Here is a 55,912-nt window from a genome sequence, read left to right as displayed (position 1 = left end):
CGGGGGCGTGCCCGCCGCCTGCGCCTTCGGTGTGGAAGGTGTGGATGACGCGCCCGTCGATCGCCCGGATGGTGTCTTCTACGAAGCCGCACTCGTTGAGGGTGTCCGTGTGGATGGCTATTTGGACGTCGTATTCGTCGGCAACGCGCAGGGACGTGTCGATGGAGGATGTTGTGGAGCCCCAGTCCTCGTGGACTTTGAGCCCGACGGCACCGGCGCGGATCTGCTCTGCGAGGGGCTCGACGGCGGACGCGTGGCCCTTGCCGAACAGGCCGATGTTGACGGGGAGTCCTTCAGCGGCCTGCAGCATCCGGGAGATGTGCCAGGCGCCGGGTGTGATGGTGGTGGCTTTGGTCCCTTCGGCCGGGCCGGTGCCGCCGCCCACCATGGTGGTGATGCCGTTGCACAGTGCCGCTGGGACCTGTTCCGGGGAGATGAAGTGGATGTGGGTGTCGATGCCGCCGGCGGTGAGGATCTTTCGTTCGCCGGCGATGATCTCTGTGCTGGCACCGATCACGATGTCCACGCCATCAGTTATTTGCGGGTTTCCAGCCTTGCCGATCTTGAAGATATGCCCGTCCTTCAGGGCAATATCGGCTTTGTAGATGCCGGTGTAGTCCAGCACGATGACGTTGGTGATGACGGTGTCCGGAATGTCCTCGGCGCGGGTGAGCTGACCGTTCTGGCCCATGCCGTCGCGGATCACCTTGCCGCCGCCGAAGACCACTTCTTCGCCGTAGACCGTGTAGTCCTTCTCGATTTCGAGGAACAGTTCGGTGTCGGCCAGGCGGATCGAGTCGCCGGTGGTCGGTCCGTACAGTTCGGCGTACTGTTTGCGGGGAATCTCGAAGCTCACTGGTGGTCCCTTTCCGCTGCGATGCCCGGGCGGGGTTCCCCGGCTACGGCAGTGCCGCCGTCGAGCTTTCCGTTGACTGCGTTGCTGAGGCCGTGCACCTCGCGCGTCCCCGCGAGTTCGATCAGTTGGACCGTCTTCCTGTCCCCCGGCTCGAACCTTGCGGCTGTACCCGCGGGGATGTCCAGGCGGCGGCCGTAGGCGGCTTCGCGGTCGAATTCGAGGGCGCGGTTCGCCTCGGCGAAGTGGTAGTGCGAACCGATCTGGACTGGGCGGTCGCCGCGGTTCACAACCTCGACGACCATCGCGTCACGGCCGCTGTTGCATGCGATGGAACCGGGCTGGAGCCTGTATTCACCGGGGATCATGGGGGCTCCTAACGGATGGGGTTGTGGACGGTAACAAGCTTGGTGCCGTCGGGGAAGGTGGCTTCGATCTGGACGTCGTGGATCATCTCCGGCACGCCTTCCATCACGTCTTCGCGGCGGAGTAGGGTGGTTCCGTAGCTCATGAGTTCAGCCACTGTCCGGCCGTCGCGCGCACCTTCGATGAGTTCGTAGCTGATGATCGCCACGGCTTCCGGGTAGTTCAGTTTGAGTGCTCGTGCCTGGCGACGCCGCGCGAGGTCGGCAGCCACCACGATCATGAGTTTCTCCTGCTCACGGGGCAAAAGATGCATGGTTACTCCTTGGACGCCGGGCACTTGGTCAGATTGTGACCAGCGTAGGGAGCGGAAGTTTCGGCTACGTTTCCAAATCGTCTCAGTCGAGGGTCGGTTTCTCAGGAATTGACCTCAACTTAAGTTGAGGTCCTAGCATCAGTCAGGTGTGTGCCCGCGAAGGGCGCCTTACCGAACCAGTCCCACGAAGGTGCATGAATGACCCACCACATACCCGTGCCATCCGAACCAGTCGGCGAGCTTTTCAGGGCTGCGTTTCGCGCTCATCCGGCGGGAGTCGCAATTGTCACCGCAGCGGGACCGGAAGGCGCGGTGGGGCTGACGGCCTCCTCGGTGGCATCGGTGGCAGTGGAACCGGCGACGCTCGCGTTCTCCGTGACAAGTGGGCGATCAGCCTCCGTCATTGCAGCGGCGCAGACAATAGTGGTCCACCTCGTCGGTGCCGATCAGCTGGAGCTGGTACGTGCCTTCGCGGACCCATCAGCCCCGCGCTTCACGGACGCCATGGACTGGGAGGTCCTGCCCACAGGTGAGCCCCTTCTCAGGGAGGCCGATTGGGCGTTGCGTTGCGAGATTATCCACCGGGCACCGCTGGGCGGCTCGGTGCTGCTGGCAGCCAGGGTTGTGGAGATCCGGTCCAACCCGTCAGATTCAGCTCCGCTGGTCTACCACAACAGGGAGTTCCACACCCTGCTTGAGAGTGTTCCGGCGCTGGGCTGACTGCGCTGGCGTTTGCTTTGGGCTAGCGAGGCACCAAGTGCCGAGAAATCCCGGCGGCGGAATCGCGTAAGCCTTGATTTGTAGTGAGGTCCTGCCTGTAACCATTGACCCAACGGGACACGCAAATTATGGCCATGAACCCATGGGACCACATTGGTACTTAGTTGTTCCGGCCCCGGGCTGCCACAGTCCACCGCTCCGCCACGGCCCCGCCGTGCACCACAATGACTTGGTCCACGAGGTTCATGGTGAGGCACACATGGTTGGGGATGACCCGGAGTCGGGTGCCCAAGGGCGGCAACTCCGACGAATCCGGCCATACAACCGTGGCGTGGTGCTCGGACAGCGCAGTCACTTTGGCTTCGGGGTATTCGGGAAGCCGCCCGTATCCGGTGGCCCAGTCCGGGCGGTCGCTGCCCAGGATCTTGCTTCCGGCGTCCAGCACCACGCGGCGCACGTTCCCGCCGCGGGCTTCGTGCCTGCTGACCACCGTGGCGGCCACGCTTAGCGCGATGTCGTCCCAGCTGCAGCGTTCGAGTTCCAGTTGCTGGGCGTCGCCGAACACGTAGACGCCGGGACGCAGCTCGGTTGCCACCGTTTCGCCGTCAATCAGTGCCGTCGGTGTGGAGCCTCCGCTGATGGTGGTCACTTCGAAGCCCGCCGATGTCAGCGCCGTCGCAGCCAGGCCAAGTGCCTCATTCTCGTTGCTCGCCGCGCCAGTGGGCATGCCGGGCTTGTAGCTGTGGCCGGGGAACGTGAAGACACCCTGCACGCTCAGTCCGGCGGCAGCCGCTGCTTCGGCAACATCCACCACTTCGTCCGGCAGCACGCCGCTACGGTGGTGTCCGCTGTCCACTTCGATCAGCACCTCAACGCTTCCTGCGTCGACCCCGAGTTGGCGACCCATCGCCGTCGCGCTTTCAGCCGAATCCACGCCGACTGCGAGGCGGCACTTGGCCGTCAATGCGCGAAGGCGTTCCGCGTGCGGCGCTTCAACCCAGAGCGGGAAGGCAATGAAGATGTCCTTCACGCCGTCCGCCGCGAATACCTCGGCCTCGCCGATGGTGGCCACAGTGATACCAAGGGCTCCCGCCGCGAGCTGCTTGCGGGCGATCTCCAGCGTCTTATGTGTCTTCACGTGCGGACGGAGCTGGAGCCCGCGTCCACGCATGTTCCCCGCCATCCGTTCGATGTTCCGATCCAGGACATCGACGTCGATCAGGACGGCAGGGGTGATGACTTCAGCGGGGATCACGTTCATTCATAGAAGACTAACGTCCTGAACACTGAAGGCCCTAAGGCGCGGACTGCCTGATACGCAGCTCGAACACCGCCTCCGGCTGCTCAACGCTGGCCACGGCGTCTTTGCTTTCAATCCGCTGGATGAGGAGTTCGACGGCGCGCTCCGCAATTTCCGCCCGCCCCGGCGCCACCGTGGTTAACGACGGCGATGCGAACCGCGACTCATCAATGTCATCGAAGCCGGCCACGGCGATCTCCTCCGGAACTTTTCGTCCGCGGACCAGGAGCTCGTGGAGCGCCCCCAAAGCGAGGGCATCATTGAGCCCGAAAACGGCGTCGAATTCCACGCCGCTGTCCAGCAACCTCGCGGTGGCGTCAGCACCGGCGTCGCGCCGCCAATCGCAGGGGACCACCAACGCCGGATCATATGCCACACCAGCGGCAGCGAGCGCCGCCCTGTACCCGCGGAGGCGGAGGCCGTTGCTCCCGGCTTCGTCGCCGTCGTGCGCGCCAAGGACGGCTATACGACGGCGGCCACCCTCCAACAGGTGCGTGGTGACGGCGGCCGCAGCCTCCTGGTTTTGGATGAGGACCATGTCCAGCCGCGGATCCTGCACGAACTCGCCCAGGAGAACCAGCGGTTTCTTGCCGGCCGCGGCGATGATCTGCTCGGCGTCGAGCGCGAGCGGGATGAAGAGGAGCCCGTCGGTGAGGCTACGGAACTGGCCCTGAAGCGCAGCCTGCTCATGCTCTGCCTCGTTGCCGGATTGCTCCACCAAAACACGGTAACCGCGGGCCCAGGCCGCTTTCATGATGTCCGAGGCCAGTTCGGCGTAGTAAGGGATGGAAAGGTCGGCCAGCACTAAGCCAAGCATGCTGGTCTTCCCGGATCGGAGGCTGCGGGCCGTCAGGTTGGTTTCGTAGCCGAGCTCGTCAATGGCATCAAGGACGCGCTGCTTGGTGGCTGGCCGGATGAACTCGTAGTTGTTGATGACATTGGAGACTGTCTTCAACGACACTCCAGCCGCTCGTGCGACGTCGTTCATGGTGACGGCCATGCAGGTGCTCCTTCTCTACGTTGGTATACATCGTTGCAGATGCGTCTAGCGGGTGGGCTGTCTGTATCTTGTTGCAGGGCACAAGCGTAGTGTTTGAGGTAGGAGATTTCGGGTGGAGTCCGGAGTTGGATATCCGGGTTTTGCGCGATCACGAGCGCACAGCCGCCAGCTGGAGGTGTGTGGACTCCGGCGTTGCTGGAATGAGGCCGCATGGCCCAGTACAACGCAGTACCCACAGCCGAAGAATTGCAGGACCTGCTCCTCGAAAGTCCTGGCTTCTCAGAGTTCCTCCTTGGACTGACAACCATTTCTGCTTCCCTTTTGGGCGGGGAAACACCCATGCTCTGTGCCATCACCGTGGAGCGCGACGGCGGTCCTGCCACTGTGGCCAGCAGCACTGAAGCGGCCCGTGTGCTGGACGAAAAGCAGTACGAATTCGACGACGGCCCTTGCCTCACTGCGCTGCGCACCGGGCAGATGGTGCAGATTCCAGACCTGCACTCCGACATTCGCTGGCGGGGGTACGCCAACGCGATATCAGGGGCGCATGTCCGCAGCATGCTCGCCGTTCCCATCAGCACGGACAACGGGTCCGGTGCGGCGCTGAATTGCTATTCCAATGAAGTGGGAGCTTTTGATCCGGACACCGTGGTCGCAGTTCAGAGGTATGCAGATTCCCTGTCCAGGACCTTGCGGTTGGCCCTCCGCATGCATTCGTCTGATCCCTATCCTGCCGGGCTGAGGTCAGTGCTGGAGTCGCGCGCTGTTGTGGACGCGGCGATCTCCCTGATCATGATGCAGAACCGGTGCAGCCGTGAGTCGGCCATGAAGCTTCTCCACCTGGCTTCCAGAAATACCGATCGTAGACTCCACGAGATTGCCAGGGACATGCTGACACGGTCAGGAGACCCTGACCAGGGAACGGGGAAGCATGACTGGACCCCTTAATTCCGCAGATGCCGCGCCGGATCCGCCGCGCAAGTTTGCGGGCGAGCGATTCAGGGACGCAGGCCTGAGCCAGGACCTTGCCGAAATGACTGCTGCGAAGTTGACCAGGATCGGGAACACTATCGCTTGCGGAGTCACCGTTGTCCGGCAGAAAAAACCCGTAACCATCGCGGACAGCGACGCCTTGGCGCGGAAGTTGGACAAGATGCAGAACAGCTTCGGTGACGGCCCCTGCCTCACCGCTCTGCGGACCCGCACCGTCTCGCACGTCCCTGACGTAAACACGGAGGAACGCTGGCACTCCTATATGACGGCTGTTAGGGCCATGAAAGTGCGATCAATCCTGGCGCTTCCCATGGAACTGCAGGGCACCGGCGAAGCCGTTGTGAACCTGTATTCCACGCGTCCTCACGGGTTCTCCCAGGAGGACATCCAAGCCGCTGAACGCGTCACCGCTACAGCTGCAAAGTCGCTTCGCCTCGCGTTGAAGATGGCCCAGCTGCGGGATGCGCGTGAGAACCTCACCGCGGCGTTGGAGTCCCGCACCACGATCGATACCGCCGTCGGAATCATCATGGGGCAGAACCGCTGTAGCCGTGAAGCCGCGTTCCAGATCCTGGTCAAAGCTTCGAGCCACCGGAATATCAAGCTCCGCAGTGTGGCGGCAACTGTCATCGCAGGTGTCGCGGGCGACCAAGAGACTTTGATCTCATTTGAGGAATGAGATCCCCCATTTGGTCCGATCTTTGTTTGGCGGGAACCACTAGGCTGGAAGCCTGAGGCGGACTTCAAAGGACCGCTGAAATTGTCATGTCGGCCAGCCGACACGAAGGGCCGGAGAGAAAACCATGACGAAGAAGCAACTTCCTCTGGACGAACTCTCCACCGCCATTGGCAGGATCCTGGGCCTCCTCCTGACCGAGGAAAAGGTGGACCACGCTGTCCAAAACCTTTCCCAGGCCATCAGGGAGTCCGTTCCCGGAACCATTGGCGCCGGGGTGTCCATCCTCGATTCCCAGGGCCGCCGGACCAGCCGGGGTTTCACGGACTCCGTAGTGGAACAGGCGGATTTCCTCCAGTACGAGTTGGGCGAAGGTCCTTGCCTGACGGCGTGGGCTACCGAAGAGACGGTGTTGGTCCACGATCTCAGCGATGATTCCCGTTGGGCCCAGTGGAGTGCGGCAGTGAGCAGCCTCCCCATCAGGTCAGTGATCAGCGCTCCCCTTATGGCAGGCGGACAGAGCTTTGGCACCATCAAGGTCTATTCACCGGAGCCGGCTGCTTATGACACCGAAACCGCCAACCTCTTGGAACTCTTCGCTTCCCCCGCGGCCACCCTTCTGTCCCATATCCAAAGTGCCGAGACTCCCAAGCGCATCAGCGAGGGCCTGCAGTCAGCCCTCCAAAGCCGGGATCTGGTCAACCGTGCTTGTGGCATGCTCATGGAACGTCACGGGATCCCCCACGAGCTTGCTCTCCAGCGCCTCCTGAAACACACCCGCGATCACGGCAGTTCACTGCACCACATCAGCGCCGAGATAGTCGCCGGGATCCCGGCAGACAAGAACTAGGGCGCCGGACATGGGCTTCGACATCAACGAACCCGAGCAACGGAGCAAACTCCGAGCCGCGATCGATGCCGCAGGCATCAACATCGGCAACCTCTGGCTGTATTACTTCAGTATCGGCGGGTCCGTGGGTGAGTACGAGGTGGAGGCCTACCTGCAGGGCATGCTCTCCATCCCGGAACTCGAACGCGACCTGCTGGCCATGGCCGCCAATGATCTCCTGAACAACCACGGCGGCCCACGCGCACCCTACGCGGATGAGCTCCCCCAGGATGATCCCCCGGCATCTGAGGACCCTGAAACACCCTGAGCCCGAGTGCCCCGCATGCCGTCACACATCGCTCATCCCCTTGCAACAGCCCCGCAACAAAGATGCGCAATGCTGGGGCCAAGGACGGCGAGAGTAGAGGGGGCAGATATGACCATCGCAAACAGGGATCTTTTTCAGGCGTTGAAAACACAGGCCAGCCTGGCGCAGGCTTTCGGTACTTTGCCTGGCAGCCAAGATGAGCCGCACGCGCTGAACCCGGGCCAGTACATCGAGGCGTGGCACAACGGCCGCCTCTATCACCGGGGCACCGTGGTCAAGACAGTGGCGGGCACCGAGTTGTTCTGGCTCCAGGATGAAACAGGAAGCCGCCGGCTGCTGGACATGGAGTCAATGGAGTTTGTGACGCTCGACGAGCCGGCTCCGGCACCTGCAACGCAGGCACCGGAACCGACCACGGCAGCCACCGTCACACCAATGTCGGCGTTTCCGATCTTCCGGGACGGTTCGCAGGCTATTGCCTAGGAGTTGAGAGCCAGGCGGATCATGCTCCAGCTCACGGCCGGAAGCTCGGTGGTGAGGCGGCCGCCGTCGAGCTTTACACTGACGTTTTCGGACGGCAGGACCGACGTCGAATCGTCAGCGGTTGCCTGCCAGTAGGGGTCCTTGTTCGTGTAGGTGACGGCCTCGATCACGCGCGCCGGGTTCAAGCTTCCGACGGCGGCATCCAGCGTCAGCGCGTCCGTCGCTGAACGGTTCACGGCGAAGACCACGGCCTCGTTGGCTTCTGCGTCGTAGGTCGCCACCGCTGACAACGCGGTGAAGCCAGACATCTTTTCGCTGTCCAGCTGCGGGGACTCGACGGCGAGGTTGAGCACCGTGCCTGCGGCGTGCTGCGAGGTGAGCGCGAACGGGTGGAACGTGGTCTGCTTCCACGCGCGGCCGCCCGGCTCGGTCATGATCGGTGCTATGACGTTGACCAGCTGCGCGAGGCTGGCGGAGTGGACGCGGTCCGTGTTCCGCAGCAGCGTGATCAGCAGGTCGCCCACCACCACGGCGTCAGCCACCGTGTAGCGGTCCTCGAGGAGCACCGGCGCCACCGGCCAGTCATCCCCCGTGGGCGCCTTGGACTCGTCGCGGGACATGTGCCAGACATTCCATTCATCGAAGGAAATGTTGACCTGCTTTTGTGACTTGATGGCCGACTTCACATGGTCAATGTGCGACACCAGATCCTTGATGAACGCCTCCATGCGGTGCCCTGCGGACAAGTGCTCCTGCAGGTCTCCGAAGTCCTCGAAGTACTGGTGCGCCGAAATCAGGTCCACCAGTTCGTAGGTCTCGTTGAGGACCACGCGTTCCCATTCGCCGAACGTGGGCATGGTGGGTGCCGAGCTTCCGCACGCCACCAGCTCCAGATCCGGGTTGACCATGCGCATGGCCCGCGCGGTTTCGGCGGCGACCCGTGCATACTCGCCGGCCTTCTTGTGGCCGATCTGCCAGAAGCCGTCCATCTCGTTCCCGAGGCACCACATCTTGATGTTGTGAGGTTCGACGGCGCCATTCGCCTTGCGCTGTTCGGACAGGGCCGTTCCACCCTTGATGTTGGAGTATTCCAGCAGGTCAAGGGCTTCCTGGGTTCCTCTTGTGCCGAGGTTGACGGCCATCATGGGCTCAACCCCGGCTTTCTCCGACCATTTGGCGAACTCGTCCACGCCCACCAGATTGGGGTCGCTGGAGTGCCAGGCGAGGTCGAGGCGCGTGGGGCGGTCCCCCTTGGGCCCTACCCCGTCTTCCCAGCGATAGCCCGAGACGAAGTTGCCGCCCGGGTAGCGGACCGTGGAGACGCCGAGTTCCTTGGTGAGCTCAAGGACGTCCGTGCGGAACCCGTCCTCGTCGGCCTTGGGGTGCTCCGGCTCAAAGATGCCCGTGTAGACGCAGCGGCCCAGGTGCTCCACGAAAGCGCCGAAAGTCTTCCTCCTGACAGGCCCGACGACGAAGGCGGGGTCGATGGTGATTTTAGCCGTGGGGTTTTCTTGGTTTCCCAAAGGGTGGGGTCCTTTTCTGCTGGTTCTTTGCCGATTTCTACAACGTTATAGAAACCATGCTGGCGGGGTCGAGGGGTGCGAGTCAAGAAGTTTTTTTGGGGAACCCCGCCCAACGGACAATTCACCCCTGCGTGCGGAGGTGAATTGTCCGTTGACGGGGGTCGGGGCGTCCGGGCGTCCGGGCGTCCGGGCGGAGACAAAAAACAGGCCGGAGACTCAACGTCTCCGGCCTGCCTAGGAGGGTGGGCCCTGTGGGGATCGAACCCACGACCCACGGATTAAAAGTCCGATGCTCTACCAACTGAGCTAAAGGCCCCTCCAGCTGTAGAAACAGCCATGAATACTGTACCCCAACGTCAAGGCAGACAAGGAACTCAAGGTGACATGCGCCGTCGTCACCCACTTTGGGAACAGGTTCGACGGCGACGCGCGGCCGTAGCGGCGTGTCGCGCGTGATGCGGCGGCAAAGTAAGTGGTGGCGGCACAGAGGTACAGGAACAACCGGCCCGACAACCGTTACTCGACCCCACCAGAGCACAGGAGTACGGTGAAGTCATGAGCGAACAGCCAGGATCACGTGCGTACGGCGGAGCAAACAGGCACCACAAGCCCAAGCCCTTCGCGCCCATCGATTTCGAACCGTTCGCAGGTGGGGCTGACCCGGCGCGCGTTTCCGAGGCCGCGCACCTCGCGGCACAAGCCCTCGTCAGACGGGGCCGCGACAGCGACGACCCCAAGGTCACGCGCCGGCTGGTGAAACTGGCCGACGAACAGGGCCTTGAAGCCATCGCCGAGATGTGGGCTGAGAGCCCCGCGCGAAGCCTTCCGGGCGCGCTCTGGAGGCTTTACGCCCTCCGCGCCGCCACCATCCAGAACCCCGAGAAAATCTCGGTCTATTTCAGGGCCGGACGCGACACCGCGCAGGTTTCCAACGTGGTGGCCGGCGCAGCTGAGCCGCCCGGAGCAGATGAAATGAAGACCATGGCCGACGCCATTTTGTCCGGCGCCTTCGACGGCGAGTTCGACGTCGCGCTGGAACGTTCCGCCGCATTCTGCCGGGTAGTGGCGCTCGGCCAGGCGACCCTCGCCGACGGTGCTGAACACAGCAATGAAGGCCACGCCAGCAAGCTCACACGCAATTCGCACCAGCTGGTGAAGACGGCCGAAGACCTCGAGCATGCGGCCAACGCGTGGCGCCTGGGAGAGCTCGACTAAGCAGCAAAAGAGGCGAAACGTACCCACGTTGGGCCCGGCCTGTCAATGTTGACTTAGCCCGCCTGACGGTGAAAACTAAAACTGGTGTCGAACCGCGAAACCCCCGGGCTTCAACTTACAGCCGCTTCGAGCGGCCTACCGCCGAGAGGCGTATCCGGTTCGGCACCATTTTTATGCCCTGACGCAGTTTGCCCGGGCCGGCGCTGAGGCGGACCCGGGCAGACCAGCAGGACTACTTCAGCGTGACAGTGGTTTCCGCCTTGTCCTTCTTGTCGTGATCAAGGTCGCCGGCGGCATCCTGGGGCGTCATGGTGGCCGAGATTTCAGTTTCCTTGCCCGCGGTATAGCCGAAGTTTTCAGCGATATTGAAGGACTCACCCGGCTTCAGCACGAACGGGGCCTTCTCCTTGAGCTTGGTTCCGGTGCTGCTCAGCCCGTGCTTCTTGTACCCGTCGCTGCTGGAATCCGAGGGCATGCCGCCGAGGTACTTCCAGTCCAAGTACTTGGCCTTTGGAGTGACCAGCGAGTGGCTCAGGGGAATGTCTGCGGACGAGGTGTTGGTGACCACGTAGTTCAGGTACACCACGGGGTCGCCCTTCTTGAGCAGGTTTTCCTTGGTTTCCTTGTCCACGAACATGCTGTCCTTGGACGCCACGTCGGTGGCCACCTGGTAGATGTCCACGCTGAAGCTCTCGCCCTTGAGGCTGCCCAGCTTGTCCCCCGCCGCTAAAATCGGCAGCGCCCAGGCGGCAACCTTGTACGAGCCGGAGGAGGTGGCGGCACCCTCTGATGAGGTCGAGGCCAGCGCGGACGCCGAAGGTGACGGTGAGGCGGGCGCGGACGAGGACGACGAGGGCGAGGACGGTTCCGAACCACCCGTCGTCGAGCCCGCCGTTGCTCCGCCACAGGCGGTCAGTGCCAGCAGGCCAGCCGCCGCGAGGCTGGTGATTTTCACTACATTGTTGAGATGCACAATTCCCCCATTGATTGGATTAATTCGGTGTGTGACCAGCATTGCACGATTCCCCACGCTCAGCGATGGGGACAACTGCCCGCCACGCTCCCGGTCGCTTTCCAAGCGTCGTCGCCGGACCGGTAAAGTTGGGATCGAAATGGGCTGCGTCAAGTCAAGCCGCCCGCCGCCCGCCCGTCCCCAGCCCGGAAGCGAAATGAAGCTGCGCCTTTTTCCCCAGGAACCTGCCGGGCTCGTACTGCTCGCGCAGATGGCCGGCGTCATTGTTGCCGCTACTGGAACGCTCTCCGAAATCCTTGGTGCGCCTGCCAGTGAGCACCAGCGCCTCGCAGAAGAACTGCACGAGCACGAGTCCAAGTCCCTGGACCTCCACTTCGCGCTGCTGACGCACATGCGCACCAGCTTCGTGAACCCCCTCCCCCGCGAGGACATGTACACACTGTCCCGCCACCTCAATGAGGCCATGGAGAAGCTTGATGCTGCCGGAGACCTCGTGGCGCTCTACAAACTGGATCGCCTGCCCAAGCGTGCTGCAGACCAGCTGGAGATCATCAGCCGCCAAGCTGAGCTCACCGTGGATGCCATGCGGAAACTCGAGGACCTGGACGAACTTGAGGACTACTGGATCGAGATCCTTCGCCTGGCCAAGCGTGCAGAGCGGTCGCACCGGATCTGGGTGGCCGAGATGCTCAAGGATATGAAGTCCACGCAGTACGCGCGGCACCGGGACATCGCCAACCAGCTGGTGGAAGTTACCAAGGACATGCGGAAGGTCGCCACGCAGGTAGGCAGCATCATCGTCAAGGAATCATGACGTGACCATCGCCTTCCTGGTCCTCGTCGTTGCTTTGGCCTCCGGGTTCGCGTTCCTCAACGGCTTCCGCGACGTCTCCAACGCCGTCGCGCTGTCCACGCGGACCCGTGCCCTCACGCCGTCAATCGCGGTGCTCCTGGCTGCCATCTTCAACTTTGTGGGTGCCATGCTCAGCGGCACCTTTATCCTCGCCTTCACGCAATCGTGGATCACGTTGCCGGAGGGCGCCAGTGGGCTCACCATGCTGGCGTCCGCGCTTACCGCCGCCATCTTGTGGGGCGTGTACGCGTGGTGGCGGGGAATTCCCTTATCCTCCACGAACTCATTGATCGGCGGCCTGATCGGCGCCGGGGCCGCGAGTGTCCTTGTGGGCGGCAACGCTGTGGGAGGCATGGACAATGTCCTGCTAACCCAGGTTGCCCTGCCCCTGGTGCTCTCCCCCGTCATCGCCTTCGTGGCCGCATACCTGCTGGTGTGGCCTGTCACGTGGGCTGCCCGCTACACCCAACCCAACGTGGTGAACCGGCGGTTCCGGCGGGCACAGGCCATCTCGACTGCGGCTGTGGCATTCGGCCACGGGCTCCAGGACGGTCAGCGCACGGCCGCTGTCATGGTGCTGGCCATGGTGGCCGCGGGCCTGTCCAGCGGCAGCGACGTGCCTCTGTGGATCCTGCTGGTCACCGCCATCATGCTCACTGCGGGCACCATGTTCGGCGGCTGGCGAATCTCCCACACCCTCGGCCACAAACTTATTCGGGTGGATCCGCTGCGCGGTTTCGTGGCGCAGACTCTGACGTCCGTAATGCTCTTCATCGGCGCCATCGGATTTCACCTGCCGCTTTCCACCACCCACACGTTGACCGCCTCCGTGCTGGGTTCGGGCGTGAATCAGCGATTCCACACCGTCAACAGGCGCCTGGTCAGGAGGGTGCTGTTGTTCTGGGTGGCCACACCGTTGATCACGGCAGCCGCGGCCTTCATCCTGGAGCTGGCGTTCTCGCCCCTCGCGGACCTGTAAACCCAAGAAAGAACGACGGCGGCCGTACCCCCAAGGCGACGGCCGCCGTCGTTCTGTGCCGACTCCCCCCAGAGAAGCCGGAACCTGTAGAACCCCTTATCCGAAGCGGCCGGAGACGTAGTCTTCCGTTGCTTTCTGACCAGGGTTATTGAAGATGCTGGTGGTGTCAGCGAACTCGATCAGCTTGCCGGGCTTGCCCGTGCCTGCGATGTTGAAGAACGCGGTCTTGTCGGACACACGCGCGGCCTGCTGCATGTTGTGCGTGACGATGACAACGGTGTACTGGTCCTTGAGCTCGTTGATAAGGTCCTCAACGGCCAGGGTAGAGATGGGGTCCAGCGCGGAGCAGGGCTCGTCCATGAGGATCACCTGGGGCTCAACGGCGATCGCGCGGGCGATGCACAGACGCTGCTGCTGGCCACCGGAAAGGCCGGAGCCCGGCTTGTCCAAGCGGTCTTTGACCTCGTTCCACAGGTTGGCGCCCACCAGGGACTTCTCAACGAGGGCATCGGCTGCGCCCTTGGAGATCTTCTTGTTGTTCAGCTTCACGCCGGCCAGCACGTTGTCTCGGATGGACATGGTGGGGAACGGGTTGGGGCGCTGGAAGACCATGCCCACCTGCGTGCGGACGGTTACGGGGTCCACGCCGGGACCGTAGAGGTTGTCGCCGTCCAGAAGTACTTCGCCTTCGACGCGTGCGCCGGGAAGGACCTCGTGCATACGGTTCAGCGTACGGAGGAAGGTGGACTTGCCGCAGCCGGACGGGCCGATGAAGGCCGTGACGGACTTGGCTTGGATGTTGATGTTGACGTCCTCGACGGCCAGGAAGTTGCCGTAGTAGACATTCAGGTCTTTGACGTCGATGCGCTTAGACATGGTGTTCCTTTGTTCCTTGGGGGTGTGGAAGTTTGAAGGTGCCGCCCGATGACTGGCGGTCGGCCCGGCTAGCGTCCCGTTTTGGGTGCGAACAGACGGGCGATGAGGCGGGCTCCCAGATTCAGGAGCATCACCAGGATGATCAGCACCAGCGCGGCGCCCCAGGCACGCTGGTCCGAGGGAGCAGGGTTGGACGGCGACGTCGGGTTGAGGATCTGCGTGTAAATGAACGTGGGCAGCGAGGCCATCCAACCACCGAACACATTGTTGTTGATGGTGGTGGCGAAGCCTGCGGTCACCAGGATCGGCGCGGTTTCGCCGATAACGCGGGCGATCGCCAAGGTGACGCCGGAAGCGATACCGGAGATCGCCGTCGGAATAACCACTTTGGTGATGGTGCGCCACTTACGGACGCCCAGCGCGTACGAGGCCTCGCGGAGCTCGTTTGGGACGATCTTCAGCATTTCCTCGCTGGAGCGAACCACAACAGGGATCATCAGGACGGAAAGCGCGACGGCGGCTACCGCACCGGTCTTGGTGCCGGGGCCCACGATGGCGAAGAAGAACGCTGCCGCGAAGAGGCCGGCCACGATGGACGGGATGCCGGTCATGACATCCACGAAGAACGTGATGGCGCGGGCCAGCGGACGATCGTTGCCGTATTCCACGAGGTAGATCGCGGTGAGGAGGCCTACGGGCACTGAGATGACCGTAGCAAGGAGTGTGATCTGGATGGTGCCCAACAGTGCGTGGTAGATGCCGCCCAGGACGGGGGCGCCTTCCTCCACTGCCTTGTTGTCGAAAGCACCCGTGACACCGTTCATGGAGGTGCCCAGGAAGCCGGGAGTGATGAGGCCGGGGATGCCGTTGACCAGCACTGTGACGATGACCGAGATGAGGGGCAGCAACGCAATCAGGAAGGCACCAACCACCAGGCATGTGGCGAGCTTGTCCTTGGCCTTGCGGGCACCTTCAACGGCACCGCTCCAGGAGACCAGGCCCACGGCGAACAGGATGGCGGAGACAATGCCCCACCCGAAGGCATTGAAGCCGATGAGCGCCAGGATGGCCGCGCCGACGATCAGTGCGACGGCCAGGACAATGTAGGGCGCGAACTTGGGCAGTTGGCCCTTGGTGAGCGCTGAGCGCTTGCGGACTACTGTGGCGGACATTTAGTTGGCTCCCGAGAATTCTTTGTGCCGGGTGATGATCCAGCGGGCGATCATGTTCACGCCCAGGGTGATGACGAACAGCACCAGACCGGCGGCGATCAACGTGTTGACCTTGATACCGCTGGCTTCCGGGAAGTTCAGGGCGATTTCCGCGGCGATGGTCTGGTTGCCGGACTGGATGAGGCTCGCGGTGAGGACCCCGGAGGAGAGCACCAGGGCAACGGCCATGGTCTCACCTAGTGCTCGCCCGAGGCCCAGCATGATGGCGCTGATAATGCCCGGGCGGCCGAAGGGCAGCACGGCCATTTTGATCATTTCCCAGCGGGTAGCTCCGAGTGCGAGCGCTGCTTCCTCGTGCAGCTTGGGGGTCTGCAGGAAGATTTCGCGGGACAGGGAGGTAATGATGGGCAGGACCATGACGGAGAGGACGATGCCTGCGGTCAGGATGGTCTTGCCGGTGGCGGATGCTGGTCCCTCGAAGATCGGGATCCAACCGAGGTAGGTGGCCAGCCAGTCGTAGGCCGGGGAGATTTCCTTGGCCAGGAAAGCCGCACCCCAGGCGCCGTAGACCACGGAGGGGATGGCGGCGAGGAGGTCCACCACGTAGCCCAAACCGGAAGCGAGCCGGCGGGGGGCGTAGTGCGAAATGAACAGTGCCACGCCGATTGCCACGGGGGTGGCGATGACGAGGGCGATCACGGCGGCAATCAGTGTGCCCACCACAATCGGGGCGATGTAGGCGAAGAAGCCGTTGCCGCCCTGGATGTCCTCAGCCGGAGCGGTCAGGGCAGGGATTGCCTGCACCACAAGGAACAACGCGACTCCGAAGAGGACCGCGAGAATCAGGCACCCTGCGGCCATGGCGGCCCCGGAGAAAACCTTGTCCCCGGCGCGTCCTGCGCCTTGGGAGGTTGTCAGGGAGTTGGTGGTCACTTCACGATCCTTCAGTCTCAGTGAACTGGTCTTACATGGCTAAGTTCCCTGCCCTGCGCGGAGCGGCTCTGCGGCCACCCCGCGCGGGACAGGGAACTTCAGTGTTCAGCCGGGTTCAGCAAACCCGCCGGGAAACCTTAGGCCTTGGCCTTGATGGTTTCGATAGCGGCCTTTGCCTTGTCCTGCAGCGCCTTGGAGAGCGGTGCGGACTTCGCGGCGTCAGCTGCGGTCTTCTGTCCTTCGTCGGAAACGACGTAGGTTTCGAAGCCCTTGACCAGGTCAGCAACTTCCTTGGTCTCGTACGTGGTGCAGACAACGTGGTACGAAACGAGGACTACGGGGTAGGCGCCCGATGCCGTGGTCTTGCGGTCCAGCTTGATGGCGACGTCGTTGGCGGCGCGGCCGTCAACGGGCTTGCCGGCTTCGACGGCCTTGGCAGCGGCTTCGGCGGAGATCTTGACGAACTCGTCGCCAACCTTGATGGACGCAGTGCCCAGCTTGCCGGAAACAGCGGAGTCATCGGCGTAGGTCACGGCACCCGGGGTGTCGGTGACAACCTTGACGACACCGGAAGTGCCCTTGGCGTTTTCGCCCGGAAGTGTTGCAGGCCAGATGCCGGCGGCCTTATCCGTCCAAACCTCGGGAGCAGCAGCTGCGAGGTAGTCGGTGAAGTTGGTGGTGGTGCCGGAGTCGTCAGAGCGGTTTACGGGGGTGACCTTGAGGTCCGGCAGGGTGACGCCTTCGTTGAGGGCGGCGATTGCGGGATCGTTCCAGTTGGCGATTTCGCCGCGGAAGATCTTGGCCACGGTGACGGCGTCGAGCTTCAGGTCCGTGACGCCGGGGACGTTGAAGGCAACAGCGATCGGGGAGATGTACACCGGGATGTTGATGGCGCCTTCGGGGCCGCACTTGGCCTTGGAGCTTTCGAGCTCCTCGTCCTTCAGGTAGGCGTCCGAGCCGGCGAACTGCGCCGAGCCATCGATGATGGCCTTGCGGCCTGCGCCGGAGCCGTCCGGGGAGTACTGAACTGTTGCGCCGGAGTTTGCGGCGGAGAAGCCGGCCTTCCAGGCGTCCATTGCTGCGCCGGTGGAGGAGGCGCCAATGCCGGTCAGGGTGCCGGTGACCTTGGGGCCGGAGGCTGCCGACTGGGTGCCGCCAGTGGTGCCCGTTGCGTTGTCTGAACCGCAAGCAGTGAGCGCGAGAGCGCCGGCTGCGATGACCGCGATTGCCGCGTTGCGGCCGAAGTGAGTTGCCTTCACTTGGATGTGCCCCTTCCAGGGATTCTTCGATGCGGGCCGAACGGAGATTTCGGCGTGCGCGAGCTATGGACCAATGTGTTCCTTTACTGAAGGTAAGGAGCGCAGGTAACGGGACCTGCGGTGAAAGGTGAACGGAAGGTGAACGACGGCGGACCATTGGGTTATGCGGCGCGCGCCACCTTGAGCGGAACATGCCCTGCGGTAGTTGCACTTCGTGGGAACGCCAGCCGGGCAAATAGACTGGAACGCATGGCCGCCGCGAAGGGATTTTCTGCAAGCAAGAGGTTCCTGCGTGCCAGAGTCCGGACGGGCCTGGTCCGTAGCCGCAATTCCCTGACGCCGGCCATCCAGATGACGGTGTGTGCTGTGGGCGCCTACGCTTTCGCTGAGTACGTGCTCGGTCATCAAGGGCCGCTGTTCGCTGCTACTTCATCCTTGATAGCGCTCGGCTTCTCCCGCGATCCGCGTCTGCGTCGCGTGATCGAGGTAGGCCTTGGCTGCACACTGGGCATCGTGGTGGGCGACCTGCTGCTTCACTGGCTGGGCGCCGGGATCTGGCAGGCCGCCGTCGTTCTTCTCTTCTCTATCCTGTTGGCCAGGTTCCTGGACAGCGGCACGATCTTCACCACCCAACTGGGTTTGCAGTCGTTGCTGGTGGTGCTGCTGCCGGCGCCGGCCGGCGGGCCTTTCACGCGAAGTTTGGACGCCGTGATCGGCGGCGTTTTTGCGTTGCTGGTGACCATTCTGGTGCCGAAGGATCCGCGGCGGGAGCCCCGCAAGGACGTACAGAAAATCTTGTATGAGCTCGCGGAAGTGCTGCGTGAATGTGCCAAGGCCATGATCGACAGCGATTCCACCCAGGCCTGGCATGCCCTGATCCGTGGCCGAAACTGCCAGCCGCTGGTGGACCGGATGCGGCAGACTTTGCGGGCTTCCGGTGAAGTTGCGACGCTGGCACCAGCCCACAGGAGGCATCGCGACGAACTCGCCGGTTTGGAGCATTCGCTGGAGTACATCGATCTTGCGCTGCGTAACAGCCGCGTGTTTGCGCGGCGCCTCACCAGTGCGATCAACCATGCCGCGTTGTCCGACGAAGCGATCGACAGTATCTCCGAAGTCCTGCAGGAAACCGCTGCTGCGATCGATGAGATGACCATCGGCCTCTCCGAGCAGAGCGAAGGGACACGCAGGGTTCACCTCCGCCGTGCCCGCAACGAGCTCGCGGACATCGCTGCCCGGTTGCATCCCAAGATGCTCGACGTCCAGAGGCTCGAGGGCGAAACCGTGGTCATGCTGTTCCGTCCGCTCATGGTGGACCTGCTGGAGGCGAGCGGGATGGAGCCGGAAGAGGCCCGGGCGGTCCTGCCGGCGCTTTAGCGGCTAATACTGTCAGCCCCCGCCACTACGCTTGAACCCATGGCTTCCAAGACCTCCCGCGCATCCAAAACACCCGCTTACAAGTGCGCCGAATGCGGCTGGACGGCCGTCAAGTGGGTGGGCCGTTGCGGTGAGTGCCAGGCCTGGGGAACGGTTGAGGAGTACGGCGCCACCGTAGCGCGTACGACGGCGGCGGCAACCGTTTTGGAGCCGGCCCGCCGTATCGCTGAGGTGGATGGGACCACCGCGGCGTTCCTGCCCACCGGAGTGGACGAACTGGACCGCGTCCTCGGCGGAGGGCTCGTTCCAGGTGCCGTAATCCTGCTGGCCGGGGAGCCCGGCGTCGGGAAGTCCACGCTGTTGCTGGATGTAGCGGCGAAGTTCGCACGCACCGGGCAGGATGTCCTGTACATCACCGGCGAAGAATCCGCGGCACAGGTGAAGCTGCGCGCTGAGCGGATCGACGCCGTCGCCCATACTCTTTATCTTTCTGCCGAAACTGATCTCGGGCAAGCGCTTGGCCAGGTGGAGAAGTTGGAACCCAAGCTGCTGATTGTGGACTCCGTGCAAACGCTGAGCAGCGCGGATGTCGAAGGCAGCGCCGGTGGTGTGTCGCAGGTTCGCGAGGTCGCGGCGTCGATCATTTCAGCGGCCAAGCGACGCAACATGACCACGCTGCTGGTGGGCCACGTGACCAAGGAAGGCACCATCGCCGGCCCGCGTTTGCTGGAACACTTGGTGGACGTCGTGTGCCAGTTCGAAGGCGAGCGCCACTCCCGTCTGCGCCTGCTGAGGGCCGTCAAGAACCGCTATGGCGCCACGGACGACGTCGGATGTTTTGATCTTAATGAGGCCGGCATCGAGGGACTGGCTGATCCCAGCGGGCTGTTCGTCTCACGCACGCGTGAGCCCGTTTCGGGCACGTGCATCACAGTGACCATGGAGGGTCGCAGGCCGCTGCTGGCGGAGGTTCAGTCCCTCCTTGCCGAGAGCGCCAACTCGCAACCCCGCCGCGCCACCAGCGGGCTGGAGAGCTCCCGCGTGGCCATGCTGCTGGCAGTTCTTCAGCAGCGGGCGGGCTGCATGCTTCATAAGGATGATTCCTATGTGGCAACCGTGGGCGGCGTGAAGCTCACGGAGCCGGCCACGGATCTGGCGGTTGCGCTGGCTGTGGCGTCGGCGAAGTCCCGCAAGGCACTCCCCCAACGGCTGATTGCTTTCGGCGAGGTTGGCTTGGCCGGCGAGGTGCGTCCCGTGCCGGGGATCAACCAGCGCATCCAGGAAGCACACCGGCTTGGCTTCACGCACGCCATTGTTCCGGCGAGCCCGGCCGGTGCCGGTGTTATCCCGGAGGGATTCTCTGTGCGCGAAGTGGGTCATCTGGCTGAGGCGCTGGAACTGCTGATCACGTAATCCTGCCGGGGTGTCGGGTGCCTCCAGAGCCGGGTGTTCAGCGAGGATGAGAGGCATGACCAAACGGAATGTGCTTATCGGGGGACGCTTTTTCTTTGGCCTTCTGACCTTGGTGGCGGTGGGAACACAGCTGACGGTTCATCTGGGCATGGGCTACGACTTCTGGAACTTCTTCAGCTACTTCACCAACCTGTCCAACATCTTCGCCGCGTTGGTGCTCCTGATCAGCGGCTACAGGGTGTTGGTCCGGAAGCGCCCCAGCGAGCTTGATGACGTCACTCGGGGCACTGCCACCATCGCCATGGCCGTGGTGGGCCTGGTATTTGGTGCCCTTCTGGCTGGCGAAGACCTTGGATCCCTGCTCCCCTGGGTCAACTTTGTGGTCCACTATCTGATGCCCGTGGTGATGGTTGCGGACTGGCTGTTTCAACCGCCCAGGGCCACCCTGCGCCCCAAGCACATTTGGTATTGGCTGCTCTACCCGATTGGCTACCTGGTTTACAGCCTCATTCGCGGTGCGTTCGTCAACTGGTACCCGTACTGGTTCATCGATCCCGCCCGGGCCGGCGGTTGGGGCGGCGTGGTGGTGTTTGCCGTGGCCATCTCAGTCGGCTTCCTGCTGGTGAGCTTGGCGATGCTGTGGCTGGGGAACAAGTTGAAGCGGCAGGTGGACTACTAGGCGCTTTTCATGGACGACACCCGCTCGGGTACGTCTCCAAACCGGCTGATGAGATCTCTACTGGCAGTCCTCACCGCCGGAAGCTCCCGTTTGAGGCCGGCGAGGATCATGACCGTATCTGCCGTGGTGGACGCCGAGTCCGTTGAGATGAGTCCGTCCGCGCGGAGGTTGATCAGGGACTCCACAAGCCGGAATGCGGTGTCTCCGAGGCCCTGGTCGGCATCGGAGACGCGCGCGAGCTCCCGACCCAGCTCCGAGTAGATGGTCCTGAGTTCTTTTCGGGCTGCCATGAACGGCTGAAAGATCTCGGCCCTCGCCTCCGGCAGGTGATAGAGCACCCCGAGGTTCCATCTCGAATTGCAGAGCTGGGAGCCGTCGAACAGCACCACGGCGTGCAGTCGTGCCGCAGCCGACACAGCGTCAGCCGAGTGCTGACGAATCGCCCGCGCGAAGTCCAGGCTGGTGGATACCGTCCCGCCGAGGAGTTCACCCAGGATCTCGTCCTTGGTGGAGAAGTGGTGATACAGCGACGATTGCCGGATTCCCACGGCATCGGCGATGGCCCGCGTGGAGGTGTTCGCGAACCCTTGCCCCGTGAAAAGCTCGGCTGCCGCGTCCAGTATTTCGTCACGGGCGGTGGCTCCAGGGCGCACCGCCTGCTGCTTGCGGGGGCGTCCCGGTCCGGCTGTAGTCACCCTTCATTCTTGCATCGCGGCGACTGCAAAGGGCCCCTTCATTGGGTGCTCCCAAGATGGTGAGTTTTCATTTACACCCCGGAAATACGCGGTAACCAAGGCTTTACATAGGCGAAACGCTGCGGGGACACCGCGCTGGAAAACTATCAAGTGACCGATATTCCGGACGGGTGGTCAGAAACCTCTCCGGGCTGGTTCCACATCCCGTTCCAGACACGGAGAAACCCGATGACTTCCACCCTTTCGACGGCGACCAGCCGCACCGACGATGCAGACCTGACAGCACTTGGCTACCAGCCCACCCTGCACCGCAAGCTGGGCCGCTACGCATCGTTCGCCGCAGGTTTTTCGTTTGTCTCCATCCTCACCACCATTTTCCAGCTCTTCGCCTTCGGCTACTCCTTTGCCGGTCCGGCCTTCTTCTGGACGTGGCCGGTGGTACTGGTGGGCCAATTGCTTGTGGCATTGAACTTCGCGGAGCTCGCCGCCCGTTACCCGTTGTCCGGGGCCGTCTATCAATGGTCGCGACGCATGGGCGGCGAGGTGGTGGGCTGGTTCGCCGGCTGGTTCATGTCCATCGCCCAGGTCATCACTGCTGCCGCCGCAGCCATCGCGCTCCAGGTGGTCCTCCCCCAGTTGTGGGATGGCTTCCAAGTGGTAGGCGGCGACCCCTCACTGACGTCCCCCACTGGTGCGGCGAACGCAGTCATCCTTGGCGCCGTACTCCTGGTGATCACCACGGTGATCAACTGCCTGGGCGTGAAGCTCATGTCGCACGTAAACTCCATCGGCGTCACCTGCGAGATTGTGGGCGTCGCCGCGGTGATCCTTGCCCTGTTCTCGGCCGCGCAGCGCGGCCCCGGGGTAGTAGCGGACGTCAGTGTTGTCACAACCTCGGACCTCGGCGCAGTGGGTGCCTTCATGGTGTCCGGGTTGATGGCCGCATACGTGATGGTGGGCTTCAACTCCGCCGGCGAACTCTCGGAGGAAACCAAGAACCCCCGCAAGACGGCCCCGCGCACCATCCTTTCCGCACTGATTATCTCCGGTATTGGCGGCGGACTCATGATCATCGCCGCACTGATGGCAGCGCCAAGTCTGGACGACGGCCGGCTCGCCACCGAGGGACTGCCCTACGTACTCACCGCTGTGCTGGGCACTTTCTGGGGCAAAGTACTGCTGGTTGATGTGGCAATCGCCATCTTCGTTTGCACCTTGGCCATCCAAACGGCAGGTTCGCGCCTGGTGTTCTCCATGGCCCGCGACGGCAAGCTGCCGGCTTCCTCCCTGCTCTCGCGGGTCCACCCCCAGCGCGGAACCCCTATGTGGCCGTCCATCGCGATCGGCGCCATGGCTGTGGGCATCCTCGCCATCAACATCGGCAACTCGGCACTCTTCACCACCCTCTGCAGTGTGTGCATCGTGATGGTGTACCTGGCGTACCTGATGGTCACGGTGCCGCAGTTGCTCAGCCGTTTCAGGGGCGATTGGCGCAGGGTAGGGCAGACCATGCCGGGCGGGCTCTTCTCACTGGGCCGTTGGGGCTTGCCGGTCAACATCCTGGCCGTGCTGTATGGCGCACTGATGGTCGTCAACCTTTCCTGGCCACGCCCCGAAGTGTACGACCCCTCCGGCGAACACGGGATCCTGCTCTTCTCCGCCCCCATCATGGTTGGCGCCGTCCTCCTCCTGGGCCTCTGGGTCCGGCGGAACATCCGGGTCCGGGAAAACAAGGGCGCTACCGCCGGCTGACCCCTGCCACCGTCAGTTCCAGCTCCAGCACCAGGTCCAACACCAGTACAGAAATGATTGCCATGACTCAGACTCTTGAAAGCGCTCCCGGCACCGCCACGACTGCCGGCGCCAAGCTGCATGCACGGGCCCAGCACGGTCGCGCAGCCGAAACCATGATCCACGTCCCGCCAGCTTCGGCCCCTGCACGTTTGACCCAAAACCTCCCCGCGGAGGCAAAGGACTCCCTGACCTGGGCGGAAACACTCGCCTTCGGCCGCTACACCCATCTGGAACTGGCCCGCGGGACGCGCCTGAGGCTCACGGACCTCGACGGCGATGCTTGCGTTCACGCTGTCATCATCCGAAGCGGTGCCCAGCATGAGCGGCTCAACGTTGCGGACACAGTCAAAGTCCCCTGGCAGGCCTACATGACCACGGGCCACCCGCTTCTTTCCGACGCCGGACGGCTCATGGCAACCGTTGTGGCCGATTCCTCCGGCAATCACGATGCCCTCACCGGCACCACCAACCTGGCTGGTAACACGGCTAAGTACGGTGCCGGCTCAGCCCACAGCCCGTCACCGGCAGGCCGCGAACTCCTCACTCTTGGCGGCATGAAGCACGGGGTCGGCCAAAGGGAATTGCCGCCGTCGTTGTCATTTTTCAAGGGCGTCACCGTGGACCGGAATGGCCGCACGCAGTTTGCCGGCAGCGCCGGCGCCGGGGCCGTCGTCGAACTTCTCCTCCACATGGACGCGGTGCTGGTGCTGGCCAATACCGCCCACCCGCTGGACCCACGCCCGGACTTCACCGGAAGCGCCGTGGACATCGTGGCGTGGCGGGCTCCGCAGGACCTCGCGGCCCTCGTAGACGGAAACTTCACTGTTGACCTGGGCCCGGAAGGGCGTCTGGCCCTCCACAACACAGAACTCGACTACAACGCAAGGACATCAGCATGAATGCAGTCGCAGATATCAGCCCCGCACTGGTCCCCGGGAAAGTAGTCCTGGACGAACTGGTGGAAGCACGCGGCCCGTGGTCCGCCGTGGTGGCAGCCGGTGACATCCTGACGATTGTGGACCTGGACGGTAACCAGGCCGTGGATTGCATCCTCTACGCAGCACATGACACCGGGACACGGTACTCAGCAGCGGCGACCATCGCGGGTCAGGGCTCGATCTTCCTCACCACCGGCTCCATCCTGCGCGCAGACAGCGGCCGGGAACTCATGACCGTGGTGGCTGATGAGGTTGGCGTCCACGACACCATTGGCGGTGCCTGCTCGCAGGAATCCAACACCCTCCGCTACGGCCAGCACACCCATGAACAGCACGCCTGCGTGGAGAACTTCCTCATTGAAGGCGCCAAGTGGGAATTGGGCAAGAAGGACCTGGTGTCCAACATCAACTGGTTCATGAATGTGCCGGTGGATCCGGACGGCGCCCTGGGCATTGTGGACGGGTTGTCCGCACCCGGCAAGCGCGTGGCACTCCGCGCCGAAGTGGACACCCTGGTGCTGGTGTCCAATTGCCCCCAAATCAACAACCCTTGCAACGGCTTCAACCCCACGCCGGTGCGCATGATCGTCACACGTCCGGAGGCCCGCGCATGAACCGTTTCGACACCCTTCTCATTGCCAACCGCGGCGAGATCGCCTGCCGGATCATCGAATCGGCACGCAAGGCGGGGCTGCGCACTGTTGCCGTTTTCTCCGAGGCTGACCGTGGCGCCAAGCATGTGAAGCTCGCAGATGAGGCCGTCCTGTTGGGACCTGCACCCGCCAAGGAGTCCTATCTGAAGGTAGAGGCCATCCTGAATGCGGCGGCTGCCACCGGCGCCGGTGCCATTCACCCCGGCTACGGATTCTTGTCCGAGGACGCTGCTTTCGCCGAAGCGGTGGAGGCAGCAGGGCTCGTCTTTGTGGGGCCCACCCCCGAACAGCTCCGAATCTTCGGGACCAAGCACACAGCGAGGGATGCAGCGCAACGTGCAGGCGTTCCCATGATCGCGGGATCCGGCCTGCTTGACGACGTGGACCAAGCCGTGTCAGCGGCGGAAACCATCGGCTACCCGCTCATGCTCAAAGCAACCGGCGGTGGCGGCGGCATCGGCATGGCAGTTTGCCGCGACGAAGCCGAACTCCGCGACAATTACTCCCGGGTGGCCCGTTTGGCCAGCTCCAGCTTCGGAACTGCCGGCGTCTTCGCTGAAAGGTACATCGAGCATGCCCGCCACGTGGAAGTCCAGGTGTTCGGGGACGGTGAGGGCCGCGTAGTAAGCCTCGGTGACCGCGACTGCTCACTGCAACGACGCCACCAGAAAGTACTTGAAGAAGCGCCCGCACCAGATCTCCCGGACGCTTTGCGGGAGGAACTACACCGGAGCTCCCGTGCGCTTTGCGCCTCCGTGGGCTACCGCTCTGCAGGCACGGTTGAGTTCGTTTACGACCCCGTCCGCCGGGAAGCATCCTTCCTGGAAGTCAACGCCCGGCTGCAGGTTGAGCACCCCGTCACCGAAGCCATCACCGGAGTGGACCTGGTGGAGTGGATGCTGAATTTGGCCCAGCAGGAGCCAGTGCTTCAGGGAGTGCCGGACAGTGTGCCCGTCTCAGGACACGCAGTGGAAGCCCGCATCTACGCAGAAGACCCTGCCCGGAACTTCCAGCCCAGCGCCGGAACGGTCACCAACGCGCAATACCCGGCCTCCGACGTCGTACGCATTGACGCCTGGGTGGAGACCGGCAGCGAAGTCTCCACCAGCTACGATCCCCTGCTGGGCAAGGTCATCACGTCCGGTACCACCCGCGACGCCGCGTTCGACGCCCTGGCCGCTGCGCTGGCAGAGACCCGGATCGACGGTATCGAAACGAATCTGGGCATGCTGCGTGCCGTGGCCGGGATGGAGGTAGTTCGTGCAGCAGAACATTCCACTGGAACCTTGAACACCGTGGGCGATCCTGAGCCCCGGATCACCGTTGAACGGCCCGGCCTCCAAACCAGCGTGCAGGACTGGCCGGGCAGGACGGGTCTCTGGCAGATCGGCGTGCCGCCCAGCGGACCCATGGATGATTTGTCGTTCCGGCTGGGCAACGTCGCGCTGGGTAACCCGGAGGGCGCACCCGGGCTGGAATTCACCATGGCCGGGCCGGCGCTCCGTTTCACGCACGCCACAACGGTGTGCGTCACCGGCGCGGACGTTACCGTGACGGTCAACGGCAACACGGCCAACACCTGGGAGCCCATCACAGTCCCCGAAAACGGCCTCCTGGACGTCGGGTCAGCAGACGGATCCGGGCTGCGAGGTTACATTCTCTTTGAAGGCGGGCTGGATGTTCCCCGATACCTCGGCAGTGCGTCCACCTTCACCTTGGGCCAGTTCGGCGGCCACGGCGGCCGTGTGCTGCGGACCAGCGATGTGCTCCGCACGGTCAGCGACCACCTCCCCGAAACCGTCCCCGGCGTAGTTCCTGAGGAGAGCCGCCCGGCACTCACTTCCGACTGGGAGCTGAAAGTGGTGGAAGGGCCGCATGGCGCACCGGAATTCTTCCAACGTGAAGACATTGAAGAGCTCTATGCCGCCGAATACGAGGTCCACTTCAACTCCGCCCGCACCGGCGTCCGCCTGATCGGGCCCAAGCCGCGCTGGGCGCGTAATGATGGCGGTGAGGCCGGGCTGCACCCCTCCAACATCCACGACACCGCCTATTCGGTGGGTGCCTTGGACTTCACCGGCGATACCCCTATCCTGCTGGGTCCGGATGGTCCCAGCCTTGGCGGTTTCGTCTGCCCCGTCACCGTGGTGACCGGCGAGCGCTGGAAGCTGGGGCAGTTGCGGCCTGGTGACAAGGTCCGCTTTATGCCGATCCGCTCGGTTGAGGCACCTTCCGTCAAGGAACTCGGCGCTGCACGGCAGCTGATACTCCCGGGCGGAACGGACTTCAGCAGCAGCGCCGCCGGACTGCTGCGAGGGGACGGCGACGACGGCGTGCTTGGCCGGGTGCCTGAAGGCGAGGGGCGGCCGGCGGTCACCTTCCGCCGCTCCGGTGATGACAATCTTCTGGTGGAGTACGGGGACATGGTGCTGGACTTGGGCCTCCGTGCCCGCGTCCACGCCCTGCACCAGGAACTTGAGCGTCTGGGCATCCCGGGCATCGTGGATCTGACCCCGGGCATCCGTTCCCTGCAGATCAAGGCTGATCCATCCGTCCTGCCCACTCCCAAGCTTTTGGGCCTGGTGCGCGAGGTGGATGCTTCGCTCCCTGCCAGTTCGGAGTTGGTGGTGCCTAGCCGCAGCGTCCGCCTCCCGTTGTCGTGGGACGATCCCGCTACCCGTGAAGCAATCGAGCGTTACATGGCAGGTGTCCGCGATGACGCCCCGTGGTGCCCGTGGAACATCGAGTTCATCCGCCGCATCAACGGCTTGGACTCCGTGAATGACGTCTTCGATACAGTCTTCAACGCCGAGTACCTCGTGTTGGGACTGGGCGATGTATACCTCGGAGCTCCGGTGGCAACGCCCTTGGATCCGCGGCACCGGCTGGTCACCACCAAATACAACCCCGCCCGCACGTGGACCCCGGAGAACGCCGTGGGCATTGGCGGTGCCTACATGTGCATTTACGGCATGGAAGGTCCTGGCGGCTACCAGTTTGTTGGACGGACCACGCAAGTATGGTCGCGCTATGCGGACGCTGCGCCTTTTGAGCCGGGCTCCCCGTGGCTTCTCCGGTTCTTTGACCGCATTTCCTGGTACCCGGTCAACCCTGAGGAACTCCTGGATCTTCGGGCTGACATGGCTGCTGGAAGGGGTCGGGGCGTGGAAATTGAGGAAGGTACGTTCTCCCTCGCGGAGCATGAGAAATTCCTGGAACGCAACAGTGTCTCCATTGCCGAGTTCCGGGAAACCCAGTCCGCTGCTTTCGCCGTGGAACGCCATGCCTGGGAGGAAGCCGGCGAGTTCGATCGTGCCGAGCAGGCTGTGTCCTTGGCCCCGCCGGCCGACGACGTAGTGGTTCCCGACGGCGGCACCTTGGTCACGTCCCCGTTCGCCGCGAGTGTGTGGAAGGTGGACGTGGAACCCGGTGACCTGGTGGTGGCCGGCCAGTCGTTGGTTTCCCTCGAGGCGATGAAAATGGAGACGGTCATCCAGGCTCCGGTGGATGGTGTGGTCCAACAAGTCCGGCCCACGGCCGGTGCTCAGGTGGTAGCAGGCGAGGCCCTTGTGGTGCTTGAGCCTGTGGACATCCGGGAACCCGCACTCGTGCTGGAAGGAAGCGCGTCATGAGCGGGCGCACCGTGGAACGCGTCCTCTCCGCTCTTGGGGCGATTGACGCCGTCCACCGTCCTGAAATTTGGATCCATCTGCGCGGGCGGGAGGAACTACTCGCAGAGGCGGCCAGGATCGATGCGGCGGCTGCCGCCGGGGAGGACCTGCCGCTTGCGGGTCTCCTGCTCGCCGTGAAGAACAACGTGGACGTTGCCGGTGTGATTACGACGGCGGCGTGCCCCGGTTTTGGCGAGGTGCCCGCCCGGGATGCGGTGCCGGTTGCGAGGCTCCGCGCTGCGGGGGCGTTGGTGCTGGGGGCCACCAACCTGGACCAGTTCGCCACGGGACTGGTGGGTACCCGCAGCCCTTACGGAATTGTGCGCGATTCGCGGCGTCCTGACCGTATTTCCGGCGGTTCGAGTTCGGGTTCTGCCGTGGCAGTGGCCTTGGGGCTCGTGGACCTTGCCATCGGGACGGACACCGCCGGTTCGGGCCGGATTCCCGCGGCGCTGCAAGGAATTGTGGGGATCAAACCAACCCTGGGCGTGGTGTCCACCGATGGCGTAGTTCCGGCGTGCCGTTCCTGGGACACCGCCACGATTTTCGCGCGCGACCTCGCCACTGCGGAACTCGCCATGGGCATCATGGCCGGTGAGTGCCGCAGCTGGCCCGCGGACGTCAAGCTCGCTGCGCCTGCCACGCCGCGGGTGGCTTACCCAGCTACCCTGCCGGCCCTCCCGGACGCGTGGGCGCTCGAGTTCGAGGCGCAGATCGAACGGCTGCGCTCCACGGGCGTGGTGGCCGAAGCCATCGAGTTGGACGTTTTCCTCGAGGCTGCACGGCTGCTGTACGACGGCGGATTGGTGGCCGAACGCTACGCCGCCGTTGGGAACTTTGTTGACACGGTGCAAGCCGGAGGGGTTTCCGCCACGCTCGACCCCACTGTGGCGGGGATCATCACCGCCGCCGGCAAGGTCCCCGCACACCAGTACGTCGCAGACTCCGCAGCATTGGAGCGGCTCCGCGCAGAGGCTATGCGGCGGCTGGCCGGCTTCGATGCCCTGATCGTGCCAACCGCACCTTTCCATCCGACGCTGGCAGAGGTCGCGGCCGATCCCGTGGGGGTCAATTCCCGGATGGGTACGTATACCAATTTCTGCAACCTCTTCGACCTCAGTGCCGTCGCCGTTCCGGCAGGAACTGTTCGTGACACAGACGGCATCTCCCAGTTCGGCCTGACGGTGGTTGGTCGGACGTTCCAGGATGGGGTGGCGGCGGATATTGCACGGCGGATCGAGCTGACCCCCGAGCACCCCGAACTGTTCGCCGCCGGAGCTGCCGGTGCCAGGACTGCCGCGCCAATGGTTCCCTGGCCGGTTGCCGCGGGCGCCGGCGTCGTTCCGCTGGTGGTGGTGGGCGCCCACCGGAAAGGCCAGCCCTTGGCCGCCGAACTTGAGCGGCGTGGAGCTTTCTGGGACGGCCAAGTGGTCACTGCGTCACGGTACCGGATGGTGGCCTTGGAAACCATGCCTCCCAAGCCTGGCGTGGTTCGATCTGAACAGGGAACCGGGCTGGTTGCAGAGCGGTGGTTGCTTTCCGAGTCCGCCCTGGGGTCTTTCCTCGCCGACTTGCCCGAACCCATGCTGCTGGGGTCCATCACCTTGGACGATGGGAGCACGGCAGTGGGATTCGCATGTGATGCCGTAGCTGCGGCAAGCGCGCGGGACATCAGCGAATACGGCGATTGGATTAAATATCTGGAAGAAAGTACCGCCGGCCCCGGTAACCAGCCACTGTGGCGGGAGGCGGGCAGCGCCTTGCTGACTGGCCTTAGCCGCGGCCAGCGCTAGCGCGGTCGGCGGTCGGTTGAAGGAAATAGGGTTTCATCAATCGGCCGCCAAACCACTTTCGAGGCAGCACCGAACATCACGAAATGACCCACTTTGGGGCTTGCTGGTGCGGTTAACGGTGTCCGGAAGCCCTATCATTGTGCTTGTCGTCATGTGGGCATTTTTGGTAGTGCGCGCTGACGCCGGATTCAGCTTGTCTGTGAGCCATGGCTTGCACCTTCGAAGGGAAACCCTATGGCCCGGAGCCCGGAAGAGTCGCTCAAGGCGACCCTTGCCAGAGTCGCACCCGGAACTCCATTGCGCGATGGCCTCGAACGCATCCTCCGTGGACGCACCGGCGCCTTGATTGTGCTGGGCTACGATCGCACCATCGATTCCATCTGTTCGGGCGGATTCGACATCGGCATCGATTTCTCCCCAACGCGTCTGCGCGAACTGGCCAAGATGGACGGCGCCATCATTTGTGACAAGGATGCCAGCAACATTGTTCGGGCAGCCGTCCAGCTGGTGCCCGATTCGAGCATCGAAACCCAGGAGTCAGGCACCAGGCACCGCACGGCCGAGCGTGTCGCCATCCAGACCGGCGTTCCCGTTATTTCGGTCAGCCAGTCCATGCAAATCATCGCCCTCTATGTGAACGGTTTGCGCCACGTTCTGGAGGGCTCTGAAAAGGTCCTCGCCCGCGCCAACCAGGCCTTGGCGACCTTGGAGCGGTACAGCGCCAGGCTGGACCAGGTCACCAGCTCACTTTCGGCCCTGGAGATCGAAGCACTGGTCACGGTCAGGGACGTTGCGGTCACCCTGCAGCGCCAGGAGATGGTTCGCCGTATCTCCGAGGAAATCGCCCAGTACGTGCTGGAACTCGGTGAAGACGGCCGCCTGCTCTCCCTCCAGGTGGAGGAACTCACGGTAGGCCGCGGCCCGGGGAGCGAAGTCATCATCCGCGACTACTCCGATCCCGACGCCACTCCTGAGCAGATCGAGGAAGCCGTCCAGGCTCTCCTCAACCTTGGCCCCACAGAATTGATCGACCTCAGCCGCATTGCCCACATCATTGGCTTCGCCGGCGGAGTAGAGCAGCTGGACGCCGTGGTTCAGCCGCGCGGGTACCGTCTGCTGTCCGGTTTGAAGTCCGTTCCCAAGGCAGTGGCCGACCGTTTGGTGGACTACTTCGGCGGGCTCCAGAACCTCATGGCAGCCACCATCGACGACCTCATGACCGTGGACGGCATCGGCGATCAGCGAGCCCGCACAGTCCGCGAAGGATTGAGCCGCATGGCCGAAGCGAGCCTGCTGGACCGGTTCCTCTAAAGGCGAGCGCTAGTTCAGCTGGAAGGCGACCTTGGGGCTCGACTTGTTCCCGAGTCTCGCCTCGAACGTGTAGTAAGCGCCGCCAGCACCCGGCTTGGCAGTGATCGCGGCGCAGCCTTCCAACGTCCGGTTGCGCTGCCACGGGAAGTTCGCAGTCTCGCTTTTGCCGGGTTGGATGGTTTTGATGAGGTCCTCGCCGCCCGTCTGGCAGTCCTTTGACGAGAAAATCCGGTCCGAGCCGCTCATCAGCAGGTACTCCATTTGGGAGGTGCCCACGTTGACCTCGCACGGGGCGGTGCCGCCGTTGGTAATGGTCATGGTGAGCAGCGGCTTTTCCTCGGCGCCGTAGGCGGGCTTGTCGGTCTTGGCGGCGACGGTCATGAGGTTGAGGTCGCACACGGGCGAGGCCGACGGTGACGGCGCCGCTGTTCCTGTGGGCGTAGTCCCCGGCGTGGGTGCCGTTGAGGCGTCGGCAGTGCTCACGGCTTGCGGCTCAGGGTTCCCGGCCAATGCGCCGGTGAGTGCCACGACGCCGCCGATCACCAAAGCGATAACAAGCAGCAGGGCGCCAAAAACCACCTGCCGACGACGCCGATACACGGCAGGGCTTGGTCGACGCCTTTTCGTTGAGGTACTTTTGCCCGCCGCACCGGCGCGGGATGAGCCACGGGCAGCACCCTTCGCCGACGCTGATGCGCGCGCGGTCGACTGCTGCTTACCCTTGTTGGCCATGGTTCTAGGCTAGGCTCGCGGCCGCTTGGGCACCTAACCTCCACGCCGAAAGGGCCTAATGCCGGCCTGTGTGACGTCGGCCATGGGATACCTCCTTGGCGGCGGGCCGCCCAAATTCCACTACAGTGGATGGCAGCATGACACTTCCCGATTCAGGCCAATTGGCAGGCCTCCACCAAGCCCTTGATCAGTGGTTCGCCCGGACTGCCCGTGACCTTCCGTGGCGCGAGCCGGATTGCAGCCCCTGGGGCATCCTGGTCAGCGAAGTGATGCTTCAGCAAACACCCGTTGTCCGGGTGCTGCCGGTGTGGCGAGACTGGATGGAACGCTGGCCCACACCCGCCCACCTCGCAGATGAGCCGTCGGGGGCTGCCGTCCGCCATTGGGGCCGCCTCGGCTATCCCCGCCGGGCCCTGCGGCTGCACGCTGCCGCCGTCGCAATCCGTGAGCAGCACGGCGGCAAGGTTCCTGACACGTATCCCGAACTCCTCGGCCTTCCGGGCGTCGGCAACTACACAGCGGCCGCCGTCGCAGCTTTTGCTTTCGGACGCCGCGAAACCGTGGTGGACACCAACATCCGGCGCGTCCACGCGCGGCTCATATCCGGCGACGCACTGCCAGCTCCTGCCTTGACCGCGGGTGAAATGCGGCTGGCCGACGCCCTCCTGCCGCTCGACAAGGAACTTTCAGTCCGTTGGAACGCGTCCGTCATGGAACTCGGCGCCATGGTCTGCACGGCCCGCAGTCCCAAGTGCGCTGACTGTCCCGTGCGCTCCAGTTGCGCCTGGCTCGCGGCCGGTGAACCGCCGCCGTCGTACACCCCAAAGGGCCAGTCCTGGCACGGCACGGACCGCCAGGTCCGCGGTGCCGTGATGGCCGTCCTCCGTGAAGCGGCCACCCCTGTGCCCCGCGAGATGTTCGAGCAGGCGCCGGCGGATCTGGGATTCGCACCGTCCGGCGTCGGAATACCGCTCGCTGCCCTGCACCGGCTCAACTCGGCACCTGAGCAGCTCGAGCGTGCATTGGACGGCCTCTTGGTGGACGGTTTGGCAGAAATGCACGACGGCGGATTGCGGCTTCCAGCGTAGCGACGGTACGCGCGTATCGGTTCCGCAACAGCCTTCCCGGATCCATAACGATGCAGGCGCCTTTTGCCCTGCAGATGCGACATTCCGGCGACACCGGCTGCGTGCGGTCCTACTCTGAAGCATGGGCAGAATCGGATTGGCACTAACCCTTGCCGGGACCGCCGCACTGCTTCCCGGATGCTTGGCCGAACCCGCGGCCTGCCCCGCGATCGGACATATAGCAGGCATCTCCCTGACCGTCGCAGCCGGCTACGCAGACGACGTTGCTTCGCTTCGGTTGAAGGCCTGCCAGGATGGGATCTGCACCGAAAAAGACCTCTTGCTGAATCCCGGCGCGACTGCCGTTGACCAAGGTTGCACTCCGGATGGCGTGTGCTCAGCGACGTCGTCGCCGGATGGAACTCTTCAGGGTTTCCTGGAGCTCCCCGCCCTCTCCGAAAGTTCCCTTGAGGCGACCGCGACCGGCACTTCCCCTTCCGGCGCGGCATTACCCGCGAGGACGGTGACCTTCACGCCGAAGGGCGACTACCCGTACGGCGAACAGTGCGGCCGGATGATTTCTGCGGCCCTGATACTGGATGAGGAAGGGTTGCGGCAGCACTAGGAGTGGCTATCCACCCCGGTTACAGCAAAACTAGCCCGGGTTTCCCCCAACGGCCTTCCGGTAGCCACTGGGAGTGAACCCCAGATACTTCTGGAAGTCGTTCGTCAGGTGCGCATGGTCGGCGTAGCCAAGTTCGACGGCGATCGCGGCAAGGTCCGCTGCTGGGTTGGACCGGGTACGCTCGGCGGCGTCCTGCAATCTTCTACGCCGGATCAGTGCGGAAGGGCTCAGTCCGACGTACTTTCCGGCGATCCTCTGCAGGGTTCTCGGCGACACGGCCAGGCGGGATGCCACGTCCTCAAGCAGGATCATGTCCGGCTCGGAAGTAATCACGTCCACCATCCGGTTCGCGAGCAACGCCTCCTCGGAGGCAACAAATTCCAGGGAATTCAGCCACGCAACAAAGGCTTCCACTGCCCGCTCGCGGTGCGTGCCGCCGTCGTGCATGATCTCAACGGAAGGCGTGGTCATGGCTGCCGAGACGGCCCTCTGAAGGCCTTCCAGCGCCATCACAACTCCCTGGTCACGGAGGGCCCCCGGATGATCGGTAAAGAGCGGCACAGCCGCGGGGCGCAGTAACGCGCCAACCGCCCAGCCCTGACCGGTCAGGTCGCGGTAAGCGGCCCGGGTGGTCGGCCCGGAGAACTCGACGACGTCGCCCTGCACCACGAGGTTGGACGCCGGGTAGGCGATCACGTGTTGCCGGGATGACCGGCCGGGTTCGATGTTCCACTCCGGAATCCAGAACCACTGCACCAGGTCTGCAACGGACGCCGGTGCAGGAAAGCGATGGAAGGTGGGGAGTCGCGCCGGATACAGGATGCCCTTGAACGAACCCTCCATCGGAGCCTTTCCACAAGCGGATCAAAGCTGTCGCAAATCTCCAAGCGCCACCCGGCAGAAGGCCCGTAGCGTCGTAACCATGACAGATACTACAAGCACAGAGCCCACCACCGCAGCCCACGGTGAACACACCACCCACGGCATCCCTAACGGCCTGACCAGCCTCACGCCGTTCCTCGCCGTGCCCAAAGCCAGGGAAGCCATCGCGTTCTACCGCGATGTGTTCGGTGCCCGGGTTGTAGGTGAAACGGAGATGGGCGGGATGGTGGTCCACGCCGAACTCGACTTCGGCAATGGCCGCCTCCAACTTGGCGAGCCCAACCCGGAGTACCACTTGGTGCCGGCGCCCAGCGGCGAGGACGACTGCTATTCCCTCGGCCTTTACTGCCCGGACGCGGACGGACTCGTGAAGAAGGCTGAGCAAGCGGGAGCCACCATCCGCGAGCCGCTGTCCACTTTCGTCTCAGGTGACCGATACGCAAGCATCCGCGATCCCTTCGGCGTTCGCTGGTCCATCATGACCCGTGTGGAGGACCTCTCCGAAGAAGAGAGCAACCGCCGCGTGGACGAATGGGCGGCGAAGCAAGGCTAGGTGCCGGGAGGCCTTAGCTCAGGCAGAGGCAGAACGGGTGGCCCGCCGGATCAAGGAACACCCTGAACGTCTCGCCGGGCTGATGGTCGGCTTTGGTTGCCCCAAGGGACAAGGCAACTTCTTCGCCCTTGTCCAGGTCCTCCACCACCATGTCCAGGTGCATTTGCTGCGGGATGGTTTGGCCGGGCCATTTGGGCGGCTGGTACACCTCTACCTGTTGGAAGGAGATGCAGTTGCTGCCATCGCTGGGACGGATGTCGAACCAGTCGCCTTTGTCCTCGATCTCCCAGCCGAAAAGCTCGCCATAGAAGGCAGCCAAAGCAGCCGCATCAGGACAATCGATGACGACACTGGGGAATTTAGCTATTGCCATGTGTTAAACCTCGTCAGCAGTCTTCTTCATGCGGGCCAGGGCGCTCTTGGTGCCCCGTTGGGTGAGCACGTGAACTACGGCGCCAACGCCTGCGGAAACAACCGCGAAGACGAGCACGCCGGGCAGGGAGTCGTTGAGGTCTGTACCGTCCTTGGGGGCGGGCTTACCGGTTCTCTTCTCCCAGAGGCCTTCCAGCGTTTTGTTTGCGAGCGCGCCAGCTCCGAGGCTGACGGCCAGGCCGAAAAGTTTTACCAGTATGTTCACGAAGATCCTCCATAAGATAGCGCGCCCCTGAAGGGCGCCTCGCAAGGGTCAAAACAAGACAGGGCCGCTGCAATGCAGCGGCCCTGTGTGGACTTCTAGTCCTTCTTGAAGGCGTCCTTCAACTTCTCGCCGGCACCCTTGAGGTCGGCTTTGGTCTGGTCGCCCTTGCCTTCGGCTTCCAGGCGCTCGTTGTCCGTCAGCTTTCCGGCAGCTTCCTTAGCCTTGCCACCGAGCTTCTCGCCAGCGTTCTCCATCTTGTCGTCAGCACCCATGTTTCGCACCTCTTCCTTGTAGTGAACCTGTACCTCTACAACATCACTAATCAGCATACTTAGCAATATCTGGGATGGAAATTTGGAACTTAGAGCTCGCCAAACCCTTCCTCCACAAGCCGTCCCACGTACTCAACGGCCTTCAACGCATCCTTGCCGCGGGCTTCGATTCGCAGGATAGAGCCTTTACCCGCGGCGAGCGCCATGAGCGCCATGATGGACATGCCATCGACGCCGTTGACGGTTACCTCAGCGTCCAGCCCGGATAGGCCCCCGGCGATCTTCGCGGCAGGGCGGGCGTGCATTCCCAAAGGATTGATGAGCTCAAAATCTCCGCTTGCGTCCGGTTCATCCTTATCCTCAGGGATTGCCGGACCCCCTACGCCTGCGGGTACGTTGCCGAAGGCTACAGCTTCGGCCGCCTTGCGAACATCTCCGACGCCGTCACCTCCTTGGGCGGCGACGGCTGCGGCCACGAGTCCCTCAACCAGCGGCGCATCGGCAAGGAGGACGGCGTCCGGATCGCTGGCGAACTCCACCGCAGACTCTGCGGTCATCACAGCTGAACCCAGATCGGTTAGCACCACCACGCCATCGCCCCCGGAATCAACCAGGGACTGCTCGACGGCGGCCAGCACCTTCTCCAGGCTGGTTCCGATGCGGTCGTCGTCAGTTCCCCCGGCGGCGACGAGGTCGACGTCGGGAGCCATCTGCGCGGCAAGTTCCACAGCCCCCTCGGCGATCTTGCTGCTGTGCGATACAACCACAATCCCCACTGTCATACGGCGTCGGCTCCCTTGTCAGCCGTGGAACCGGCAGCAGCTGCTGCGGCCGCTCTCAGGAGAAGCGCGGTGGAAGCGGCGCCGGGGTCGCGATGCCCTGCACTGCGCTCCCCCAGGTAGCTGGCCCGGCCCTTGCGTGCCACCAACGGATCCGTGGCCATGGCGCCGGTTTCGGCAGCCTCCGCAGCCGCTTCCAACACAGCAACCGGATCAGCGCCGCTCGCCGCGGCTTTTTGGGCCGCTTCAACCGCGGGCGTCCACGCGTCGATCATGGTCTTGTCGCCGAGCTCGGCTTTGCCCCGGGCCACCACGCCATCTCGGGCGGCTGCCAGGGCTGCGGCAAGGGCCTCCGCATCAATATCGCCGGCGTCCCCCAAGGAGGTTGCTGCCCGAAGATACGCCGTGCCGTACAGCGGTCCGGCAGCGCCGCCCACCTTGGACATGAGCGCCATCGCCGCAGCCTTCAACGCCGCGCCCGGAGTCTCCGGCGGGGTCTCACCGAGTTTTTGCAGCACGGCCTGGAAACCGCGGTCCATGTTCTCGCCGTGATCCGAATCGCCGATTGGCCTGTCCAGCTCAATCAGCTCCACCCGGTGTTCGGCCATGGCTTTGGCGGAGAGCTTCAACCAGTCCACTGCCCAGTCAACGTCCAGCCCCATGCTCAGGCTCCCCACCGCAAGGCCGCGGTGTGGACGGGTGCGTCCCAGAGCCTGGTCAGCTCATCATCGAGCCGCAGCACGGACACTGAGCAGCCCTGCATCTCCAAAGACGTCACATAGTTCCCCACCAGCGAGCGCTCCACGGTGGCACCACGCTCGGCCAGGACCTGGGCCGCGCGCCGGTACACGATGTACAGCTCGCTCTGTGGAGTTCCGCCCATGCCGTTGACGAACAGCAACACCTTGTCGCCGGACGCCAACGCGAGGTCTTCCAGTACTGGCTCCAGCAGGCGATCCGTGATGGCGTCAGCGCTTTCCATCGCGATCCTGTGCCGGCCGGGTTCGCCGTGAATGCCTATGCCAATCTCGATCTCATCGTCCGCGAGTTCAAAGCTGGGCGTCCCCGCGTGTGGAACCGTGCAGCCAGACAGGGCAACACCCATGGTCCGCACATTGGCCACCACACGCTCGGCGATGGCCGTGACGGCATCGAGGTCGTCGCCGCGCTGTGCGGATGCACCTGCGATCTTCTCCACCAGGACAGTTCCGCCCACCCCGCGTCGGCCGGCCGTGTACAAGGAGTCCTCCACCGCGACGTCGTCGTTCACCAACACCGAACGCACGTGTACGCCTTCAGCTTGCGCCATCTCCGCCGCGGTTTCGAAGTTCAGGACGTCGCCGGTGTAGTTCTTCACGATATGGACGACGCCGGCACCTGAGTCCACTGCGACAGTCGCCGGAATGATCTGGTCGGGTGTAGGCGAGGTGAAGACTGCGCCGGGGACGGCGGCGTCGAGCATTCCGAGCCCAACGAAGCCCGCATGGAGCGGCTCGTGCCCGCTGCCTCCGCCGGAGATCAGGGCGACTTTGCCCGCTACCGGAGCGCCTTTCCGGATGACGTATTTAGGCTCGGGATGGACGTCCACGATGTCGGCATGCGCCATGCCGAAACCTTCAACGGACTCGTCCACCACGGCGCGTGGATCATTAATGAGCTTTTTCATGTGATGCTCCTGGGCGTGCTGTGGCTGGTGCTCTGACCCTACTACCGGCGACTGTGGCCACGGTAGGCCTTGCAGTGGCAGCAGTCCTTAAATAGCGGAAGGGACAGCCCCCAATGACTGTCCCTTCCGGCGGATCCGCGTGATCCGTCACTCCTCAGCAGCTTGTGTTGTCACCGCCTCGGGCTCATTCCTTGCCTGGTACTCGGGCCAGAAGGCTGAGTACAGGTCCGGGTTCGAGTGCCCCGCGTCCTGCCATGACGCTTCGTGCGGCCATGATCCGTGGGGAATATCTATTTGGAATGCCGAGAAATCCGGAAACATCACCCGATCAAGCATGGCGCGTTCCTTAGTTGTTCAGCACGGCGTCGCCGCCGGCCGTGACGACATCCTCGAGCAACACGGTCTGATCGATGACCGGAAGCCCCACCACGTGCCCGAAGCTGAACATGTTCTTCGGATCCACCTCGGCTTTCGCCTTCCGGAGCCGTTCCCGCGCACTGGGCAGCCACGGCCGCTCCCTGTCCTCGGCATCCACAAAATGGCCGTGCAGGTTCACGAACGTGCCCGCATTCGCAGCAGGTCGGAGGTCTTCGTGGACTGCGCTGAACACACCGGGGAGAATGTCCAGGACCGGCGGGACGGCGATCGCGCCCATGAAGAAGCTGAACGCCGCGTCACGGCCGCCCACAATGTCCTCCCCGTCCGCACTCTTGGCCAAGGCGCCACCCAGGAGTCGAAGTTCTGCCAACAACACAGGACTTTCGATGCCGGGACCAAAGTGCCGCAGCAAAGCGTCTTCGGCTTGGTCGTCCAAACGATCAAGCAGGAAACCGTGCTCGCGCACGGGTACCGGCTGGTCCGGGTCTTGGTGGATCGTGTCGAACTGGGTGGAGTCCAAAGGTCCGGTGGCGTCCATCATGAACGGGGCACAGTGACGCATGGGCTCAAGGACTTCCGCCGCGGTTGCCAGATCACCCTGGTAGGCGTAGCGGAGATGGATGACGAACTTTCCGCGGAGTGGTTCCGGAACCATTTCCATATCCGGAAGGCGAAGGAACGCCATGGACGCTGATGCGTCCACCGGCAGCGACGGCACCCATTCCCTGAACGCCCGCAAAACCTCGGGCGCATGCTCGCCGTCGAAATACATTCCGCCTGCGTAGAGATCGGCTGCCGGGAACAGATGGAATTCCATGGCAGTGACGATGCCCAAGTTCCCCTTGCCGCCGCGCAGGAGGTAGAACAGCTCCGAATTCTCGTCCTTGGTCACCCGGCGCTGTGTGCCGTCGGCGGTGACGAGCTCGAAAGCAATCACGTGGTCTGATGCGAAGCCGTACTTGCGCCCCAGGATCGGCAAACCGCCACCCAGCGTGTAACCCACCACGCCGACATCGGTGGTTGAACCGCAAAGTCCCATCAAGCCGAACGTCGCGGCGAGTTCCACCACGGCCTTCCACCGGACGCCTGCACCGACGCGGGCCGTCTTCTCAAGGGGATCGATGCTGAGTTCCAACATCCGGCGGGTGCTGATGAGCAGGCCGCCTTCAATGGCATTGGTAGCGCCGTGTCCGGTGGACTGGACAGAGACGGGCATTCCCCGCTCGGCCGCCCAGCGAATAGCCGCGGAAACGTCCTCTGCGTCGAGGGCGCCAAAGGCCAGATCAGGTTGGTGCTGTGTGGAGAGGTTGAAGGCCGCTACTTCCGGAGCGAATCCCGGATCGGCAGGCGTGAACACGGGACCGCGCACGCTGAGTTGGAGTTCTGAAACATCTGAAAAAGAGGCGTGGGACTGCATGATCTTCTCTCAATTGACCGATGTGGTGGAAGCTTCCCCAGCAAGCCTCAATCAGTTTATCCATCAACTGGATATAAGAGAAGAGCTAATAAATCACTCATAATCGGGCAGGCTTGATCGACGCGCCTGGATAGACGCTGCCCAAGGCAGTAAGAGTGCTGTTTAGGCTGCTAGAGCTGCTTGATCATGCGGGTGTTTCCCAAGGTATTGGGCTTCACGCGGGCAAGGTCCAGGAACTCGGCAACGCCTTCGTCATGCGAGCGCAGCAGCTCGGAGTACACCTGCGGATCCACGGCCGACTGGTCAGCCATGACTTCGAATCCGTGGCGCTTGAAGAAGTCCACTTCAAACGTCAGGCAGAACACGCGGCTCACGCCAAGCGCCCGCGCTTCCTCCAAGAGGTTTTCGACCAAGACATGCCCCACCCCCCGCCCACGCCAAGAGTCAGCAGCGGCCAGCGTGCGGATCTCGGCCAAGTCTTCCCACATCACATGCAGGGCACCGCAACCAATGACTTCACCGTCGTCAGACTCGGCAATCCGGAATTCCTGGAGGCTCTCGTAATACGCCACAGTCTCCTTGGCCATGAGAATCCGCTCCTCAGCCAAGGGCGCCACAAGCCTCTTAATAGCCGCCACATCACTGGTGCGGGCAGGGCGAAGGCTGAAGGTCGAATCCACTCCCCCATCCTAACGAGGCAAACAGATGCCATGCGCCCCGTTACTTACACCCGGACGTGAGCGAGTCCCACCCGCGAGGCGCTGGACCTGAGACTTTTGCATAGCGTGCGTCTAAGCGAGGAAAGAGCGAGCACGCGGCGAATGGCGCAGGTCCAGCGCCGCAGCCAGCAACGACCTACACTCCCAGCTCCTCCGGCAAAGAAACCTCCTCGCCCAGCACCTGCTTTGCCAGGAAGCTCTCCACGACGCCGTACCAGACCTTCGCGTGCTGTGGCTGCAGCACCCAGTGGTTCTCGTCCGGGAAGTACAGGAAGCGGTGCGGGCTCTGGCCGTTATCGTCAGCAGGCAGTTGAGAGGAGGACAGGAGCTCGTACCAGAGGCGAAGGCCTTCGCCGATGGGCACGCGGTAGTCCTTGTCGCCGTGGATCACCAGCATGGGCGTTTTGATGTTGCCCACGTTCAGGTGCGGCGAATTTTCCATCGCCATTTCCACGGTCATCTCCTTGAGCCAGTACTGGGCAGCGTCGGTGGTGGGGCCGAACTGGTCCAGCGCCCACAGGCTGGCGTGGGTGACGATTGCCTTGAAGCGGTCGGTTTGCCCGGCAACCCAGTTGGCCATGTAGCCGCCGAAGGATCCACCCATCGCCGCAGTCCGGGACTCGTCGATGTCCGGCCGCGCGACCACCGCGTCGGTGATGGCCATGAGGTCCGTGAACGGCTTCCTGCCCCATTCGCCCCATCCGCGCTGGATGAACTCCTGGCCGTAGCCGGTGGAAAGGGCAGGATCCGGCAGCAGCACGGCATAGCCTTTGGCCACCAGCAGCCATGGGTTCCAACGCCACGTCCACGCGTTCCACGAGCCAAGCGGCCCGCCGTGGATCCACAGCAAGAGGGGTGCCGGGTTGTCCGCGGACGCGCCCTCCGGAAGCGCGAGGTACGCCGGAACGCGCGAGCCATCTTCGGCTGTCGTATCCACGCGCTCAAGCCGGCCTTTGTACACGGGCCGCTCCGCAGGTGCCTGCAGGCGGACCGTTTCTCCTGTGGCCAGGTTGATCCGCACGGCTTCGGCGGGGAACTCGTAGGAGCTTCGGAGCGCATACGCCTCGGTTCCGTCGGGAGAAATCACCACATCCGAGTAGGCTGCAGCGTCCTTTGTCACCCGGGTGACTGCACCGTCAGCGACGTCGATCCGGAAGACCGGCGACGCGCCGTCGTCGTCTGCTGTTACCAGGACCGCGGTGCCGTCCGGAAGCCAAGCGAGGGGCGTTGCCCAACGGTCCCACTGGTGTGCGAGCGGCTCAAGGTCCGTGGTCTCGCCGCCCGCCACGTTCAAGAGGTGCAGTTTCACGTGGGGAGCCTGCGTTGGCGTGGTGTCGCTTTCGCTCTGCACCACCAGCGTTCGGTTGTCCGGGCTCACCGGCCCGGGGAAGTAGCTCATGCCTTGGTGGTCCAGCAGCACCTTGACGGTCCCGGTGGCAACGTCGACGGCGGCGAGCACCTCGCGGCTGTCGGCTTTCGCGAGCGCTTTGGTCATGCTTGTGTAAATGGTCCTGCCGTCCGGGCTCACCACGGTTTTGGCCTCACGCAGCGAGCCGCCGACGCCGGGCGTCAGGTTCCGGAGCTTGAGGGGCGCAGCGGAGTCAATGGTGGACGGCTTGCCGGTCTCCTTCTCCTCGCCCTGCTCCACCGCGAAGATTCGCGGCTCGGCCGGGCCAAGGTCGGCGTCCCAGTAGCGGATCGGGTAGCCGCTGTGCAGGATGGCCGAGACCTTGTTGTCCTTGCGTGCCTTGCGACGCTCCTCGTCGTTCTCCTCATCCGCGGATCCGGCCAGGACCTCAGCGTTGACGAAGGTGGCGTTGGCGTCTTTCGCGGCCATGACGGAACCAATTCCACCCGAACGAGAATGCACTACCCGCGCCTCTCCTCCGTCAGCGGGGAGCAGCCAAAGGGCATTTACAGGGTCGGCGTCAGGGCTGTCCGGATCAGGGCGCGCCGACGTAAAGTACAGGTCGCCGTTGGCGGCGAAGACCGCACCGGCCTCTCCCTTGGAGCTGCGGGTGATGCGGCGGGCTTGGTTCCGGCCGCTGGGGTCGATTTCCCAGAGTGCGGTGGCGAACTCAGTTCCTTTGCCGTTCAGCGTGGTGACTGTGGTGACCAGGCGCTTGCCATCGGGGCTCAGCGTGAGGCCGCCGACCCGCGGGATGGCGAGGTAGTGGTCGAGGTGGTGAAATGGCGTTTCGGGCTGCTCGCCCTGGGTGTGAGTGTCAGCAGAGTCCATGATCCGATTCAACACGGATTGTGCCGCCGATCACAGACTGGTTCACTCACAGTGAAACAGTACTTTCACATATTCGGCTCTAGGTCAAAGGTTCCTCAGGGCGCCGACCACAGCCACGGTGCCATCCTCTTTCGCGATGGCCGCCCCCAACTCCGCTGCCCGCAGGGAGTACGACGGCGTGCTGACGGCTTTCATGATTGCGTCACCGAGGCGCTCCGGGGTGAGCTTCTTGTACGGGATCGGCGCAGGGCCGGCGCCGAGGGCGGCAAGGCGGGAAGCCCAGAGCGGCTGGTCCGTGTACACCGGAACGCCAACGGCCGGCACCCCCGCCCGGAGGCCCGCCGCCGCGGTTCCCGCTCCGGCATGGTGAACCACGGCCGCCATATGAGGGAACAACCACTCATGCGGAACGCTGCCGACGGCGATGGCGTCGTCACCCAACCCACCCTCAGCGCCCTGGACAACAGCCCGCACTCCGGCACGGCGTGTTGCCTCAAGGATGAAGGCGGGGTCGATGTGGGCACTGCTTCCAAAGCCTACGAAAACGGGCGGCGGGCCTTCGGTAAGGAAGTCCACAAGGTCCGCGGAGGGCTGCCAGTCCGGCTCGACGGCGGGCCACCAATACCCTGCCATGACCAGGCCGGAGTGCCAATCAGCAGGCCGGGGCAGGACGGTGGGGCTGATGCCATGAAGGATGGTCGCCTTCGCTTTCCTCCGCCGACGCTCTCCGGCCGCACGGCTTTCCTTGCCCAGTCCCAGCTCTCTGCGAAGGCGTGCGCTGGGCGCATCGTAGGGAGCCGGGCCCGCAGCTGCGCGCTCACCAATGATCTTGTTTCCCCACGCACCAAGGCTTTGGGCCGAATTCATGATCACAGGCGGATACGCCGCGCTCGGCTCGATAGGCTGCAAATGTGCGCCGATGGCCGGGATACCCAGAGCATCCGCGATGTCATAAGCATAGGGTGCCACCGAATTGGCCAGAATCACGTCGGCCCCGGCCTCGGCTGCAGCAAGCGTGCCGGTGGCAGCGTTGTCCATATATTCCGTGAGCTTCCGCCAGAAGGTGAGCACGCTTCCGGATGACGCTTTGGCACCGGGGGCCGGTTGCGTGATCAATCCGGCCAGGTCGCCGGGCAGCGGCCTGAACTCGCAGCCCGACTCAACAACAAGAGGCGCGTAGGCCGGGTTGGCCGCGACGGCCACCTCGTAGCCCAGCCCCTGCAGGCGGCTACCGAGCCCCGCCATCGGCGCGACATCTCCCCGCGTCCCCGGAGTCACCATGAGTATGCGCATGCCGTCCCACTTCCCTTCTTCGGAGTTCACGCAAAAGCCCCGCCCGCTCTATGTTGGAGCGGGCGGGGCTTAGTGCTGTAGCGACTACGCGGTCGGAGCAATCTCCGGGATACGCGGCTTGGCGTTGCCTTCGAACGTGAACTTGGCGTCGTCACCTTCGCCATCAACGTCCACCACAACGATGTCGCCGGAGTGGAGTTCGCCGAACAGGATCTTCTCGGACAGCTGGTCCTCGATCTCGCGCTGAATGGTGCGGCGCAATGGCCGGGCACCCATGGCGGGATCGTAACCACGCGTGGCCAAGAGAACCTTGGCAGCGGGGGTCAGCTCGATGCCCATGTCCTTGTCCTTGAGGCGGCGCTCCAAGCGGGTGACGAACAGGTCCACGATCTCGATGATCTCGTCCTGCGTCAGCTGCGGGAACACCACGACGTCGTCAACACGGTTGAGGAACTCGGGACGGAAGTGCTGCTTAAGCTCTTCCGTGACCCGGGCACGCATCCGGTTGTAGCCGGTCTGGGTGTCCGTGCCGGACTGGAAGCCCGTTGCCACGCTCTTGGAAATATCGCGGGTACCAAGGTTGGTGGTCATGATGATCACGGTGTTCTTGAAGTCCACCACGCGGCCCTGGGAGTCGGTCAAGCGGCCGTCTTCCAGAATCTGCAGCAGTGAGTTGAAGAGATCCGCGTGGGCCTTCTCCACTTCATCGAACAGGACCACGGAGAACGGACGGCGGCGAACCTTCTCGGTCAGCTGGCCACCCTCTTCGTAGCCGACGTAGCCCGGAGGTGCACCGAAGAGACGCGAAACCGTGTGCTTCTCGGAGTACTCGGACATGTCCAGCGTGATGAGGGCGTCCTCTTCACCGAACAGGAACTCGGCAAGCGCCTTGGCAAGCTCGGTCTTGCCGACGCCGGTGGGGCCGGCGAAGATGAACGAGCCACCGGGACGCTTGGGGTCTTTCAGGCCTGCACGGGTACGGCGAATGGCCTGCGACAGGGCCTTGATGGCCTCGTTCTGGCCGACGACGCGCTTGTGCAGTTCGTCTTCCATCTTGAGCAGGCGCGAGGACTCTTCCTCGGTGAGCTTGAAGACCGGGATACCCGTGGAGTTCGCAAGAACTTCGGCGATCAGGTCTTCGTCAACCTCGGAGATATCGTCCATGCCGCCGGACTTCCAGTTACGTTCCTTCTCTGCGCGTTCGGCAATGAGCTTCTGCTCCTTGTCGCGCAGCGAGGCAGCGCCTTCAAAGTCCTGGGCGTCGATGGCGGATTCTTTCTCCATCTTCACGTCCGCGATGCGCTCGTCCATGGCCTTGAGCTCCGGCGGAGCGGTCATGCGGCGAATGCGCAGGCGTGCGCCGGCTTCATCGATGAGGTCGATCGCCTTGTCCGGCAGGAAGCGGTCCGAAATGTAGCGTTCGGCCAGCTGCGCAGCGGAGGCGAGGGCGCCGTCGGTAATCGTCACGCGGTGGTGTGCCTCGTAACGGTCACGCAGGCCCTTAAGGATCTCGATCGCGTGAGCGACGGAAGGCTCCTTGACCTGGATCGGCTGGAAGCGGCGCTCAAGAGCAGCGTCCTTCTCAATGTGCTTGCGGTACTCATCCAGCGTGGTGGCACCAATGGTCTGGAGTTCACCGCGGGCGAGCATCGGCTTCAGGATGGACGCAGCATCGATGGCGCCTTCGGCAGCACCTGCACCAACGAGGGTGTGGATCTCGTCGATGAAGAGGATGATGTCGCCGCGGGTGCGGATTTCCTTGAGGACCTTCTTCAGGCGCTCTTCGAAGTCACCGCGGTAGCGGGAACCGGCAACCAGGGAACCGAGGTCAAGCGTGTACAGCTGCTTGTCCTTGATGGTCTCCGGGACATCACCGCGAACGATCGCCTGGGCGAGGCCTTCGACGACGGCAGTCTTACCGACCCCGGGCTCACCGATCAGGACCGGGTTGTTCTTGGTACGGCGGGAGAGGACCTGCATAACGCGTTCCATCTCCTGCTCGCGGCCGATCACAGGATCGAGCTTGTTCTCGCGGGCAGCCTGGGTCAGGTTGCGTCCGAACTGGTCGAGCACCACCGATCCGGCAGGAGTACCTTCAGGCTGGCCCTGGCCCGAGCCGCTGCCTGCGGTTTCCTTGCCCTGGTAGCCGGAGAGCAGCTGGATGACCTGCTGGCGGACCCGGTTCAGGTCCGCACCAAGCTTGACCAGCACCTGGGCGGCCACGCCTTCGCCTTCGCGAATGAGGCCGAGCAGGATGTGCTCAGTTCCGATGTAATTGTGGCCGAGCTGCAGTGCTTCGCGGAGCGAGAGCTCAAGCACCTTTTTGGCGCGCGGGGTGAAGGGGATGTGACCGGACGGGGCTTGCTGGCCCTGGCCGATGATCTCCTGCACTTGCTCGCGAACGCCATCGAGCGAAATGCTCAGGGACTCGAGCGCCTTGGCAGCAACGCCTTCACCCTCGTGGATCAGACCCAAGAGGATGTGCTCGGTACCGATGTAATTGTGGTTGAGCATCCGTGCCTCTTCTTGGGCAAGGACGACCACGCGACGGGCACGGTCCGTAAATCTCTCAAACATTTCGCCACACTCCTAGCTACGACGTACTTTGATGCTACGTGCCGGAGCAACACTTTTGGGGCGTGTTCGCCACAGGGGAAACATGACGTGGTTGTGGAATAAATCGGCTTCCAGCCCTTGACCGCTGCCCACCTGCAGTGGCACCCTCTTCCCCTTGCCTGAGAGCACCGGGCGAAGGCCGGCCGGTAATACTTTGGGGGGCCCGGGCCCGCCGTTTTGTTGGTACCCACTATTCGGGCCTTCTCGACCCCGGCGATTCACAGGATATTCCAAGCCTTGGAGGGAGCCCGCAAAACTGGCGGCTTAAATGCCAATGCCCCGGCAGTGACTGCCGGGGCATTGAAGCGGTGATTCAGGAATTGGCCTTTTGGTACGCTTCCTGAATTTCAGCCTGAATACGTCCGCGGCTGTTGACGGTGTAGCCGTTGTCACGGGCCCACTGGCGGATTTGAGCGGAATCCTGGTTACGTGCGGCTGTCGCACGGCCCCGGGTTGCACGGCCGGAAGAAGTCTTCCTGGCCTTAGCGACGTAGGGCTCCAATGCCTTGCGCAGCGAGGCCGCGTTGGCAGTGGACAGGTCCATCTCGTAGCTCACGCCGTCGAGGCCAAAACGGACAGTCTCGTCCGCAGCCCCTTCATCCAGGTCATCGACGAGGATGATTTTTACTTTCTGTGCCATGAGTTGCCTCTCATTTGGAGGGTTGGATAATCAGAAATTCCCCGGATTCCTTTGATGATTATCGTTCACGGCAAGCATGCGCGTCAAAGCGTAATTGGATTGTCTTCTGTTAGCGGAAGCCAATTGGAAGGCTATTTAGCTGCAGGACCCTCGGACGCAGGTCCGGAATTTTTCAAATTCGCTTCGGCCTGCGCCTTGGCTTCGGCCTGTCGTTCCGATTTGTCCGCATTGAAGATCGACTTCATGGCAAACCAGAAGATCAATCCCACCACAATGGACGGCGCCAGGACTGCGATGTACTCCATAATCAGTGACCCTCAGGCTTCAGCAACGGGAACAAGATGGTTTCGCGGATACCGGCACCGGTGAAAAGCATCACCAGGCGGTCAATGCCCAGCCCAATGCCACCCATGGGCGGAGCACCGTATTCAAGGGCGCGGAGGAAGTCCTCGTCCAACTGCATTGCTTCCTCGTCGCCGGCCGCGGAGCGTCGGGACTGCTCTGTAAGCCGTTCGCGCTGGATCACGGGATCAATGAGCTCGGAGAATGCCGTACCGCGCTCCATGCCGCCGATGATCAGGTCCCAGGCCTCGATGAGCCGGCCGTCCTCACGGTGCGGGCGGGCAAGCGGCTGGGCGGAAGGCGGGTAGTCGTAGACAAAAGTGGGGTTCAGCAGGGTGGGTTCCACAATCTCGCCGAACAGTTCAACAACCATCTTCTCGGCGTCCCATTTGGGGTCCACCTTGACCTCGTGCTTGGCAGCAATTGCCAGCAACTCGTCCACCGTGGTGTCCGGAGTAATTTCAACGCCCACTGCTTCGGAAATACCCGGGTACACCGAAATCCAAGCCCATTCGCCGTCGAGGTTTATTTCGCCGGCATCCGTTTGGATGGTGCGCGTACCCACCACGTCCGCCACATTCAGGATGATTTCCTTCATGCGCTCAGCCATGACGAACTGGTCCGCCCAGGCTTCGTAGCATTCAAGCGTGGTGAATTCAGGGCTGTGCGTGGAGTCCACGCCTTCGTTGCGGAAAACGCGGCCCATGTCATACACACGGTCAATGCCACCAACAACGGCACGCTTGAGGAAAAGCTCGGTAGCGATGCGCAACGTCATCTTCTGGTCGAAGGCATTCATGTGCGTCTCAAACGGACGGGCTGTAGCGCCGCCGTGGACCAGCTGCAGAATGGGGGTTTCCACCTCCACGTAGCCGTGGCGGTCAAGGGTGCCGCGAACAGAGCGGGTGATGGCTGCGCGCCTGTAGACCATTTCGCGGGCTTCGTCGCGGACCATGAGATCCACATAGCGCTGGCGAACACGGGTTTCCTCGTTCAGTTCCGCGTGCAGGACCGGCAGGGGACGCAGGGCCTTGGACGCCATGGACCAGGAGTCAGCCATGACGGACAGCTCACCGCGGCGGGACGAGATGACCTCGCCCTTGATGAAAACATGGTCGCCAAGGTCAACCAGCGCCTTCCAATCGGCGAGCGCTTCCTCACCGACATTCGCCAGGCTCAGCATTGCCTGCAGCCGGACGCCCTTGCCGTCAACGCCGCCCTCCTGGAGGGTTGCGAAGCACAGCTTGCCGGTGTTGCGGACGAATACCACGCGGCCGGTGACGCCCACAGTATCGCCGGTTGTTTCATCGGCTTCCAGGTGCGCGTACTTTTCGCGGATTTCGCTCAGGGAGTGGGTCCGTTCCACGCCCACCGGATAGGCCTCGGTGCCGCGCTCGATCAGCTTGGCGCGCTTCTCCATACGGATGCGCATTTGCTCGCTGGCGTCGATGGGCTCTGCGGAGGTGTTCTGGGCGGGGGTGTTTGCGGAAGTCACAGTCCTTAAGTTTACCGGTGATTACGGGCCTTTACTTCCGGGCGCCCAGATCAGGGAAACGCATAGACTCAGGCTGTGGAAACGTGGACGGTTGAAACGAACGACGGCGGCGGCCAGCTTGAGGTGCACACCTTTCGGCCGGCGTCCGGCACTTCAATTCCGGGGTCGAAAGCACCGGCTGATCCAGCCGGCGTCGTGCTTGTTCACGGCACCTTGGTGACCGATTCCCTGTACTGGCCGTTCGCGCGGACCCTGAGCGGCATGCTGGGGCGCCCGGTTCACAGCTACAACCGCCGCGGTCGGGGGCACTCCGCCCCGCAGCCACCGGGCTATTCCGTGGACACGGAGATCTCGGACCTTCAAGCGGTCATGGAGAAGAGCGGCTCCACGGACGTCGTGGCGCACAGTTATGGCGGTTTTGTGGCGCTGCAAGCCGCCCGCCGCGCCAGGATCAACAAACTGGTCACTTACGACGCCGCCGTGTCGCTGTCCGGCAACCTCAGCAGCCGGTGGCGGCCCGAGCTCGAAGACGCTGTCACCTCCGGCCAGTTGGATCATGCATGGGCCCATCTGGTGCAGGGCCTGGGAACTGCCGGGCCGATTTCCTACTTACCGATGGGTGCGCTCCGTGCACTCAGCGTCCTCTCGGCCCGGACCCGGCTGGGATTGGAGATGCGTTCCCTCCTACCCACCGCCGTTACGGAAATGCGGGCCGTTCTCGACGCCGACGCCCACCTTCACGACTTCATGAACCTGTCCACCCCCACGCTCATGCTTAGCGGTGGATGGAGTCCGTCCTACTTCGCAGAGACCGGCCGGATTCTGGCCGGGGCCGTGCCCGCGATCGACTTCGCGATTGTGCCCCTGCAGTTCCATGAAGGCCCGCTCCGGCCCGGGAAACGCCTTGCTGCGCGCATCGCCCGATTCCTGTCCGGGAACCATGTGAAGGAAGAACCCAGCAGTGCCACCTAGGATGTTCCGGTGAAGGAACGCCACATCAAGACGCACGACGGCGGCAGGCTCGCCTTGTACAGCTACGGCACCGAAGACGCGCCCGGCGAACGCCGAGTGGTGCTCATTGGCGGCGCGTTCCTCACCGCACTGATTTACCGACCGTTCTCCATTGCCTTGTCCAAAGGGCTGGGCGAAGGCTGGGCCGTGGATGTGTACGATCGCCGAGGCCGGGGCCAGTCAACCGAGCAGCCGCCCAACTACTCCATGGCCACGGAGATCGCCGATGTCCGCACCATCATGGACGAAACCGGTGCCCGGAACGTCATGGGCCACAGCCTGGGCGGCGCCGTAGCCCTCAACGCAGCCCAGGCATTCGCCGGCACGCACCACCAACCGGACAAGCTCGCGGTGTACGACGCCGCAGTGAACATCGACGGAAGCATGGACACCGCCTGGCTGGATGGATTCGCGGAGTCCGTCAATCGGGGCGATGTTGGGCGGGCTTTGGCGCGGATGAAGCGTGGCATGCAGCCCGGAACTGCGCTGGCACGGGTCCCGGAGCCAATATTGGCCGGGCTCATGGCAGTTGTTTCGGGGACCAAAGTCAACAGGCTTTTCCGCGAGCTCATGCCGTCGGGTGTCGGTGAACTTAAGGCAGCCTTCGACGCCGCTGATACGCCGCGGGACTTCTCCGTCCTGCCACCCGGCACCCATTTCATGGTGGGCAAGAAGAGTCCGCAGTTCTACAAGGTCACAGCCGCGCGCCTGAACAGGGCAGTCCCCGGCAGCACTCTGGAAGTCTCCCCGAAGGGCTTCCACGGTTCGGTCCCTGCCGCAGTCAGCGAGCTCGTTTCCGATATCTCGGAGTACTTCAAACGCTGACCGCTTTTCCACATACGGGCCCGCATGCTGCCTGCTGTCAGCTGGCTCGGTTAGGCTCGAGTCATGACGCGCGACATCATCATGACCCACGACGGCGGACACCTCGAAGTACTTACCACGGGCGGTGAGCTGGCAGCGGCAGGCTCCGGAGTCGTCGTCGTTCCTGCCTCCATGGTGACAGCCACCGACTACTCGCGATTCGCCCAGAAACTCAGCGAGGCCCTTGGCCGCCCCGTCCACACGTTCAACCGGCGGGGGCGCGGTGATTCGTCCCCGCAGTCCGAGGATTACACGCTCGAAGCTGACATCCGGGATCTGGAAACTGTCATGAAGCACACGTCCAGCACCGATGTGTTCGGGCACAGTTTCGGCGGTGCCGTCGCGCTGCACGCGGCTCGGACGCTGCCCGTCGAGCGCCTCGCCGTGTACGACCCCGCCGTCTCGGTCAACCACAGCGTCAAGGCCGACTGGACACCCGACTATGAACGCGCGACGGCGGCGGGAGACTACGATCGCGCCCTCGCCGTCCTCATCAAGGGAGTAGAGACCGGCGGCGCCTTCGCACGAATGCCCCTGTCCATGCTCACCTTGGCGAACAAACTGGCCGCTGGAACACCACTGGGCAAACAGATGCGCGAGCTGATGACCTGTGGTGTCCGGGAAATCAAGGCCGTCATCGCAGCCGACATGCCCGCCGAGCCGTTCCTTGAACTGCCCTTGGAAACGCTCATTGTGGTGGGGGAAAAGAGCCCCGCCTACTTCGGTGTCGCATGTGGCCAGATCCACGACGTCCTGTCCGGATCCAGCTACACCATCCTCCCCGGATTCGGCCATGACGGGCCCAACAAGGCACCGGACAAACTGATCTCGGAGTTGTCGGAGTTCTTCTCGGGCTAAGCATGCCGTCGTTCCGGCGGCGATCTAACCTAGCTGGATGGCGGCAATACCGGCCACCGCCACCACCGTGAGGGCGCCACGCAGCCGGCTGAACTTTTCCTTGAAGAACACTGCACCGATGATTCCTGCCAGAAGGACACTGGTCTCTCGCAGGGCGGACACCAAGGCCAAAGGCGCCAGGCTCTGCGCCCACACCACAATTCCATAGGCCAGCATGGACACCAACCCGCCAATGAAGCCCGGCTTCCAGTACCGTGCCACCCGTTGCGGGAACGCGCGGCGGTCCTTTGCCATACGCCAGCACACCACGGGAATCAGTAGGCCTTGAAGCAGAAACAGCCACGATATATAGGCCATCGACTGCCCTGAGACCCGGACTCCGACACCGTCCACCAAGGTATAAGCCGCGATGGCCACGCCCGTGAGCACAGCGAAGAAGGCACCCTTGCGGTTTCCGTCTGTGGTGGCTGACATGTTTTGCCTTACGAGGGCCAGGCTCAGCAGGGAACCCGCAACAACAGCTACGCCCGCCAACTGCCAGAAGCTCAGCCTCTCCGCCAGGAATGTCGTGGCAATTCCGGTGACCAAGAGAACGGCAAGACCACGGGCCAACGGGTAGACCTGGGAGAAGTCCCCATGTTTGTAGGACGTGGTGAGCAGGATGAGATAACACGTCTGGAGAACTGCCGAAGCAAGCACATATGGCCATGACTGCTGCAGGGGAATCCCGAAGACGGCAGCCCCGATGACGCCACAGGCCACATAGGCCACGGCAATCATGGTGGATGACGCGAGCCGGTCCGGAATGGCCTTGGCAATGGCATTCCACGCGCTGTGCATGACCGCCGCCAAGAGAACGGCCGCCGTTACCGTGAGGGTCAACGGGAGCCTGCTGCGTTGTGGGGGCTGGCTGGCGCTGTGTTCAGCCGGGGGTCTTGGAGGGTTTCGTGCCGTGCTTCTTGTCTGGCTCCGAAAGGTACACCGTCGGAGCCCCTTGCTGCGACGCCGAAGATGGCGAGTGTATGAGGAAAGATGTCCGCGTGGTTCACGGCTGTGCTCCCTGAGGACAGGCCTGTGCCGCTGGCAGCCATCCACGCGGTTCGTTCAACATCGGTCTCTCCGCCGTGGCCGCCAGCATCGAGGTGGCCGTGGTCGGTGAGGACAATGATGGTCCAGTCTTCATCGTGCCGGTTGGGCCTTGCCTCAATTGCTTCGAGCAAGGCGTTCAGGCGGGAGTCACACCGTTCAATAGCCGAAATGTATCCGGCGCCCGTTCCGTTGTTATGGGCCTCGACGTCGGCCTCGCCAAAGTAGACGAAAGAGATGGCCAGGTTCTCGGTCTTCAAGCGTCGTGCCGCATACTCCGCCACGGCGTCGTCGGCACGAACCCAACTGTCGGCGTCGTTTGCTTCTTCGGGGTCCGGCATCGGCACCCACCCCCGGGAGGAAAAGAGAGGTCCGCATTCCGTGCGGGTCGCGAGAGGGTGCCAACTGGCGGCGATCATGGTCTGCAACTCAGGACGGGCCGCGCGGAGAACTTCGGTGAAGTCCTGAAAGGCGCTGAGTTCGACGGGGTGGTGGCTGTTGCCCGTCACCCTATGCCGGTCCGCATACACACCCGTGGCCACCGTGGCCCACACCGGGCCAGAGATCGTTGCATTCTTCTCGTGGACGCGCATGGGCGTCAGGAAGCCCTCCCTGGCAATCCGGTCCAGGGCGGGGGTGGCTGCTGCCCCAAGCGAGTCAAAGCGGACGCCGTCTATGCCGACAACAAGTACGTGGGCTTCATTCATCACGTCGACGACGGTACTTGGCTCAGAAGATAACTCATAGGGACAGCCATCCACATCTATAGAAGACTTAGGACATGCCTATGAATCTCACCCACCTGAGGGCGTTCCACCAAGTGGCCACCTATGGCAGCTACGTGGCAGCTGCTGCAGCAGCGAACGTCAGCCAGCCGACGCTGTCGGAACAGGTTCGTCTCCTTGAGAGGAACCACGGCGTCCGCCTGCTGCAGCATGCAGGGAGATCGGTTGAACTGACCCCGCTGGGAAGCAGGCTTCTTCAGGTGACATCCACCTTGTTCGCTGCTGAGCTGGAAGCCGAGGCCGTCTTGGCCAAAGCACGGAACGTCATGCAGGGCGAACTGCGCTTCGGCACAGACGCACCTATCAACGCAGTGGGTGTCCTCAGCACCTTTCGCCGACGGAATCCCGGAGTCAGCATTCAACTCGTGAGCGGTAACTCTGCGGAAATCCGCCAACGCGTACTCGCTGGAACAGTGGAGGTGGGCATCATCGCTGATGAAACACCCCACCCCGACCTCACTGCCCGTGCACTGGGCACACAGGACCTGGTGGCGTTTGTGAGACACGATCATGCCCTTGCCGGCGCAAAGGTCATTCGTCTCCGTGAGCTGGTAACCCATCCATTGATCATCCGTGAGATCGGCTCGGTTACGCGCAGATCCATCGAGCGGGCACTCTCGGACGCACACCTCCAACCCACAGAAGTACTTGAGACGGACAGCAGGGAAGCGGTCCACGCTGCCGTCATCGCCGGCCTTGGAATTGGTGTGATTGCCGAGGACGAATTCAACGACGATCCTCGTCTGGTGCTGCTCGACTTCGCAGACCCTCTCCAGCCCATCACCGAGTACCTGGTCTTTCGCACGGATAACCAGCGCAGTCATGTTGTGGAAGCGGTGTTGGAGTGTGTGGGTTAGCGGGGTTTGTTGTTTGAAGGGGTGGGGCTTGTGGTTTTGGTTGTTAAATGCGGGGAGCCCCGACCTGGTGGTCGGGGCTCCTCTGAATTTGTGTCCGGCGGTGTCCTACTCTCCCACACCCTCCCGGGTGC

At 63.4% G+C, this 55,912-nt stretch carries 56 protein-coding genes and 1 tRNA gene (1 of these 57 cut by a window edge); 25 read left to right on the top strand and 32 right to left on the bottom strand.

Annotation, left to right across the window (positions count from 1 at the left end; all coding sequences use genetic code 11):
• The 3 genes in view from ureC to AC1RJY_RS17340 are tightly spaced (at most 8 nt apart) and all read right to left on the bottom strand, a layout consistent with a single transcriptional unit that may run on beyond the window.
• Positions 1-856 carry the 5' end (the start) of an urease subunit alpha gene (gene ureC / locus AC1RJY_RS17350; RefSeq protein WP_498602824.1) on the bottom strand. 875 nt of this gene lie to the left of the window's left edge, so only the first 856 of its 1,731 coding nucleotides appear in the window; it begins with the start codon at positions 854-856; its stop codon lies beyond the left edge, outside the window.
• Positions 853-1,221 (bottom strand): urease subunit beta, encoded by a 369-nt coding sequence (locus AC1RJY_RS17345; protein ID WP_011772984.1) that lies wholly within the window; start codon positions 1,219-1,221, stop codon positions 853-855. Before AC1RJY_RS17345 ends, ureC begins: the two co-directional genes overlap by 4 nt.
• Before the next feature lie 8 nt (positions 1,222-1,229).
• Positions 1,230-1,532, bottom strand: coding sequence for an urease subunit gamma (locus tag AC1RJY_RS17340; protein WP_498602823.1), 303 nt, complete (start codon positions 1,530-1,532; stop codon positions 1,230-1,232).
• A 198-nt stretch (positions 1,533-1,730) separates the two neighbouring features.
• Here AC1RJY_RS17340 and AC1RJY_RS17335 point away from each other — a divergent pair, with 198 nt between their 5' ends.
• Entirely contained in the window at positions 1,731-2,252 is a 522-nt protein-coding gene (locus AC1RJY_RS17335; RefSeq protein WP_011772982.1) for a flavin reductase family protein, read from the top strand.
• A 160-nt stretch (positions 2,253-2,412) separates the two neighbouring features.
• On the opposite strand, the gene AC1RJY_RS17330 is transcribed toward AC1RJY_RS17335, so the two are convergent.
• Both AC1RJY_RS17330 and AC1RJY_RS17325 read right to left on the bottom strand, forming a co-directional pair.
• Positions 2,413-3,513 carry a D-TA family PLP-dependent enzyme gene (locus AC1RJY_RS17330; protein WP_011772981.1) on the bottom strand — a complete coding sequence of 367 codons (1,101 nt, stop codon included), beginning with the start codon at positions 3,511-3,513 and terminating at the stop codon, positions 2,413-2,415.
• Positions 3,514-3,547: 34 nt separating this feature from the next.
• The gene (locus AC1RJY_RS17325; RefSeq protein WP_498602822.1) at positions 3,548-4,552 is read right to left on the bottom strand and encodes a LacI family DNA-binding transcriptional regulator; all 1,005 of its coding nucleotides are present in this window, start codon (positions 4,550-4,552) and stop codon (positions 3,548-3,550) included.
• Between the two features lie 210 nt (positions 4,553-4,762).
• Here AC1RJY_RS17325 and AC1RJY_RS17320 point away from each other — a divergent pair, with 210 nt between their 5' ends.
• The 5 genes from AC1RJY_RS17320 (at position 4,763) to AC1RJY_RS17300 (ending at position 7,861) form a co-directional block, all read left to right on the top strand.
• The gene (locus tag AC1RJY_RS17320) at positions 4,763-5,500 is read left to right on the top strand and encodes a GAF and ANTAR domain-containing protein (protein WP_011772979.1); all 738 of its coding nucleotides are present in this window, start codon (positions 4,763-4,765) and stop codon (positions 5,498-5,500) included.
• Positions 5,484-6,224 (top strand): ANTAR domain-containing protein, encoded by a 741-nt coding sequence (locus AC1RJY_RS17315; protein WP_498602821.1) that lies wholly within the window; start codon positions 5,484-5,486, stop codon positions 6,222-6,224. The genes AC1RJY_RS17320 and AC1RJY_RS17315 overlap by 17 nt, the downstream gene beginning before the upstream one ends.
• 124 nt (positions 6,225-6,348) lie before the next feature.
• Positions 6,349-7,071, top strand: coding sequence for a GAF and ANTAR domain-containing protein (locus AC1RJY_RS17310; protein ID WP_014920406.1), 723 nt, complete (start codon positions 6,349-6,351; stop codon positions 7,069-7,071).
• Positions 7,072-7,081: 10 nt separating this feature from the next.
• Positions 7,082-7,378: a hypothetical protein gene (locus AC1RJY_RS17305; RefSeq protein ID WP_011772975.1), complete on the top strand. Its 297-nt coding sequence runs from the start codon at positions 7,082-7,084 to the stop codon at positions 7,376-7,378.
• 108 nt (positions 7,379-7,486) lie between these two features.
• The gene (locus AC1RJY_RS17300) at positions 7,487-7,861 is read left to right on the top strand and encodes a hypothetical protein (protein ID WP_498602820.1); all 375 of its coding nucleotides are present in this window, start codon (positions 7,487-7,489) and stop codon (positions 7,859-7,861) included.
• Here the strand turns inward: AC1RJY_RS17300 and arfA are convergent.
• Together arfA and AC1RJY_RS17290 are read right to left on the bottom strand one after the other, a co-directional pair.
• Positions 7,858-9,384: an arabinosylfuranosidase ArfA gene (gene arfA / locus AC1RJY_RS17295; protein ID WP_498602819.1), complete on the bottom strand. Its 1,527-nt coding sequence runs from the start codon at positions 9,382-9,384 to the stop codon at positions 7,858-7,860. The genes AC1RJY_RS17300 and arfA overlap by 4 nt on opposite strands.
• A 243-nt stretch (positions 9,385-9,627) precedes the next feature.
• A tRNA-Lys gene (locus AC1RJY_RS17290) sits at positions 9,628-9,700 on the bottom strand.
• Positions 9,701-9,939: 239 nt separating this feature from the next.
• On the opposite strand from AC1RJY_RS17290, the gene AC1RJY_RS17285 reads away from it, so the two are divergent.
• The gene (locus AC1RJY_RS17285; protein ID WP_011772972.1) at positions 9,940-10,599 is read left to right on the top strand and encodes a hypothetical protein; all 660 of its coding nucleotides are present in this window, start codon (positions 9,940-9,942) and stop codon (positions 10,597-10,599) included.
• Positions 10,600-10,831: 232 nt separating this feature from the next.
• On the opposite strand, the gene AC1RJY_RS17280 is transcribed toward AC1RJY_RS17285, so the two are convergent.
• Complete coding sequence (locus AC1RJY_RS17280) at positions 10,832-11,554, bottom strand: hypothetical protein (protein ID WP_498602818.1); 723 nt, start codon at positions 11,552-11,554, stop codon at positions 10,832-10,834.
• A 214-nt stretch (positions 11,555-11,768) separates the two neighbouring features.
• Here AC1RJY_RS17280 and AC1RJY_RS17275 point away from each other — a divergent pair, with 214 nt between their 5' ends.
• A complete protein-coding gene (locus AC1RJY_RS17275; RefSeq protein ID WP_043469600.1) occupies positions 11,769-12,386 on the top strand; it encodes a DUF47 domain-containing protein in 618 nt (205 codons plus the stop codon).
• A 1-nt stretch (position 12,387) separates the two neighbouring features.
• Positions 12,388-13,404 carry an inorganic phosphate transporter gene (locus tag AC1RJY_RS17270; RefSeq protein ID WP_014920402.1) on the top strand — a complete coding sequence of 339 codons (1,017 nt, stop codon included), beginning with the start codon at positions 12,388-12,390 and terminating at the stop codon, positions 13,402-13,404.
• A gap of 96 nt (positions 13,405-13,500) precedes the next feature.
• Here AC1RJY_RS17270 and pstB read toward each other — a convergent pair whose 3' ends face one another.
• The 4 genes from pstB to pstS form a co-directional block, all read right to left on the bottom strand.
• Positions 13,501-14,280: a phosphate ABC transporter ATP-binding protein PstB gene (gene pstB, locus AC1RJY_RS17265; RefSeq protein WP_011772968.1), complete on the bottom strand. Its 780-nt coding sequence runs from the start codon at positions 14,278-14,280 to the stop codon at positions 13,501-13,503.
• A 68-nt stretch (positions 14,281-14,348) separates the two neighbouring features.
• Positions 14,349-15,452, bottom strand: coding sequence for a phosphate ABC transporter permease PstA (gene pstA / locus AC1RJY_RS17260; protein WP_014920401.1), 1,104 nt, complete (start codon positions 15,450-15,452; stop codon positions 14,349-14,351).
• Positions 15,453-16,385, bottom strand: a complete 933-nt coding sequence (gene pstC / locus AC1RJY_RS17255; protein WP_017197022.1) for a phosphate ABC transporter permease subunit PstC — start codon at positions 16,383-16,385, stop codon at positions 15,453-15,455. It lies immediately after the preceding gene.
• A 137-nt stretch (positions 16,386-16,522) separates the two neighbouring features.
• The gene (pstS, locus tag AC1RJY_RS17250; protein ID WP_014920400.1) at positions 16,523-17,644 is read right to left on the bottom strand and encodes a phosphate ABC transporter substrate-binding protein PstS; all 1,122 of its coding nucleotides are present in this window, start codon (positions 17,642-17,644) and stop codon (positions 16,523-16,525) included.
• Positions 17,645-17,893: 249 nt separating this feature from the next.
• On the opposite strand from pstS, the gene AC1RJY_RS17245 reads away from it, so the two are divergent.
• Genes AC1RJY_RS17245 through AC1RJY_RS17235 form a run of 3 tightly spaced genes read left to right on the top strand, consistent with a single transcriptional unit; the run spans position 17,894 to position 21,113 of the window.
• Positions 17,894-19,021, top strand: coding sequence for an FUSC family protein (locus AC1RJY_RS17245; protein ID WP_043469597.1), 1,128 nt, complete (start codon positions 17,894-17,896; stop codon positions 19,019-19,021).
• 39 nt (positions 19,022-19,060) lie between these two features.
• Positions 19,061-20,434, top strand: coding sequence for a DNA repair protein RadA (gene radA / locus AC1RJY_RS17240; RefSeq protein ID WP_011772963.1), 1,374 nt, complete (start codon positions 19,061-19,063; stop codon positions 20,432-20,434).
• Between the two features lie 55 nt (positions 20,435-20,489).
• Positions 20,490-21,113: a Pr6Pr family membrane protein gene (locus AC1RJY_RS17235; RefSeq protein WP_011772962.1), complete on the top strand. Its 624-nt coding sequence runs from the start codon at positions 20,490-20,492 to the stop codon at positions 21,111-21,113.
• Here AC1RJY_RS17235 and AC1RJY_RS17230 read toward each other — a convergent pair.
• A complete protein-coding gene (locus tag AC1RJY_RS17230) occupies positions 21,110-21,808 on the bottom strand; it encodes a TetR/AcrR family transcriptional regulator (protein WP_011772961.1) in 699 nt (232 codons plus the stop codon). The two genes, AC1RJY_RS17235 and AC1RJY_RS17230, sit on opposite strands and share 4 nt — an antisense overlap.
• A 228-nt stretch (positions 21,809-22,036) precedes the next feature.
• On the opposite strand from AC1RJY_RS17230, the gene AC1RJY_RS17225 reads away from it, so the two are divergent.
• The 6 genes from AC1RJY_RS17225 (at position 22,037) to disA (ending at position 31,968) form a co-directional block, all read left to right on the top strand.
• Positions 22,037-23,560 carry an amino acid permease gene (locus AC1RJY_RS17225; RefSeq protein ID WP_498602817.1) on the top strand — a complete coding sequence of 508 codons (1,524 nt, stop codon included), beginning with the start codon at positions 22,037-22,039 and terminating at the stop codon, positions 23,558-23,560.
• A gap of 53 nt (positions 23,561-23,613) precedes the next feature.
• Positions 23,614-24,501, top strand: coding sequence for an urea amidolyase associated protein UAAP1 (locus tag AC1RJY_RS17220; RefSeq protein ID WP_498602816.1), 888 nt, complete (start codon positions 23,614-23,616; stop codon positions 24,499-24,501).
• Positions 24,498-25,154 (top strand): urea amidolyase associated protein UAAP2, encoded by a 657-nt coding sequence (locus tag AC1RJY_RS17215; protein ID WP_011772958.1) that lies wholly within the window; start codon positions 24,498-24,500, stop codon positions 25,152-25,154. The genes AC1RJY_RS17220 and AC1RJY_RS17215 overlap by 4 nt, the downstream gene beginning before the upstream one ends.
• Entirely contained in the window at positions 25,151-28,825 is a 3,675-nt protein-coding gene (gene uca, locus AC1RJY_RS17210; RefSeq protein ID WP_498602815.1) for an urea carboxylase, read from the top strand. The genes AC1RJY_RS17215 and uca overlap by 4 nt, the downstream gene beginning before the upstream one ends.
• Complete coding sequence (gene atzF / locus AC1RJY_RS17205; protein ID WP_498602814.1) at positions 28,822-30,657, top strand: allophanate hydrolase; 1,836 nt, start codon at positions 28,822-28,824, stop codon at positions 30,655-30,657. Before uca ends, atzF begins: the two co-directional genes overlap by 4 nt.
• A gap of 234 nt (positions 30,658-30,891) precedes the next feature.
• On the top strand, positions 30,892-31,968 hold the full coding sequence (disA, locus tag AC1RJY_RS17200; protein ID WP_011772955.1) for a DNA integrity scanning diadenylate cyclase DisA: 1,077 nt from the start codon (positions 30,892-30,894) through the stop codon (positions 31,966-31,968).
• 9 nt (positions 31,969-31,977) lie between these two features.
• On the opposite strand, the gene AC1RJY_RS17195 is transcribed toward disA, so the two are convergent.
• Positions 31,978-32,700, bottom strand: coding sequence for a hypothetical protein (locus AC1RJY_RS17195; protein WP_011772954.1), 723 nt, complete (start codon positions 32,698-32,700; stop codon positions 31,978-31,980).
• 137 nt (positions 32,701-32,837) lie between these two features.
• Here AC1RJY_RS17195 and AC1RJY_RS17190 point away from each other — a divergent pair, with 137 nt between their 5' ends.
• Both AC1RJY_RS17190 and AC1RJY_RS17185 read left to right on the top strand, forming a co-directional pair.
• Positions 32,838-33,788 carry an iron-sulfur binding domain-containing protein gene (locus tag AC1RJY_RS17190; protein WP_043469593.1) on the top strand — a complete coding sequence of 317 codons (951 nt, stop codon included), beginning with the start codon at positions 32,838-32,840 and terminating at the stop codon, positions 33,786-33,788.
• A 121-nt stretch (positions 33,789-33,909) separates the two neighbouring features.
• On the top strand, positions 33,910-34,392 hold the full coding sequence (locus AC1RJY_RS17185) for a hypothetical protein (RefSeq protein WP_498602813.1): 483 nt from the start codon (positions 33,910-33,912) through the stop codon (positions 34,390-34,392).
• Between the two features lie 30 nt (positions 34,393-34,422).
• Here AC1RJY_RS17185 and AC1RJY_RS17180 read toward each other — a convergent pair whose 3' ends face one another.
• Positions 34,423-35,235, bottom strand: a complete 813-nt coding sequence (locus AC1RJY_RS17180) for a helix-turn-helix transcriptional regulator (protein ID WP_498602812.1) — start codon at positions 35,233-35,235, stop codon at positions 34,423-34,425.
• Between the two features lie 79 nt (positions 35,236-35,314).
• On the opposite strand from AC1RJY_RS17180, the gene AC1RJY_RS17175 reads away from it, so the two are divergent.
• Complete coding sequence (locus AC1RJY_RS17175) at positions 35,315-35,827, top strand: VOC family protein (protein WP_210065102.1); 513 nt, start codon at positions 35,315-35,317, stop codon at positions 35,825-35,827.
• Between the two features lie 13 nt (positions 35,828-35,840).
• Here the strand turns inward: AC1RJY_RS17175 and AC1RJY_RS17170 are convergent, their stop codons facing one another.
• The 15 genes from AC1RJY_RS17170 to lysS form a co-directional block, all read right to left on the bottom strand.
• On the bottom strand, positions 35,841-36,200 hold the full coding sequence (locus tag AC1RJY_RS17170) for a VOC family protein (RefSeq protein WP_011772948.1): 360 nt from the start codon (positions 36,198-36,200) through the stop codon (positions 35,841-35,843).
• 3 nt (positions 36,201-36,203) lie between these two features.
• Positions 36,204-36,464, bottom strand: a complete 261-nt coding sequence (locus AC1RJY_RS17165) for a DUF4235 domain-containing protein (protein WP_011772947.1) — start codon at positions 36,462-36,464, stop codon at positions 36,204-36,206.
• 95 nt (positions 36,465-36,559) lie between these two features.
• On the bottom strand, positions 36,560-36,736 hold the full coding sequence (locus tag AC1RJY_RS17160; RefSeq protein ID WP_035760998.1) for a CsbD family protein: 177 nt from the start codon (positions 36,734-36,736) through the stop codon (positions 36,560-36,562).
• Positions 36,737-36,825: 89 nt separating this feature from the next.
• Positions 36,826-37,518, bottom strand: a complete 693-nt coding sequence (dhaM, locus tag AC1RJY_RS17155) for a dihydroxyacetone kinase phosphoryl donor subunit DhaM (protein WP_498602811.1) — start codon at positions 37,516-37,518, stop codon at positions 36,826-36,828.
• Positions 37,515-38,177, bottom strand: coding sequence for a dihydroxyacetone kinase subunit DhaL (gene dhaL, locus AC1RJY_RS17150; protein ID WP_498602810.1), 663 nt, complete (start codon positions 38,175-38,177; stop codon positions 37,515-37,517). The genes dhaM and dhaL overlap by 4 nt, the downstream gene beginning before the upstream one ends.
• Before the next feature lie 2 nt (positions 38,178-38,179).
• Positions 38,180-39,181, bottom strand: coding sequence for a dihydroxyacetone kinase subunit DhaK (gene dhaK, locus AC1RJY_RS17145; RefSeq protein ID WP_011772943.1), 1,002 nt, complete (start codon positions 39,179-39,181; stop codon positions 38,180-38,182).
• Positions 39,182-39,328: 147 nt separating this feature from the next.
• On the bottom strand, positions 39,329-39,517 hold the full coding sequence (locus AC1RJY_RS17140) for a hypothetical protein (protein ID WP_210065110.1): 189 nt from the start codon (positions 39,515-39,517) through the stop codon (positions 39,329-39,331).
• 10 nt (positions 39,518-39,527) lie between these two features.
• Complete coding sequence (locus tag AC1RJY_RS17135) at positions 39,528-40,976, bottom strand: FAD-binding oxidoreductase (RefSeq protein WP_498602809.1); 1,449 nt, start codon at positions 40,974-40,976, stop codon at positions 39,528-39,530.
• Positions 40,977-41,146: 170 nt separating this feature from the next.
• Positions 41,147-41,656: an amino-acid N-acetyltransferase gene (locus AC1RJY_RS17130; RefSeq protein ID WP_011772940.1), complete on the bottom strand. Its 510-nt coding sequence runs from the start codon at positions 41,654-41,656 to the stop codon at positions 41,147-41,149.
• Positions 41,657-41,831: 175 nt separating this feature from the next.
• Positions 41,832-43,934, bottom strand: coding sequence for a S9 family peptidase (locus AC1RJY_RS17125; protein ID WP_498602808.1), 2,103 nt, complete (start codon positions 43,932-43,934; stop codon positions 41,832-41,834).
• 84 nt (positions 43,935-44,018) lie between these two features.
• Entirely contained in the window at positions 44,019-45,227 is a 1,209-nt protein-coding gene (locus AC1RJY_RS17120; RefSeq protein ID WP_498602907.1) for a glycosyltransferase, read from the bottom strand.
• Between the two features lie 84 nt (positions 45,228-45,311).
• Positions 45,312-47,804, bottom strand: a complete 2,493-nt coding sequence (locus AC1RJY_RS17115; protein WP_011772937.1) for an ATP-dependent Clp protease ATP-binding subunit — start codon at positions 47,802-47,804, stop codon at positions 45,312-45,314.
• A 352-nt stretch (positions 47,805-48,156) separates the two neighbouring features.
• Positions 48,157-48,483, bottom strand: a complete 327-nt coding sequence (locus AC1RJY_RS17110) for a histone-like nucleoid-structuring protein Lsr2 (RefSeq protein WP_014920382.1) — start codon at positions 48,481-48,483, stop codon at positions 48,157-48,159.
• Positions 48,484-48,614: 131 nt separating this feature from the next.
• On the bottom strand, positions 48,615-48,788 hold the full coding sequence (locus tag AC1RJY_RS17105) for a hypothetical protein (RefSeq protein ID WP_011772935.1): 174 nt from the start codon (positions 48,786-48,788) through the stop codon (positions 48,615-48,617).
• A 2-nt stretch (positions 48,789-48,790) separates the two neighbouring features.
• On the bottom strand, positions 48,791-50,320 hold the full coding sequence (gene lysS, locus AC1RJY_RS17100; RefSeq protein WP_498602807.1) for a lysine--tRNA ligase: 1,530 nt from the start codon (positions 50,318-50,320) through the stop codon (positions 48,791-48,793).
• Between the two features lie 75 nt (positions 50,321-50,395).
• On the opposite strand from lysS, the gene AC1RJY_RS17095 reads away from it, so the two are divergent.
• From AC1RJY_RS17095 to AC1RJY_RS17085, 3 genes are all read left to right on the top strand, one after another.
• A complete protein-coding gene (locus AC1RJY_RS17095) occupies positions 50,396-51,292 on the top strand; it encodes an alpha/beta fold hydrolase (protein WP_498602806.1) in 897 nt (298 codons plus the stop codon).
• A 9-nt stretch (positions 51,293-51,301) separates the two neighbouring features.
• Complete coding sequence (locus AC1RJY_RS17090; protein ID WP_210065116.1) at positions 51,302-52,156, top strand: alpha/beta fold hydrolase; 855 nt, start codon at positions 51,302-51,304, stop codon at positions 52,154-52,156.
• Positions 52,157-52,219: 63 nt separating this feature from the next.
• Entirely contained in the window at positions 52,220-53,053 is an 834-nt protein-coding gene (locus AC1RJY_RS17085; protein ID WP_011772931.1) for an alpha/beta fold hydrolase, read from the top strand.
• Between the two features lie 24 nt (positions 53,054-53,077).
• Here the strand turns inward: AC1RJY_RS17085 and AC1RJY_RS17080 are convergent, their stop codons facing one another.
• Both AC1RJY_RS17080 and AC1RJY_RS17075 read right to left on the bottom strand, forming a co-directional pair.
• Positions 53,078-53,935 (bottom strand): EamA family transporter, encoded by an 858-nt coding sequence (locus AC1RJY_RS17080; protein WP_498602805.1) that lies wholly within the window; start codon positions 53,933-53,935, stop codon positions 53,078-53,080.
• Positions 53,932-54,846, bottom strand: coding sequence for an alkaline phosphatase family protein (locus tag AC1RJY_RS17075; protein WP_498602906.1), 915 nt, complete (start codon positions 54,844-54,846; stop codon positions 53,932-53,934). The genes AC1RJY_RS17080 and AC1RJY_RS17075 overlap by 4 nt, the downstream gene beginning before the upstream one ends.
• A 74-nt stretch (positions 54,847-54,920) precedes the next feature.
• Here AC1RJY_RS17075 and AC1RJY_RS17070 point away from each other — a divergent pair, with 74 nt between their 5' ends.
• Entirely contained in the window at positions 54,921-55,781 is an 861-nt protein-coding gene (locus tag AC1RJY_RS17070) for a LysR substrate-binding domain-containing protein (RefSeq protein WP_498602804.1), read from the top strand.
• The last annotated feature ends 131 nt before the right edge of the window (positions 55,782-55,912 follow it).

Source organism: Arthrobacter sp. GW822-FHT05G07, assembly GCF_058799755.1.
Note: the sequence above shows the minus strand (reverse complement) of the source record. Positions and strands in the feature narration are given on the sequence as shown.

Coding starts and splice junctions, on each gene's coding strand:
- AC1RJY_RS17345 (WP_011772984.1), bottom strand. CDS start 1,221: ATGATCCCCGGTGAATACAGGCTCCAGCCCGGTTCCATCGCATGCAAC.
- AC1RJY_RS17340 (WP_498602823.1), bottom strand. CDS start 1,532: ATGCATCTTTTGCCCCGTGAGCAGGAGAAACTCATGATCGTGGTGGCT.
- AC1RJY_RS17335 (WP_011772982.1), top strand. CDS start 1,731: ATGACCCACCACATACCCGTGCCATCCGAACCAGTCGGCGAGCTTTTC.
- AC1RJY_RS17330 (WP_011772981.1), bottom strand. CDS start 3,513: ATGAACGTGATCCCCGCTGAAGTCATCACCCCTGCCGTCCTGATCGAC.
- AC1RJY_RS17325 (WP_498602822.1), bottom strand. CDS start 4,552: ATGGCCGTCACCATGAACGACGTCGCACGAGCGGCTGGAGTGTCGTTG.
- AC1RJY_RS17320 (WP_011772979.1), top strand. CDS start 4,763: ATGGCCCAGTACAACGCAGTACCCACAGCCGAAGAATTGCAGGACCTG.
- AC1RJY_RS17315 (WP_498602821.1), top strand. CDS start 5,484: ATGACTGGACCCCTTAATTCCGCAGATGCCGCGCCGGATCCGCCGCGC.
- AC1RJY_RS17310 (WP_014920406.1), top strand. CDS start 6,349: ATGACGAAGAAGCAACTTCCTCTGGACGAACTCTCCACCGCCATTGGC.
- AC1RJY_RS17305 (WP_011772975.1), top strand. CDS start 7,082: ATGGGCTTCGACATCAACGAACCCGAGCAACGGAGCAAACTCCGAGCC.
- AC1RJY_RS17300 (WP_498602820.1), top strand. CDS start 7,487: ATGACCATCGCAAACAGGGATCTTTTTCAGGCGTTGAAAACACAGGCC.
- AC1RJY_RS17285 (WP_011772972.1), top strand. CDS start 9,940: ATGAGCGAACAGCCAGGATCACGTGCGTACGGCGGAGCAAACAGGCAC.
- AC1RJY_RS17275 (WP_043469600.1), top strand. CDS start 11,769: ATGAAGCTGCGCCTTTTTCCCCAGGAACCTGCCGGGCTCGTACTGCTC.
- pstB (WP_011772968.1), bottom strand. CDS start 14,280: ATGTCTAAGCGCATCGACGTCAAAGACCTGAATGTCTACTACGGCAAC.
- pstA (WP_014920401.1), bottom strand. CDS start 15,452: ATGTCCGCCACAGTAGTCCGCAAGCGCTCAGCGCTCACCAAGGGCCAA.
- AC1RJY_RS17245 (WP_043469597.1), top strand. CDS start 17,894: ATGGCCGCCGCGAAGGGATTTTCTGCAAGCAAGAGGTTCCTGCGTGCC.
- radA (WP_011772963.1), top strand. CDS start 19,061: ATGGCTTCCAAGACCTCCCGCGCATCCAAAACACCCGCTTACAAGTGC.
- AC1RJY_RS17235 (WP_011772962.1), top strand. CDS start 20,490: ATGACCAAACGGAATGTGCTTATCGGGGGACGCTTTTTCTTTGGCCTT.
- AC1RJY_RS17225 (WP_498602817.1), top strand. CDS start 22,037: ATGACTTCCACCCTTTCGACGGCGACCAGCCGCACCGACGATGCAGAC.
- AC1RJY_RS17220 (WP_498602816.1), top strand. CDS start 23,614: ATGATTGCCATGACTCAGACTCTTGAAAGCGCTCCCGGCACCGCCACG.
- AC1RJY_RS17215 (WP_011772958.1), top strand. CDS start 24,498: ATGAATGCAGTCGCAGATATCAGCCCCGCACTGGTCCCCGGGAAAGTA.
- uca (WP_498602815.1), top strand. CDS start 25,151: ATGAACCGTTTCGACACCCTTCTCATTGCCAACCGCGGCGAGATCGCC.
- atzF (WP_498602814.1), top strand. CDS start 28,822: ATGAGCGGGCGCACCGTGGAACGCGTCCTCTCCGCTCTTGGGGCGATT.
- disA (WP_011772955.1), top strand. CDS start 30,892: ATGGCCCGGAGCCCGGAAGAGTCGCTCAAGGCGACCCTTGCCAGAGTC.
- AC1RJY_RS17195 (WP_011772954.1), bottom strand. CDS start 32,700: ATGGCCAACAAGGGTAAGCAGCAGTCGACCGCGCGCGCATCAGCGTCG.
- AC1RJY_RS17190 (WP_043469593.1), top strand. CDS start 32,838: ATGACACTTCCCGATTCAGGCCAATTGGCAGGCCTCCACCAAGCCCTT.
- AC1RJY_RS17185 (WP_498602813.1), top strand. CDS start 33,910: ATGGGCAGAATCGGATTGGCACTAACCCTTGCCGGGACCGCCGCACTG.
- AC1RJY_RS17180 (WP_498602812.1), bottom strand. CDS start 35,235: ATGGAGGGTTCGTTCAAGGGCATCCTGTATCCGGCGCGACTCCCCACC.
- AC1RJY_RS17175 (WP_210065102.1), top strand. CDS start 35,315: ATGACAGATACTACAAGCACAGAGCCCACCACCGCAGCCCACGGTGAA.
- AC1RJY_RS17170 (WP_011772948.1), bottom strand. CDS start 36,200: ATGGCAATAGCTAAATTCCCCAGTGTCGTCATCGATTGTCCTGATGCG.
- AC1RJY_RS17160 (WP_035760998.1), bottom strand. CDS start 36,736: ATGGGTGCTGACGACAAGATGGAGAACGCTGGCGAGAAGCTCGGTGGC.
- dhaM (WP_498602811.1), bottom strand. CDS start 37,518: ATGACAGTGGGGATTGTGGTTGTATCGCACAGCAGCAAGATCGCCGAG.
- dhaL (WP_498602810.1), bottom strand. CDS start 38,177: ATGGGGCTGGACGTTGACTGGGCAGTGGACTGGTTGAAGCTCTCCGCC.
- dhaK (WP_011772943.1), bottom strand. CDS start 39,181: ATGAAAAAGCTCATTAATGATCCACGCGCCGTGGTGGACGAGTCCGTT.
- AC1RJY_RS17140 (WP_210065110.1), bottom strand. CDS start 39,517: ATGCTTGATCGGGTGATGTTTCCGGATTTCTCGGCATTCCAAATAGAT.
- AC1RJY_RS17135 (WP_498602809.1), bottom strand. CDS start 40,976: ATGCAGTCCCACGCCTCTTTTTCAGATGTTTCAGAACTCCAACTCAGC.
- AC1RJY_RS17125 (WP_498602808.1), bottom strand. CDS start 43,934: ATGGACTCTGCTGACACTCACACCCAGGGCGAGCAGCCCGAAACGCCA.
- AC1RJY_RS17120 (WP_498602907.1), bottom strand. CDS start 45,227: ATGCGCATACTCATGGTGACTCCGGGGACGCGGGGAGATGTCGCGCCG.
- AC1RJY_RS17115 (WP_011772937.1), bottom strand. CDS start 47,804: ATGTTTGAGAGATTTACGGACCGTGCCCGTCGCGTGGTCGTCCTTGCC.
- AC1RJY_RS17110 (WP_014920382.1), bottom strand. CDS start 48,483: ATGGCACAGAAAGTAAAAATCATCCTCGTCGATGACCTGGATGAAGGG.
- AC1RJY_RS17105 (WP_011772935.1), bottom strand. CDS start 48,788: ATGGAGTACATCGCAGTCCTGGCGCCGTCCATTGTGGTGGGATTGATC.
- AC1RJY_RS17085 (WP_011772931.1), top strand. CDS start 52,220: ATGACGCGCGACATCATCATGACCCACGACGGCGGACACCTCGAAGTA.
- AC1RJY_RS17075 (WP_498602906.1), bottom strand. CDS start 54,846: ATGAATGAAGCCCACGTACTTGTTGTCGGCATAGACGGCGTCCGCTTT.
- AC1RJY_RS17070 (WP_498602804.1), top strand. CDS start 54,921: ATGCCTATGAATCTCACCCACCTGAGGGCGTTCCACCAAGTGGCCACC.